44 protein-coding genes and 2 pseudogenes (1 of these 46 running past the window's edge) are annotated in these 57,671 nt (G+C 70.7%); 19 read left to right on the forward strand and 27 right to left on the reverse strand.

Going from position 1 to position 57,671, the window contains the following annotated elements; genetic code table 11:
• Positions 1–91 precede the first annotated feature (91 nt).
• The gene (locus ACIREE_RS03435) at positions 92–2,500 is read right to left on the reverse strand and encodes a penicillin acylase family protein (protein WP_404145532.1); all 2,409 of its coding nucleotides are present in this window, start codon (positions 2,498–2,500) and stop codon (positions 92–94) included.
• A 182-nt stretch (positions 2,501–2,682) separates the two neighbouring features.
• On the opposite strand from ACIREE_RS03435, the gene ACIREE_RS03440 reads away from it, so the two are divergent.
• Positions 2,683–3,057 (forward strand): PPOX class F420-dependent oxidoreductase, encoded by a 375-nt coding sequence (locus ACIREE_RS03440; protein WP_404146785.1) that lies wholly within the window; start codon positions 2,683–2,685, stop codon positions 3,055–3,057.
• Here the strand turns inward: ACIREE_RS03440 and ACIREE_RS03445 are convergent.
• A complete protein-coding gene (locus ACIREE_RS03445; protein WP_404145535.1) occupies positions 3,047–3,751 on the reverse strand; it encodes a class I SAM-dependent DNA methyltransferase in 705 nt (234 codons plus the stop codon). The two genes, ACIREE_RS03440 and ACIREE_RS03445, sit on opposite strands and share 11 nt — an antisense overlap.
• Before the next feature lie 157 nt (positions 3,752–3,908).
• On the opposite strand from ACIREE_RS03445, the gene ACIREE_RS03450 reads away from it, so the two are divergent.
• Positions 3,909–6,557: an alpha-L-rhamnosidase C-terminal domain-containing protein gene (locus ACIREE_RS03450; RefSeq protein ID WP_404145538.1), complete on the forward strand. Its 2,649-nt coding sequence runs from the start codon at positions 3,909–3,911 to the stop codon at positions 6,555–6,557.
• A gap of 38 nt (positions 6,558–6,595) precedes the next feature.
• Here ACIREE_RS03450 and ACIREE_RS03455 read toward each other — a convergent pair whose 3' ends face one another.
• The 3 genes from ACIREE_RS03455 to ACIREE_RS03465 form a co-directional block, all read right to left on the reverse strand.
• Entirely contained in the window at positions 6,596–7,165 is a 570-nt protein-coding gene (locus tag ACIREE_RS03455) for a DinB family protein (RefSeq protein WP_404145540.1), read from the reverse strand.
• A gap of 126 nt (positions 7,166–7,291) precedes the next feature.
• On the reverse strand, positions 7,292–10,597 hold the full coding sequence (locus ACIREE_RS03460) for a CARDB domain-containing protein (protein WP_404146787.1): 3,306 nt from the start codon (positions 10,595–10,597) through the stop codon (positions 7,292–7,294).
• 342 nt (positions 10,598–10,939) lie between these two features.
• Positions 10,940–11,656: a heparin lyase I family protein gene (locus tag ACIREE_RS03465; protein WP_404145543.1), complete on the reverse strand. Its 717-nt coding sequence runs from the start codon at positions 11,654–11,656 to the stop codon at positions 10,940–10,942.
• A gap of 275 nt (positions 11,657–11,931) precedes the next feature.
• Here ACIREE_RS03465 and ACIREE_RS03470 point away from each other — a divergent pair, with 275 nt between their 5' ends.
• The 5 genes from ACIREE_RS03470 (at position 11,932) to ACIREE_RS03490 (ending at position 18,716) form a co-directional block, all read left to right on the forward strand.
• Positions 11,932–13,746, forward strand: a complete 1,815-nt coding sequence (locus ACIREE_RS03470) for a methylmalonyl-CoA mutase subunit beta (protein ID WP_404145546.1) — start codon at positions 11,932–11,934, stop codon at positions 13,744–13,746.
• The gene (gene scpA, locus ACIREE_RS03475) at positions 13,743–15,938 is read left to right on the forward strand and encodes a methylmalonyl-CoA mutase (protein WP_404145549.1); all 2,196 of its coding nucleotides are present in this window, start codon (positions 13,743–13,745) and stop codon (positions 15,936–15,938) included. The genes ACIREE_RS03470 and scpA overlap by 4 nt, the downstream gene beginning before the upstream one ends.
• A 12-nt stretch (positions 15,939–15,950) precedes the next feature.
• A complete protein-coding gene (meaB, locus tag ACIREE_RS03480; RefSeq protein WP_404145552.1) occupies positions 15,951–16,931 on the forward strand; it encodes a methylmalonyl Co-A mutase-associated GTPase MeaB in 981 nt (326 codons plus the stop codon).
• Between the two features lie 108 nt (positions 16,932–17,039).
• Positions 17,040–18,368 carry a DEAD/DEAH box helicase gene (locus tag ACIREE_RS03485; protein ID WP_404145555.1) on the forward strand — a complete coding sequence of 443 codons (1,329 nt, stop codon included), beginning with the start codon at positions 17,040–17,042 and terminating at the stop codon, positions 18,366–18,368.
• A 105-nt stretch (positions 18,369–18,473) separates the two neighbouring features.
• Positions 18,474–18,716, forward strand: a complete 243-nt coding sequence (locus ACIREE_RS03490) for a GreA/GreB family elongation factor (RefSeq protein ID WP_404145558.1) — start codon at positions 18,474–18,476, stop codon at positions 18,714–18,716.
• Between the two features lie 42 nt (positions 18,717–18,758).
• Here the strand turns inward: ACIREE_RS03490 and ACIREE_RS03495 are convergent, their stop codons facing one another.
• The 7 genes from ACIREE_RS03495 to ACIREE_RS03525 form a co-directional block, all read right to left on the reverse strand.
• A complete protein-coding gene (locus ACIREE_RS03495; protein ID WP_404145560.1) occupies positions 18,759–19,835 on the reverse strand; it encodes a CU044_5270 family protein in 1,077 nt (358 codons plus the stop codon).
• On the reverse strand, positions 19,832–20,503 hold the full coding sequence (locus ACIREE_RS03500; protein WP_404145563.1) for an RNA polymerase sigma factor: 672 nt from the start codon (positions 20,501–20,503) through the stop codon (positions 19,832–19,834). The genes ACIREE_RS03495 and ACIREE_RS03500 overlap by 4 nt, the downstream gene beginning before the upstream one ends.
• Before the next feature lie 85 nt (positions 20,504–20,588).
• Complete coding sequence (locus tag ACIREE_RS03505; protein WP_404146790.1) at positions 20,589–21,380, reverse strand: sulfite exporter TauE/SafE family protein; 792 nt, start codon at positions 21,378–21,380, stop codon at positions 20,589–20,591.
• Position 21,381: 1 nt separating this feature from the next.
• Positions 21,382–22,179 (reverse strand): GntR family transcriptional regulator, encoded by a 798-nt coding sequence (locus ACIREE_RS03510; protein WP_404145566.1) that lies wholly within the window; start codon positions 22,177–22,179, stop codon positions 21,382–21,384.
• 198 nt (positions 22,180–22,377) lie between these two features.
• Positions 22,378–23,364, reverse strand: a complete 987-nt coding sequence (locus ACIREE_RS03515; RefSeq protein ID WP_404145569.1) for an alpha/beta hydrolase — start codon at positions 23,362–23,364, stop codon at positions 22,378–22,380.
• A 39-nt stretch (positions 23,365–23,403) separates the two neighbouring features.
• Positions 23,404–25,020: a phosphodiester glycosidase family protein gene (locus ACIREE_RS03520; protein WP_404145572.1), complete on the reverse strand. Its 1,617-nt coding sequence runs from the start codon at positions 25,018–25,020 to the stop codon at positions 23,404–23,406.
• 166 nt (positions 25,021–25,186) lie between these two features.
• Positions 25,187–26,215: a LacI family DNA-binding transcriptional regulator gene (locus ACIREE_RS03525; RefSeq protein ID WP_404145575.1), complete on the reverse strand. Its 1,029-nt coding sequence runs from the start codon at positions 26,213–26,215 to the stop codon at positions 25,187–25,189.
• A gap of 139 nt (positions 26,216–26,354) precedes the next feature.
• Here ACIREE_RS03525 and ACIREE_RS03530 point away from each other — a divergent pair, with 139 nt between their 5' ends.
• The 5 genes from ACIREE_RS03530 (at position 26,355) to ACIREE_RS03550 (ending at position 32,816) form a co-directional block, all read left to right on the forward strand.
• Positions 26,355–27,659: an ABC transporter substrate-binding protein gene (locus ACIREE_RS03530; RefSeq protein ID WP_404145577.1), complete on the forward strand. Its 1,305-nt coding sequence runs from the start codon at positions 26,355–26,357 to the stop codon at positions 27,657–27,659.
• Complete coding sequence (locus ACIREE_RS03535; protein WP_404145580.1) at positions 27,656–28,558, forward strand: carbohydrate ABC transporter permease; 903 nt, start codon at positions 27,656–27,658, stop codon at positions 28,556–28,558. Before ACIREE_RS03530 ends, ACIREE_RS03535 begins: the two co-directional genes overlap by 4 nt.
• Entirely contained in the window at positions 28,555–29,406 is an 852-nt protein-coding gene (locus ACIREE_RS03540; RefSeq protein WP_404145583.1) for a carbohydrate ABC transporter permease, read from the forward strand. The genes ACIREE_RS03535 and ACIREE_RS03540 overlap by 4 nt, the downstream gene beginning before the upstream one ends.
• Positions 29,407–29,414: 8 nt before the next feature.
• Entirely contained in the window at positions 29,415–31,799 is a 2,385-nt protein-coding gene (locus ACIREE_RS03545; RefSeq protein WP_404145586.1) for a glycoside hydrolase family 3 N-terminal domain-containing protein, read from the forward strand.
• 330 nt (positions 31,800–32,129) lie between these two features.
• Positions 32,130–32,816, forward strand: a complete 687-nt coding sequence (locus ACIREE_RS03550) for a glycoside hydrolase family 11 protein (protein ID WP_404145589.1) — start codon at positions 32,130–32,132, stop codon at positions 32,814–32,816.
• 184 nt (positions 32,817–33,000) lie between these two features.
• On the opposite strand, the gene ACIREE_RS03555 is transcribed toward ACIREE_RS03550, so the two are convergent.
• A complete protein-coding gene (locus ACIREE_RS03555) occupies positions 33,001–33,591 on the reverse strand; it encodes an isochorismatase family protein (protein WP_404145592.1) in 591 nt (196 codons plus the stop codon).
• 137 nt (positions 33,592–33,728) lie between these two features.
• On the opposite strand from ACIREE_RS03555, the gene ACIREE_RS03560 reads away from it, so the two are divergent.
• The gene (locus ACIREE_RS03560; RefSeq protein WP_404145595.1) at positions 33,729–34,727 is read left to right on the forward strand and encodes a GlxA family transcriptional regulator; all 999 of its coding nucleotides are present in this window, start codon (positions 33,729–33,731) and stop codon (positions 34,725–34,727) included.
• A 4-nt stretch (positions 34,728–34,731) separates the two neighbouring features.
• Here ACIREE_RS03560 and ACIREE_RS03565 read toward each other — a convergent pair whose 3' ends face one another.
• The 5 genes and pseudogenes from ACIREE_RS03565 to ACIREE_RS03585 form a co-directional block, all read right to left on the reverse strand.
• Entirely contained in the window at positions 34,732–35,538 is an 807-nt protein-coding gene (locus tag ACIREE_RS03565; protein ID WP_404145598.1) for an Lrp/AsnC ligand binding domain-containing protein, read from the reverse strand.
• A gap of 25 nt (positions 35,539–35,563) precedes the next feature.
• A pseudogene (locus tag ACIREE_RS03570) lies at positions 35,564–36,259 on the reverse strand (FAD-dependent monooxygenase); the annotation flags it as partial.
• Positions 36,260–36,321: 62 nt separating this feature from the next.
• The gene (locus tag ACIREE_RS03575; protein WP_404145602.1) at positions 36,322–36,855 is read right to left on the reverse strand and encodes a GNAT family N-acetyltransferase; all 534 of its coding nucleotides are present in this window, start codon (positions 36,853–36,855) and stop codon (positions 36,322–36,324) included.
• A gap of 17 nt (positions 36,856–36,872) precedes the next feature.
• Positions 36,873–37,585, reverse strand: a pseudogene (locus ACIREE_RS03580) (hypothetical protein).
• A 62-nt stretch (positions 37,586–37,647) separates the two neighbouring features.
• Complete coding sequence (locus tag ACIREE_RS03585) at positions 37,648–37,914, reverse strand: hypothetical protein (RefSeq protein WP_404145605.1); 267 nt, start codon at positions 37,912–37,914, stop codon at positions 37,648–37,650.
• A 140-nt stretch (positions 37,915–38,054) separates the two neighbouring features.
• On the opposite strand from ACIREE_RS03585, the gene ACIREE_RS03590 reads away from it, so the two are divergent.
• Positions 38,055–38,732 (forward strand): M15 family metallopeptidase, encoded by a 678-nt coding sequence (locus ACIREE_RS03590; protein WP_404145608.1) that lies wholly within the window; start codon positions 38,055–38,057, stop codon positions 38,730–38,732.
• A 10-nt stretch (positions 38,733–38,742) separates the two neighbouring features.
• Here ACIREE_RS03590 and glsA read toward each other — a convergent pair whose 3' ends face one another.
• Positions 38,743–40,536, reverse strand: a complete 1,794-nt coding sequence (gene glsA, locus ACIREE_RS03595) for a glutaminase A (RefSeq protein ID WP_404145611.1) — start codon at positions 40,534–40,536, stop codon at positions 38,743–38,745.
• A gap of 87 nt (positions 40,537–40,623) precedes the next feature.
• Between glsA and ACIREE_RS03600 the strand changes: the two genes are divergently transcribed.
• A complete protein-coding gene (locus ACIREE_RS03600; protein ID WP_404145614.1) occupies positions 40,624–41,193 on the forward strand; it encodes a DinB family protein in 570 nt (189 codons plus the stop codon).
• A gap of 16 nt (positions 41,194–41,209) precedes the next feature.
• Here the strand turns inward: ACIREE_RS03600 and ACIREE_RS03605 are convergent, their stop codons facing one another.
• The 5 genes from ACIREE_RS03605 to ACIREE_RS03625 all read right to left on the reverse strand — a co-directional run bounded on the left by ACIREE_RS03605 (position 41,210) and on the right by ACIREE_RS03625 (position 49,827).
• Entirely contained in the window at positions 41,210–42,271 is a 1,062-nt protein-coding gene (locus tag ACIREE_RS03605; RefSeq protein ID WP_404145616.1) for a PP2C family protein-serine/threonine phosphatase, read from the reverse strand.
• Positions 42,272–42,406: 135 nt separating this feature from the next.
• Positions 42,407–44,083 (reverse strand): APC family permease, encoded by a 1,677-nt coding sequence (locus ACIREE_RS03610; protein ID WP_404145619.1) that lies wholly within the window; start codon positions 44,081–44,083, stop codon positions 42,407–42,409.
• Between the two features lie 173 nt (positions 44,084–44,256).
• Positions 44,257–46,806, reverse strand: a complete 2,550-nt coding sequence (locus tag ACIREE_RS03615) for a discoidin domain-containing protein (RefSeq protein ID WP_404145622.1) — start codon at positions 46,804–46,806, stop codon at positions 44,257–44,259.
• Positions 46,807–47,045: 239 nt separating this feature from the next.
• The gene (locus tag ACIREE_RS03620) at positions 47,046–48,872 is read right to left on the reverse strand and encodes a bifunctional sugar phosphate isomerase/epimerase/4-hydroxyphenylpyruvate dioxygenase family protein (protein WP_404145625.1); all 1,827 of its coding nucleotides are present in this window, start codon (positions 48,870–48,872) and stop codon (positions 47,046–47,048) included.
• A 52-nt stretch (positions 48,873–48,924) separates the two neighbouring features.
• A complete protein-coding gene (locus tag ACIREE_RS03625) occupies positions 48,925–49,827 on the reverse strand; it encodes a shikimate dehydrogenase (protein WP_404145627.1) in 903 nt (300 codons plus the stop codon).
• Between the two features lie 165 nt (positions 49,828–49,992).
• Here ACIREE_RS03625 and ACIREE_RS03630 point away from each other — a divergent pair, with 165 nt between their 5' ends.
• The gene (locus tag ACIREE_RS03630) at positions 49,993–50,658 is read left to right on the forward strand and encodes a TetR/AcrR family transcriptional regulator (RefSeq protein ID WP_404145629.1); all 666 of its coding nucleotides are present in this window, start codon (positions 49,993–49,995) and stop codon (positions 50,656–50,658) included.
• A 208-nt stretch (positions 50,659–50,866) separates the two neighbouring features.
• A complete protein-coding gene (locus tag ACIREE_RS03635; RefSeq protein WP_404145632.1) occupies positions 50,867–52,231 on the forward strand; it encodes an MFS transporter in 1,365 nt (454 codons plus the stop codon).
• Positions 52,232–52,293: 62 nt separating this feature from the next.
• Here ACIREE_RS03635 and ACIREE_RS03640 read toward each other — a convergent pair whose 3' ends face one another.
• Positions 52,294–53,595 carry an MFS transporter gene (locus tag ACIREE_RS03640; protein WP_404146792.1) on the reverse strand — a complete coding sequence of 434 codons (1,302 nt, stop codon included), beginning with the start codon at positions 53,593–53,595 and terminating at the stop codon, positions 52,294–52,296.
• A 271-nt stretch (positions 53,596–53,866) separates the two neighbouring features.
• Positions 53,867–54,742 carry a LysR substrate-binding domain-containing protein gene (locus ACIREE_RS03645; protein ID WP_404145635.1) on the reverse strand — a complete coding sequence of 292 codons (876 nt, stop codon included), beginning with the start codon at positions 54,740–54,742 and terminating at the stop codon, positions 53,867–53,869.
• Between the two features lie 163 nt (positions 54,743–54,905).
• On the opposite strand from ACIREE_RS03645, the gene ACIREE_RS03650 reads away from it, so the two are divergent.
• Both ACIREE_RS03650 and kdgD read left to right on the forward strand, forming a co-directional pair.
• Positions 54,906–56,078, forward strand: coding sequence for a mandelate racemase/muconate lactonizing enzyme family protein (locus tag ACIREE_RS03650; RefSeq protein WP_404145638.1), 1,173 nt, complete (start codon positions 54,906–54,908; stop codon positions 56,076–56,078).
• 55 nt (positions 56,079–56,133) lie between these two features.
• Positions 56,134–57,063, forward strand: a complete 930-nt coding sequence (kdgD, locus tag ACIREE_RS03655; RefSeq protein WP_404145641.1) for a 5-dehydro-4-deoxyglucarate dehydratase — start codon at positions 56,134–56,136, stop codon at positions 57,061–57,063.
• 7 nt (positions 57,064–57,070) lie between these two features.
• On the opposite strand, the gene ACIREE_RS03660 is transcribed toward kdgD, so the two are convergent.
• Positions 57,071–57,671, reverse strand: the 3' end of a protein-coding gene (locus tag ACIREE_RS03660; RefSeq protein WP_404145644.1) for a thiamine pyrophosphate-binding protein. The gene runs 1,070 nt beyond the window's last position; the window shows 601 of its 1,671 coding nt (coding positions 1,071–1,671); its start codon lies off the right edge, out of view; the stop codon is at positions 57,071–57,073.

Below are 57,671 nucleotides of genomic sequence, written 5' to 3' on the forward strand. Positions count from 1 at the left end.
CCCCGCCCCCCCCCCCCCCCCCCCCCCCCCCCCCCCCCCCCCCCCCCCCCCCCCCCCCCCCCCCCCCCGCCCGCCCCCCCCCCGGGCCGGGTCAGTCGCGCAACATCGTCACCTTCAGGTCCGGATCGCTCGCGATCTCGGCTGCGGTGAAGCGTTCGGTGACCCATTGCTTGCGGCTGAAGAGGCGGGTCTGGTCGGTGTAGTGGGGCGAGGTGGGGTTCGCCGACTGGCCGTAGGTGAGCAGGGTGTGGGCGCGGGGGCCGTCGGGGGTGAGTTCGACGGCCATCAGGAAGCTGGAGCCGAACGCCCCCTCGGTCGGGGTGCCGGTGCCCGCCTCGGGCCCCGCGTCCACGACGTTGAAGCAGCCCTTGTTCCCGTTGCAGCCGGGCAGCGGGATCCCGGCCCACTTCTGCACGGTGCCGAGTGCGGTGTCGACCGGGAGATCGCGGGCGGCCAAGTCCTGGACGGCGTCGGCCAGGGCGTGCCGGACCCGGGCGTCGTCGCCGTTGATGCCGCGCGGTGTGGTGAGGGGCTGCGCCGGGTCGTAGGGGACGCGGTGCCAGGTGTCGGAGGGCCCGCCTCGCAGGATGTGGTCGTAGAACGTGGTCCAGAGCGCGGCGCCCCGGCTGTCGGTGTCGGCGCGGGTGTCCCAGCGGGCGAGGGCCGCGCAGGCCTGCCGTACGTCGGTCTCCTTGCCGTCCGTCGTCTCCAGGAGCGGGTGGGCGCGGCACAGGGCGACCACGTCGTCGCGGCCCGTCTCGGCCGACAGGACACGGTTGCCGAACGCCGAGGAGCGCAGGGTGCGCCCGGTGAACCCGGGGGCGCCGAGTCCGTCCGTGCCGTCCGCCCGCCGCGCGATCATGTCCAGTCCCAGCTGGGGCCGTGGCGCCAGGCGGGGATCGATGTCGTACACGCCGGGGAGCCCGGTGAGGGGGGCTTCGGGGTTCGTGTACTGGGGCCCGTTGTTGGAGTTGGCGACATAGTCGGTGCGGGTCAGCTTCGGTTGGTGGGACGGACCGTAGAGGCCCGGTACGAGTGCGTCGGGGTCGCTGCCCCAGGCGCAGGCGGTCGTCGAGCCGTCGAGTGCGTCGGGTCCGTCCTCGCCGCCCGGGCGGGTGCAGCGCTCGAGTTGGGCGTCGGTGAGGTGCGGTACGGCGGAGGAGTCGGTGAAGTACGTGGCGCCGCTGGTGTCGGCGGCGAGGGTGTAGGTCCAGGGGATGCCCTGGTAGGTGTCCTGGGCGGTGCGGAGTTGGTCGAGGCTGTGGGCCTTGCCCATGGCCAGCCAGGTGTTCATGGAGCGCAGGTTGTCGGCGTTGGCGTCCCGGACCGCGTAGGCGGTCCTCGTGGTCCAGCCGGAGGAGAGGACGGGGCCGAAGCCTGAGGTGTACAGCGTCCGTTCGACCGTTTTCACCCGGCCGTCGGCGTCGCGGACGGTGATCGGGACGGTGCGGCGTTTCATCCGCTCCGTCCTCCCGTCGACGACGTAGCTGGTCGGGTCACCCGCCACGAGTTTCAACGCGTAGGTCGACGTGTGCCGGGCGTCGCTCGCGGTGTGCGTCCAGGCGAGGTCCTTGTTGTGGCCGATCAGGACGAGAGGCGTGCCGTACAGGCCGGCGCCGGACACGTCCAGGGTGCCGGGGATCGTCAACTGCACCTGGTAGAAGCGGAGGGCGCCGCCGACCCACGGAAGGTGCGGGTTGGCGAGGACCATCGCGTTGCCGGTGCGGGTGGCGTCGCGGCCGAGCGCCCAGCCGTTGCTGCCGAAGTCGTCCGCGGCGGGCCCCTGCCCGCCCGGCGCCGAAAAGGCGGCGGCCCTGGCCGTGGCGTCACCGTCGGCCGTCGGCGGCTTCGCGTCGCCGATGTCCGGCGCGAGCGGCACCGCGCCGGTCACCCCGCTGACGTCGTACACGACGCTCCACAGGTCGAGCGCGGTGACCGGGCGCACCCAGGGCTTACCCGCACAGCGCGCGTCCGGCAGTCTGCCGACGCCCGTCTCCCGCAGGTAGCGGTTGTATCCGGCGGCGTACCCCTGGACCATGCGCCGCAGTTCAGCGGTGGGACCCAACGGCGCTCTGCGGTCCAGGAGTTGCTGGACCGTGCCCGCGCGCCGCTGCCCCTTGTAGTAGGTGTCGCTCGCCAGGTTGACGCCCTCGCCGCGCTCTCCGTCGGGCCCGAAGTAACGGGACCGCTCACCGCGTAACGTGACCACCTGGTCGGCGAGTTCGCAGACGTTGTCCTGCGCGAACGCGTACCCGTATCCGTAACCGAGCCCGTCGAAGTCCCGCGCGAGGATGTGTGGAATGCCGTACGCGGTGCGGCTGATCTGTGCCGTGCGCCCGCCCTCGGAGAGGGTCTCGCCGGCCGGCCCCGTAGCGGCGGACGAAGCCGTCGGCAGAAAGGCGGCGGTCACCGATGCGAGACAGAGCGCGGCCGCGGCGGCGCCCAACCGGCCGCGCACAGAGTATCTATGACGTTTCGTCAGCGTTCTTGATTCACTCATGCGCCCCACCCTCCACGGTATGACGCGGGGTGGCATCCGGCGCTCGGGGGACATTCCCCCCGTGGCGTCACCCGCGGGATGTACGCCTGCCGACCGGGCCGAGGCGAGGCCGGACCGACCCCGGACATGTGTGCCCGGGCCTCCTGTGTCGACGACGCCGATAGACTCCGGGCGTGTCAGCCATGGAAGAGATCCGTCGCAGCAAATACATCAGCCTCACGACGTACCGGAAGGACGGGAGCCCGGTCGCCACACCCGTCTGGCACGTGGCGCGGGACGAGCGCGAGCTCGTGGTGGTCACACCCGCCGACTCCTGGAAGGTCAAGCGGCTCCGCAACAACAGCGCCGTGACGGTCACCGTCTGCGACGTCCGCGGCCGGACCGCCCCGGACGCCGCCACCCTCCCCGGCACCGGCACCCTGCTCGACGAGGCCGGCACCGAGGCCGCTCAGGGCCTCCTCGCCAAGAGGTACCTCTTGTCCCGGATCGGGAACGGGTTCCTCAAGGTCCTGCGCGTACGGAAGAAGCCGAACATCGGCATCGCCGTCACCCTGTGAGCGACCCTCGCCGGTCATCGGGCCTGCGGGTGGCGAGGAGGATCCCCCCGAGCGTGCTCTCGGCCGAGCTGAGGGTCCTGTGCGTCTCGACGGTGAAGCCCGCCTCGTCGAGCCAGGCGGCCAGCCGTTCGGGCTGCCGCCGGTGGACGTGCACCTTCATCGGGTGGCCGCCATACCCCTCTGTCTTCAACTGCGACGCGTCCCCCACGTGGAATCCGAGCAGCAGGGGGGCTCCGGGGCGCATCGCCCGCCGGAAGTGGGCGAGGACCGGGCCGATCTCGTCGTCGGGGACATGGATCAGCGAGTACCAGGCCACAACACCGGCCACCGATGCGTCGGCGAGGTCGAGTTCCGTCATGGACCCGACCTCGAACCGCACACCGGGGTGATCGCGCCTGGCGACCTCGATCATCGCGGGTGACAGGTCGATCCCGAACGCGTCCAGGCCGAGCCCGCGCAGGTGGGCCGTGATCCGTCCCGGCCCGCATCCCACGTCGGCGACCGGGCCCCCGCCGCCGGTGCGCACCAGGTCGGCGAAGGTCTCCATGACCGCGCGTTCTACCGGCATGTCGTCCAGCAGGCCCCGCGTCCGCTCCGCGTAGCTGTCGGCGACCGTGTCGTACGACCTCCGGGTGTCCTCCAGCCAGGTGCTCGCGGTGTCCGTGGCGTGGTCCGTTTCTCGTTCTGTCGTCACGACCGCAGGCTACTCACGGGCCGCTCGCTCCTCCACCCTGCGTCCTCCACCCACTGCTCAACACCTGTACGGAGAAGGGCTCCTGGGATAACGTCGCCTCGGCCACCAGGAATGAATCGTTTCACCCCCACTCCACGTCACTGAGAAGTGAGGCGCCATGACATCGAGCCGCCCAGCCGAAAACGCCCCTCTGCCCGGCCCCGCCAGACGCACCGTCCTCGCCGCGGGCGCGGCGGCCGCTGCCCTGACCGCGGCCGGACTCCCGTACGCGCAGACGGCAGCCGCGACGCCGGCCGGCGGTGCCACCGCGATGCCTCCCGGTTCCGAACCGCCGCGCGGTGGCACCGGTTGGCAGCGCTACGTCCAGGCTCCCTCGTCCCGCACCGTGCGCCCGGTCCGCACGCTCGCCTCCGCAGGCGCCGTCGACCGACCCGAGGGCCTGCTCAAGCCGGGCGGCCCCGCGACGGTCCTGCGCCGGCCGCAGCCCGCCCCGGCGCCCCGCTGGCCGGAGGGCACCACGGCCGAGGCCTCCTCCACCCATGCGGGCAACAGCGGGAGCGACGGGCAGCCGCGGACCTACGACGCCTCCCATGCCGTGGACGGTGACCCGGAGACGTTCTGGAACGACGACACCCAGGGCGCCTTTCCCGACACCCTGACCGTGACGCTGCCCGCCGAGCGGGAGCTGTCCGGCATCACGGTGGTCTCCAACAGCGACGGCGTACCGACCGACTTCACGGTCGACGTGTGGCACGGCGATGCGTGGCAGCGGGCCGCCACACATTCTGACAACGATGTCATCCAGTGCCCGGTGCCGTTCGCGACTCCGCTCTCCGCCTCGAAGGTCCGCATCACGGTGACGGGCGTACAGGACACGCAGCAGGGCGCGTTCACCCGGATCAACGAGGTGTGGCCCGAGGCGGTGGAGGCGGTCGAACCACCCAGCGTGACCGTGGACTTCGGCAAGGTCGTGGTCGGCTTCCCGCGCATCCGGTTCGCCGGCGCATCGGACAACTCTCCCGGCGTACGCGTCGCCTTCTCCGAGACCCAGCAATTCCTCACCGACCGCAGCGACTTCACCCGCTCCGACCAGGCGGGCGGCGCGGGCCGGGGCACCGACCAGTTCGCGGTGCCCGCCGGCGGCGCCGACTGGCTGGACCACAAGGGCTTCCAGGCCGGGGACAAGGTCTTCGCCGACGGACTGCACGGCTTCCGCTACCTCAAGATCACGCTGGACGCGTTGGCCTCCGACGCCCCTGCCGCACAGTCCTGGGGCACGGTCGAAGTGGACTCCGTGAGCCTGGAGTTCAGCGCCTACCTCGGTACACCGAGCACCTATCGCGGCTGGTTCCTGTGCTCCGACGACGACCTGAACCGTTACTGGTACGGAGCGTCGTACACGAACGAGCTCGTCACCGACACCTTCCGGCGCGACGACGTCGACCCGCGGAACGCGTGGAGCGCGTCCCTGGAGGGTCAACTGGTTCTGCACGACGGTCCGAAGCGCGACCGCGACCCGTACGTCGGCGACCTGGCCGTGTCCGCGCGCACCCTGTACCTCACGCACGACGACGCGGCGGCCGCCGCGCGCAACGTGCTCGCCGATCTCGCCGAGCACCAGCGCGCCGACGGGTGGATACCACCCGCCTCGATCAACAACTACACGCTTCCGCTGTTCGACTATCCGCTGTGGTGGGTGACGTGCAGCTGGGACTACGTGCTGTACACCGGCGACCGGGCGTACGCGACGCGCTACTACCCGAACCTGCTGAAGGTGCTCGACGCCTGGTACCCGAGCGTCACCGACGACGCCGGTCTGCTCAGCAAGGGACTCAACGGCACGTCGGGGTACGGGGATTACGCCTTCCTGGACCGTACGGGGCGCATCACGTACTACAACGTCAACTACGTCCAGGCGCTCGGCGATGCCGCCCGCCTGGCCCGCTTCCTGGGGCACGCGGACGACGCGGCCCGCTGGGAGAAGCGGGCCGCTGAGGTCGCCGCCGCGGTCAACACGCATCTGTGGGACGAGAAGGCGGGCGCCTATCTCGACTCCTCGACGGGTCCGGTGCGCCACGCCCAGGACGGCAACTCCATCGCCGTCACCGCGCAGGTCGCCGACGCGGGGCGGGCCGCGTCGGCACTCGCCCACCTGGACGCCACCACGCGACAGCCGTACGGCAACGCCTTCATGGACAACGACACGATCTTCGACGGCGCCTCGCAGCGCGTGTACGCGTTCACCTCCTACCCGGAGATCGTCGCCAGGTTCGAGACCGGGCGCGCGGACTCCGCGCTGGACCAGATCCGGCGCACGTACGGGTGGATGGACCGCCACGATCCCGGCATCACGAACTGGGAGGGCATCGGTCCGGGCGGCTCGCTGTACGAGGGCGCGTACACGAGCATGGCGCACGGCTGGTCGACGGGCGTGCTGCCCGCGCTCACCCATCAACTCCTCGGCGCCCGGCCCACCTCGCCGGGGTACGCCACCTGGCTGGTGCGCCCGAACCCTGGCGACGTGACCTGGGCCCAGGGGCAACTACCCACGCCGCACGGGCCGTTGGCCGTGGAGTGGGAGAATTCCCGGTCGCGGTTCTCGGTGACCGTGCGGGTGCCCCGCGGGACCGGCGGCTCGTTGGCGCTGCCGGGTGATCCCGGGCGGCTGACCGTGCGCCAGGGCCGCCGGACGGTGTGGGACGGACGGCACGCCTCGCACCGCACCGTCCGGGTCGCCGACGGCCGCGTCCGCATCTCGTCCCTCGGCGAGGGGACCCACACGTTCACGGCCGTACGCGAGGACTGACGCAGGCGGCGGGAGGGCGGGCGCCTGCGGGAGCCCCGTTACTGGCCCACCCTCCCGTCGACGCACTCGCGCAGCAGGTCGGCGTGGCCGCAGTGGCGGGCGTACTCCTCGATCCTGTGCACCATCAGGCTCCTGATCGAGATCCCGTCCTTCCCCGGACGCGCGCCGAGGTCCGGGTGGGCGGCCAGCGCGGCATCGGTCGCGGCCTGCTCGCGTTCCAGATCGGCGTGGGCGGCGTCGACCACGGCCTGGTCCGCCACGGCTCCGTCGAAGTCCGCGTCCCGCTTGCCGTACAGCTTCGGCAGCGGCTCGTCGTGGGTGATCCAGCCACGCCAGTCCCGCTCCACCTCGGCGAGGTGCCGGACCAGGCCGAGCAGGGACATCGTCGAAGGCGGCACCGAGCGCCGGGCCAGCTGCTCCGCGTCCAGGCCCTCGCACTTCATCCGCAGGGTCGCGCGGTAGCCGGACAAGTAGTCGAGCAGCGTGGCGAGTTCGCCCTCCGGGTCGGGTCCTTCGCTCTCGCGGGGGTCGTCGTCCGGGTCGACCCACATATCGGCGTAGACGGTCGCGCGGGTCCATCGTGCGGGCTGGTCGGTCATGCGGGCCATGGTCGACCCGCGAGACCGTGGCGCGCCACTTGTTTAGAGATGCTCCGGCTCTGAGAGGTACTTCGCCGCCGGCGTGGACAGCGGGGCGTCGGAACGCCGGCGACGAAGGTTCGGGGCGGGCCGGGATCAGCCCTGCTTGATGACGAACTGCGATCCGGGCTCGGTCAGGATGTCGCCCTGCGCCGAGCCGGTGATGGTGACGCCGGTCAGCGTGGCGCTGCCGCGGGCGCCGGACATGGCGAGGATGCCCGACCCGTTGTTCGACTTGTCGATGGTCACGTTGGTGACCTGGACATCGGGCATCTCACCACCACCCGTCTTGAACTGGATGCCGTCGTAGGTGGAATCGTGGATGTCGGTGTCGCGGATCGTGACACCCGGGATGGGCTGCCCCTGGGCGAACAGGGTGATCGCGCCGAACTCCTGGTCCTCGTTCCAGAACGCGCCGCCGGTGCGGTACAGGCCGTTGTTCGCGATCAGGGTCGTACCGGTGAACGGGAGCGGGTCGTGGTCGGTGGCGAGCATGATCCCGGGGTAGTTCATGGTGTCCGAGATCAGGTTGTTCTCGATGGTGTTGCCGTGACCGCCGTAGACCGCGATGCCGTTGGCCCGCCAGGGCAGTTGGACGGTGTTGTTGCGGAAGTGGTTGTCGTGGCCGACGTCGACCGACGTGTCCTTCACGTACTTGCTGGCCCAGACGGCCATGGCGTCGTCGCCCGTGTTGCGGAACGAGGAGTTGTAGACGGTCGAATTGCGGGTGCCGTTGGCGAAGTTGACGCCGTCGGCGTAGGTGTCGCGGATGCGTACGCCGTTGAACTCGACGCGGTCGCCGGGGCCCCACAGCTCGGGGATGTTGGAGTAGTCGCGGCCGACCCAGGCACCCACGTTGGCGTGCTCGATCCAGACGTTGGTGATCTTGGTGTCCTTGCCGAAGCGTCCGTTGAGCGCGACGCCGCCCTCCGCGTTGCCGTCGCCGCCCCGGATCGTGCCCGAGCCGAAGATGGCGATGTCGGAGATCTTGGTGTTGTCGTCGATGTCGAACCCGAAGTTGCCCTCGTGCGGGTGGTTGATGCCGCCCGCGTCCTGCGGCGCGATGAGGGAGTACAGCTGCGCGTGCCACATGCCGGCGCCCTTGATGGTGACGTCGCGGATCCCGACCTGGTTGTACTGGCCCCGGTTCTGCGGGTCGTCGGTGAGGATCTTCTTCTCCTGGCGCCACTGTCCGGCCGGGATCCACACGCACGGGATCTTGCCGGTCTGGTCGGCGGTCACGGCACGCTGGATGGCGTCCGCGTCGTCGATGCCGTCGCCCGGCACGGCCCCGTACTCGGTGATGGAGGCGCACTCGGCGGGCTTGGCCGTCGGCGCGGCGACCTGCTCCAGGTCGACCAGGTCGACGATGTAGAAGGAGGCCGTGTCCCCGCTGTCCCGCTGGAGCCGGAACTTCGTGCCCTCGGGGTAGGTCGCGGTGAGCAGGGCGTGGGACTCGTCGAAGAGGCGCCTGGCGTCGCCGCCGGGCCGGTTGGTCAGCCCCTCCGGGTCGTCGGTGGTTCCGTAGAGCCAGCTGTTCTTGGACGACAGGTTCAGCTTGCGCACGAACGTGCCGTCGGCGTAGAGGCTGAGCGTCGCCTCCTGTCCGCCGCCCGCGGCGGCGTCGGGGATCGAGTTGCGTACGACGATCGAGTTCGAGGGGGTGGTGGACGTGAACTCGACGTATTCACCGGTGGAGTTGAGGCGGACCGACGTGCGGCCGGAGGATTCGGTGGCGAAGTTCGTGTGCCCGAAGGTGCGCTTGGCGTCCGTCGTGAGCAGGGTGCCGTTGGTGCGTCCGTCCTCCGCCTCGTACTCGGTGTAGGGGACGGCCGCGCCGCGCCCGACGACCAGGGTCCGGGCGAAGGTGTTGTTGCCCTCGTTGGTCTCGGTGAGCTTGTTCGTCGCGTCGGCCGTGGCGGTGAGTGCGGCTCCCCCGTTGGTGGCGGTCCAGCTGCCGCTGATCGCCACGGTGGCCGAGGCGCTGGCCGCGATGCTGTCCGTGGCGCCGGTCAACGCGGCTCCGCCGACGGTGAGTTGGGTGACGGTGCCGGCGGGCACCTGGCTCGTGCCGCGGTTGTGCACGGTGACGGCGAAGGTGACCTTCGCGCCGACCGCCGGGTTGGCCGGGGTGGTGGCGATCCCGGTGACTTCCAGATCGGGACCGGGGGCCTGGGTGACGACCAGTTTCGCGTCGGCGTTGCGGCTGTTGTTCGAGTTGTCCAGTTCGGCGACGGCGTCCGTCGGGTCGACGACCGCGGAGACGCCGTAGCTGCCCATGGGGTGAGTGCCGACCTTGACGGGCACCTTCACCGACGCGCCGGCGGCCAGAGCTCCGACGGCGGCGCTCCCGGCGACCGCGCCTTCGAGGCTGACGTCCACCGTGGTGGCGGGAGCCGCCGCGGTTCCGTTGTTGCGGACCGTCGCCTCGACGGTGACGGCGTCCGCCTCGGACGGCGACGCGGGTGACCACGTCAGGTCGGTCACCGTCAGGTCGGGGGCGGGTGCGGCCGTGCCGACGACCTCGAACTCGGCGACCTGCCCGCCGCCCGCTCCGCTGTTGCCGGAGAACTGCAGCCGTACGTCCGCGGAGCGGCCGGTGACCGGGATCGTGACGGTGTTCTGGTTCGCCGACGGGTTGAAGGTGTACTCGGCGCGGTCCTTCAGTGACGTGAAGTCGGTGGCGCCGCTCTTGCGTGCCAGGACCTGGATGGTCTGCGTACGGGTGCTCCACGCGGCGTTCGGACTGAGCTTGACGACGACACCGGACAGGTCCGCGTCGGCGCCGAGCTTCACGGTCAGTGCGGAGGAGGCGCCGCTCGCCTCCCAGTAGGTGTCGGTGCTGCCGTCGTTGGCGTTGGGCGCGACGTAGTTCTGCGTCGTCGACGTCGCTTCGATGGGCTTGCGCAGGGCGAGATTGGTGCCGGTGGGCGGCGGGTCCCCCGGATCCTGGCCGCCGTCCGTGCCGAGGATCTCCACCTCGGACAACTGGGCCGCGTTCCAACCGGAGTTGTCGCCGACCTGAACCCGTACGTACCGGGTCTCGGCCGCGACGTCGACCGTCACGCTGTTGCCGGAGCCGGGGGCGAAGGCCCGCTTCGCCCCGGCCGCGAGGGTGGTGAAGTCCCGCCCGTCGGAGCTGCCCTGGACGCCGACCGTCTCGGTACGGGCCTCCCAGGAGGCGGGGAGCTTCAGCAGCACTTCGTCGACGTCGACCGTACGTCCCAGGTCGATCTGCACCCATTGCGGGAACGAGCCGGCCGGACCTTCCCAATACGTGGCCTGGCTGCCGTCGGTGACGTTGCCCGCGGGGTAGCCGTCATGCGCCCCGCCGGTGGTGACGGGTCTGCCGAGTGCCACGTTCTGCGCCGCGGCGGCGGCCTGAGCCGCCGTCGGCACCATCCCGACGGTCAGCAGTCCCGCCGTCACGGCACCGGCGAGCCACCGCCATCTATGACGTGCCCCTGTCATTTCAGTCATGACGCTCCTTGAGGGGTTCTCCTCGGAGGCCCGGCACGGCGCGACTCACCGGCCCGTCATCCAAGTATTGAGTTGATCTGTTAATTTTTTGCGCAACTTCGAGGACAGATTCGCCTCAGGCTTCCGCCTTGTCAACGGATGTGACACGAAAGCCCGCGGGCCGTCATGGCGCCGCGGGCGTGTTCGCGCTCTCTATCGGTTCTCCACCGGATCTGACCGGCGGTCAGTTATTTGCTGCGATCGGTTGACATATTGCGTTTACGGTTAGTCAACGTCAGCCCGCGAAGTGCCCATGGAGAGGCCCGCGACCCAGTTGATGGAGGCGGTGCTGTCGTCCGTGCCGAAGTACGTTCCCCAGCGAGGCTTGTTGCCCAGGTCGTCCCAGGTGCGAGCGCCGGTCCGGGAGGCGAATTCGGTACCGTCCTTGAAGATGGAGAGCGTTCCGGCGCCACTCGAGTCCGCGGTGATCCCCAGCTGTACGGAGTGCCACTCGCCCGCGGTCCAGGGCGTCGTCCCGATCGAGATCCAGGTCTCGCCGGGGCCCACGTACCAGGCTTTGAGCCGGCCGTCCTCGACCTTCATCAGGACCGGGTAGTTCTGGCTGTTCTGGTCGTTCGTTCCGTTGGACTTCCACTGGAAGACCGTCTGCGCGTTCCCGGTCTTCGTCATGGAGTCCCAGCCGAACCAGTACGTGCTGTGGTCCTTGAAGGTGTACTCGCCGTCGGCGGTCCGGACGCTGTGTCCCTCGCAACGGGGCGTACCTATGGGCTTGTTGAACTTGAAGAACGCTCCATGTCCGTCGTTCCAGTTGCCCGTGGTGACGCTTCCCGGGCTGTCGCAGAGCGTGGTCACGAAGACGCCGACGCCCTGGGAGGCGTCCGCGTCCCAGATCACGGACGCCTGGGCGGGGGAGGTCGTCAGGACGGTCGCGCATGCGAGTGCGGCAGCAGTACAGGCCCAGGCACGCAGTGGGGGGCGCATGTGGTCACCTTTCCGGATGTTCGGCCGAACGGCTCGGCTCAGTCGTTGAGTTGCGCTCCGTTGTAGTCGTTTCGGTCACAACGCTCAATATCTCTCGCCGAATTGATCGAATCGATCGGTTTGCCGTGAGAGGGGACCTCTGCGGCAGGTCTCGGCGCGCGGCACACCCTGCTCGCCGCCCGGTCGATAGAGGCTTGACGCCCGGCAGGCAAGGAGAACAAGGTCACACCCGCGTCACCTGCTATTCCTCGCCGAATCTGACCTAGCATCCGGGCATGACGGTCCTGCCTGACGACGGGCTTTCCCTGGCAGCCGAGTTCCCTGACGCGACACATGAGCAATGGCAGCACCTGGTCGCTGGTGTGCTGCGCAAGTCGGGCAAGGAAGTCTCGGCTCCCGAAGCGGAAGCCGCTCTGTCCACCACGCTGGAGGACGGGCTGCGTGCCCGCCCCCTCTACACAGCCGACGACGACGCTCCCCCCGCCGGCCTGCCCGGTTTCGCCCCCTTCGTGCGCGGTGGCCGCGCCGAGGGGAACACGGTCGGCGGCTGGGACGTACGCCAGCGGCACACGGTCGCCGACTCCGGCGCGGTCCTGGCCGACCTGGAGAACGGTGTCACGTCCCTGTGGCTGGCGGTGGGCGACGGCACCGGCTTCCCCCTCTCCGCTCTCGCCTCGGCCCTCGACGGTGTCCACCTCGATCTGGCCCCCGTCGTACTCGACGCGGGCGCCGAGGTCGACGCAGCCGCGCGTCACCTGCTGCGTCTGTACGAGGACAAGGGCCTCGCACCCGACGCGGTACGGGGCAACCTGGGCGCCGACCCGCTGGGCCACGAGGCACGCACCGGGGACGCGTACGACAGCGCGCCGGTCGCCGAGCTGGCCCGCCTCTGCTCCCAGCGGTACCCGGGGCTGCGGGCGCTGACCGTGGACGCGCTGCCGTACCACGAGGCCGGCGGCTCGCCCGCTCAGGAACTGGGCTGTTCCCTCGCCACCGGCGTCGCGTACCTGCGTGAGCTGACCGAAGCGGGGCTGACCGTCGAACAGGCGCTGGCGCAGCTGGAGTTCCGCTACGCCGCGGGCGCCGACCAATTCCTCACCGTCGCCACGTTCCGTGCCGCGCGCCGCCTCTGGGCCCGGGTGGCCGAGGCGTGCGGGGCGCCGCGGGCGGGCGCGCAGCTGCAGCACGCGGTGACCTCGTCGGTGATGATGACGCGGCGCGACCCGTGGGTGAACATGTTGCGCACCACGATCGCGACCCTGGCCGCGGGCATCGGCGGCGCGGACTCCGTGACCGTGCTGCCCTTCGACCACGCGCTCGGCCTGCCGGACGCGTTCGCCCGGCGCATCGCCCGCAACACTTCGAGCATCCTGATCGAGGAGTCGCACCTCGCCCGGGTGATCGATCCCGCGGGCGGCTCCTGGTACGTGGAGCGGCTGACCGACGAACTCGCCCACGCGGGCTGGGAGTTCTTCCAGGAGATCGAGCGGGCGGGCGGTCAGGCCGCTGCCCTGCGCTCCGGCCTGATCCGCGACCGGCTCGCCGAGACCTGGTCCGCGCGGAGCAAGAAGCTCGCCACGCGGCGCGAACCGGTCACCGGCGTCAGCGAGTTCCCGCAGCTGGCCGAGAAGCCCGTGGTGCGCGAGCCGGTGCCCGAGCCCCCGTCGGGCGGTCTGCCCCGGGTACGGCGGGACGAGGCGTTCGAGGCGCTGCGGGCCCGCTCCGACGCGCACCTCGCCGCGACCGGCGCCCGGCCGCGCGTGTACCTGGCCGCCCTGGGCCCGGCCTCTGCGCACACCGCCCGGCTGAGCTTCGCGGCCAACCTGTTCCAGGCGGGCGGCGTCGAGGCCGTCACCGACGGCCCGTTCGAGGAGAGCGGGGCCCGGGAGGTGTGCCTGTGCTCCAGCGACCCGGTGTACGCGGAGCGGGCCGAGGACACCGCCCGGGACCTGCGGACGGCAGGCGCCGGGCACGTGTTCCTCGCCGGCCGCCCGGGATCGTACGCCGGGGTCGACACCTATGTCTTCGCCGGCTGTGACGCCGTGGCCGTGCTCTCCGTCACGCTCGACCGCATGGGAGTGTCCCGATGACCGCCCCCCGCATCCCCGACTTCTCCGCGATCGAGCTGGGGACCCCTGCCCCGGAGACCGGCTCCGACGAGTGGCACAGCGCGGTGAAGCGGGCCGCCGACGGTGACGACCTGCTGTGGGAGACGCCCGAGGGCATCCCGGTAAAGCCCCTGTACACCGGTCAGGACCTGGAGGGCGTCGACTTCCTGGACACCCGCCCCGGTGTGGCTCCGTATCTGCGTGGGCCCTACCCGACGATGTACGTGAACCAGCCGTGGACGATCCGCCAGTACGCGGGTTTCTCGACGGCCGAGGAGTCGAACGCCTTCTACCGGCGCAACCTCGCGGCCGGCCAGAAGGGCCTGTCGGTCGCCTTCGACCTGCCCACGCACCGCGGCTACGACAGCGACCACCCGCGCGTCACCGGTGACGTCGGCATGGCGGGCGTGGCCATCGACTCGATCTACGACATGCGCCAGCTCTTCGACGGCATTCCGCTGGACAAGATGTCCGTGTCGATGACGATGAACGGCGCCGTGCTGCCGGTGCTCGCTCTGTACATCGTGGCGGCGGAGGAGCAGGGCGTACCGCCCGAGAAGCTGGCCGGGACCATCCAGAACGACATCCTCAAAGAGTTCATGGTCCGCAACACCTATATCTATCCGCCGAAGCCGTCGATGCGGATCATCTCCGACATCTTCGCGTACACCTCGCAGCGGATGCCCCGCTACAACTCGATCTCCATCTCCGGCTATCACATCCAAGAGGCGGGCGCGACGGCCGACTTGGAGCTGGCCTACACGCTCGCCGACGGCGTGGAGTACATCCGGGCGGGCCGGGCGGCGGGCCTGGACGTGGACGCGTTCGCGCCGCGGCTGTCGTTCTTCTGGGCGATCGGCATGAACTTCTTCATGGAGATCGCCAAGCTGCGGGCGGCCCGGCTGCTGTGGGCGAAGCTGGTCAGGCAGTTCGACCCGCAGAACGCCAAGTCCCTCTCCCTGCGCACCCATTCACAGACCTCGGGCTGGTCGCTGACCGCGCAGGACGTGTTCAACAACGTCACGCGTACGTGCGTGGAGGCGATGGCGGCCACCCAGGGCCACACCCAGTCGCTGCACACCAACGCCCTCGACGAGGCGCTCGCCCTGCCCACCGACTTCTCCGCGCGCATCGCCCGCAACACCCAGCTGCTGCTCCAGCAGGAGTCGGGGACGACCCGCGTGATCGACCCGTGGGGCGGCAGCGCGTACGTGGAGAAGCTGACGTACGACCTCGCCCGCCGCGCCTGGCAGCACATCCAGGAGGTCGAGCAGGCCGGGGGGATGTCACAGGCCATCGACGCGGGCATCCCCAAGCTGCGCATCGAAGAGGCCGCGGCCCGCACCCAGGCCCGTATCGACTCCGGGCGGCAGCCGGTCATCGGCGTCAACAAGTACCGGGTGGACTCGGACGAGCAGATCGACGTCCTCAAGGTCGACAACTCCTCCGTGCGGGCCCAGCAGATCGCCAAGCTGCGCAGGCTCCGCGAGGAGCGCGACGAGACCGCCTGCCAGGCCGCGCTCGCCGCCCTCACCCGGGCCGCGGGCGGCGAGGGCAATCTGCTGGAGCTCGCCGTGGACGCGGCGCGCGCGAAGGCGACCGTCGGGGAGATCTCCGACGCGCTGGAGAAGGTGTACGGGCGCCACGCCGGACAGATCCGTACGATCTCCGGCGTGTATCGCAACGAAGCAGGCGAGTCCCCGAACGTGGACCGCACCCGTGTCCGCGTCGAGGAGTTCGCCGAGGCCGAGGGCCGCCGTCCGCGCATCCTGGTCGCCAAGATGGGCCAGGACGGGCACGACCGCGGACAGAAGGTGATCGCGACCGCCTTCGCCGACCTGGGCTTCGACGTGGACGTCGGCCCGCTGTTCCAGACCCCGGGCGAGGTGGCGCGGCAGGCCGTCGAGGCGGACGTGCACATCGTCGGGGTGTCGTCGCTGGCCGCCGGGCACCTCACCCTCGTACCGGCACTGCGCGAGGCGCTCGCCGACGAGGGGCGCGCGGACATCATGATCGTGGTGGGCGGCGTCATCCCGCCGCAGGACGTGGCCACGCTCCTGGAGATGGGCGCCGCCGCGGTGTTCCCGCCCGGCACGGTCATCCCGGACGCGGCCCACGACCTGGTGGAGCGCCTCGCGGCCGACCTCGATCACCGTCCGGTCACCGACCAGTGAGCCGGTGATTCCATGGCCATCGATCTCGACACCTACGTCAAGGGTGTCCTCGACGGGAAGCGGGCGGTCATCGCCCGCGCGATCACGCTCGTCGAGTCCACCCGCCCCCAACACCGGGCGCTCGCCCAGGAGTTGCTGACCGAACTGCTGCCGCACAGCGGGCGGGCGCGGCGGATCGGCGTCAGCGGGGTGCCGGGGGTGGGCAAGTCGACGTTCATCGACGCGTTCGGCACGATGCTCACCGGATTCGGGCACCGGGTGGCCGTGCTGGCCGTCGACCCGTCGTCCAGCAGGACCGGCGGGTCGATCCTCGGCGACAAGACGCGGATGGAGCGCCTCGCCGTCGACCCCGCGGCGTTCGTCCGCCCCTCTCCCACCGCGGGCACGCTCGGCGGTGTCGCCAAGGCGACGCGCGAGTCGATCGTGGTGATGGAGGCCGCCGGTTACGACGTGGTGCTCGTGGAGACCGTCGGCGTCGGCCAGTCCGAGACGGCCGTCGCGAACATGGTCGACTCCTTCCTGCTCCTGACCCTGGCGCGGACGGGCGACCAGTTGCAGGGCATCAAGAAGGGCGTCCTGGAACTGGCCGACGTGGTCAGCGTCAACAAGGCGGACGGCCCGCACGAGCGCGACGCCCGGGCCGCCGCGCGGGAACTCGCGGGCGCGCTGCGCCTCATGCACGGCAAAGACGCCTTCTGGACGCCTCCCGTACTCAGTTGCAGCGCCCGCGAGTCGACCGGCCTCGACACGGTCTGGGAGCGGCTCGAACAGCACCGCACGCTGCTCGACTCCTCCGGTCGTCTCGCCCGGCGCCGCCGGGACCAGCAGGTCGACTGGACCTGGACCATGGTCCGGGACGAGCTGCTCGGCAGCCTGCACGCCGACCCGTCGGTCCGCTCCCTGGCGCCCGGCCTGGAGCGGCAGGTCCGCGACGGTGAACTCACCGCCACGCTGGCCGCCGAGCGCATCCTGGACGCCTTCAGGAGCCGCTGAGCCGTACGCTCGGTCCGTGTTAATCTCAACCGTTTGGGCGGTCCCAGCTCATCGGTCAGTCACCCCTGCCGGGCCTTCCTCGGTACGTCCCCTTACGGAAGGCTCTTCATGAACGGCTCCTTTTCCGACCTGGACCTGCCGGCCGAGGTGCTGCGCACCCTCGCCGAGCACGACATGCGGGAGCCCTTCCCGATCCAGGCGGCCACGCTGCCCGACGCCCTCGCCGGACACGACGTGCTGGGGCGCGGGCGCACCGGATCGGGCAAGACGCTCGCCTTCGGCCTGCCGCTGCTCGTGCGGACGGCCGGCCGGCGCGCGGAGCCGAAGCAGCCCCTCGCCCTGATCCTCGTACCGACGCGGGAGCTGGCGCAGCAGGTGAGCGCGGCCCTCGCGCCGTACGCGCAGGCGCTCGGGCTGCGGATGGCCACGGTCGTCGGCGGGATCTCGATCGGCCGGCAGGTCGCCGCGCTGCGCGACGGCGCCGACGTCGTCGTCGCCACCCCCGGCCGGCTGCACGACCTCATCGACCGCAAGGCGTGCCGCCTGGGACGGGTCCGGATCACCGTCCTCGACGAGGCCGACCAGATGTGCGACATGGGCTTCCTGCCGCAGGTCACGGAGGCGCTGGACCAGGTGCACCCCGACGGTCAGCGCATGCTGTTCTCGGCCACCCTCGACCGCGACGTCGACCAGCTGGTGGAGCGCTACCTGCACTCCCCCGTCGTCCACTCCGCCGACCCGTCGACGAGCTCGGTCACGACGATGGACCACCACGTGCTGGTCGTCCACGGCCCCGACCGCTACGCCGTCGCCACCGAGATCGCCGCCCGTGACGGCCGGGTCCTGATGTTCCTGGACACCAAGCACGGCGTCGATCTGCTCACCCGGCATCTGCGAGGCAGTGGGGTGCACGCGGCGGCCCTGCACAGCGGCAAGTCACAGCCGCAGCGCAGCCGGACCCTCGCGCAGTTCAAGAGCGGCCAGGTCACCGTGCTGGTGGCGACCAATGTCGCGGCCCGCGGCCTGCACATCGACGATCTCGACCTCGTGGTCAACGTCGACCCGCCCACCGACGCCAAGGACTATCTGCACCGCGCGGGCCGCACCGCACGGGCCGGGGAGTCCGGCAGGGTCGTCACGCTGGTGCTGTCGGGGCAGCGCCGTGAACTGAGCAAGGTCACGGCCGACGCCGGCATCGAGCCGACGGTCACCAAGGTGCGCTCGGGCGAGGCGGAGCTGAGCCGCATCACCGGTGCCAAGGCGCCCTCGGGCAAGCCGCTCGACGGGCCCGCCACGCCCCCGGCCAAGAACACCAACACGCCGTTCCGCGGCCTGGGCACCACCAAGGACGCGTCGCCCGGCAGGTCCCGCAAGTCCGGCGAAGCCCGCAAGCTCGCCGAGGCGCGCAAGGCGGCACAGGTGCGGCGCGGGCGCTGAGAGCCTGTTTTCGGGGGAGAGCGGGCGGGACCGCGCCCGAGGTGGTTACCGCTTATGCTACAGATAGGCATTTTGCCCTAATTCTCCGGTTTGCGAGGAGCAGGCATGGCGAGCGAACCCACCGCCCGGGCCGAAGTGGGCAGCACGGTCACGCTGCGCTTCGCCGACGGCACCGAACAGGCGCTGCACATCGGCGAGTCGGCGAACGCGGACGACGCGACGCTCATCACCTACGACAGCCCGCTCGGCAGCGCATTGCTGGGCCGGTCCGCCGGAGACACGGTGCGCTACCGGACACCGGCGGGGCACACGACGGCCGAGGTGCTGGCGCTGGGCGACGCGCCCTGAGAACCGGTTCTCAGGGCGCGTACGGACGGCCCCCGCAGGCTCTCAGCTCTGCTGCGAGGTGGCGGGCGCCTGGCCCGCCTTGTCGACCACCGCGTGGGCGATCTCGGCGGAGCTGGACATGAGGGTCCCGGCCTTGCCGTACCGCGTGTCCCTGACCAGGTAGCTGCGGGAGCCCAGGAAGTTCAGGTCCTTCTTGTCGAAGACCCACTCGGTGCGGGTGCCGAAGGTCTTGTCGTCGCGGGAGATGCCGACGCCCTTGCGGCCGATGGCGTCATGGGCATCGGGGGCCTCGCTGACACCGGGGATTTTGGCTGCCGCCTGGTAGAGGGCGGCGGCCGTCTTGGGCGGCATCAGCGCGCCGACCAGGGAGCCGATCTGCTCGAAGACCGCCTGGTCACGCTCCTCGCCCTCGAACTTCGGCGTCTTGGCGTACAGGTACGTGAGCAGCTTGTCGGGGTCGGTGGGCAGCGACGCCAGCCAGTTGTAGGTGGGACGGCTGAGACCGGCGGGCGTGCCCTCGGTGTCGCCCAATTGGGCGTTGATGTTCTCCGCCTTCTCGCCGTCGGTCTTGGTGACGCCCATCTTGAGCAGCGGACCCGGCTCCTGCGCGACCCACGACTCGGTCTCCCTCAGGGGCTCGGCGACCGCCTTTCCGCTGCTCAGGTCCGCGCCCATGGACTTGTCCCGGCTGTAGACGAACTGGTCGCCCCGCACCGTGAGTTCGTCGCCCTTGCTCGCGGCGAGGGAGATCTGGTCCAGCAGCACCGCCGCGGACGAGGTGCCCGAGGTTCCGTGCTGCCGGGTCGCCGTAGTGGCGGGCGCGTCGTCCCCGGTGGCGACGACGATGCCCGCGGTGAGGATGCCGCCCAGGGCGAGCGCCGTCACCGGCACCAGGAGGGCGGGGCGCAGCAGGCGCCGGGCGGGGCGGGGGCGGGAAGCGACCTGGTCGTGGTCGATGCGCTGCATCAGTTGTTCCTTGTGCTGGAGGTGCTGCTCGCGCGAGAGGTCCCAGCGGGCCGGGGCCGGCAACAGCCGAGCGATCTCGGCGATGTCGGTGTCACGGTTCGCCGCCTCGGCGTCCATGGCCCCGGCCGCCTTGTTGTCGTGCTGCTCGTTCATGCCGTTTCCTCCCTCACGGGCAGGGCCGCGAGTGCGGCTTCACCAGTCATCTCTCCTCGGGCGGCGCGCGGTTCCGCTCTTTGCTGCGCTTCTTTTTGCTGCGCTTCTTTTTTCTGCGCCTCGTCGGCGAACCGGGCGAGTTTCGCGCGGGCCCGCGACAGGCGCGAGCGCACGGTTCCGACGGGAATGCCGAGAGCCTCGGCGGTCTGCTGGTAGTCGAGGCCCGACCACACGCACAGTGTCAGTACTTCGCGTTCATGGCGCCGCAGCCGGTCGAGCGCGCCCTGCACGGCGTCGAGCCGGCGCGCGTCGTCGAGGCGTCCGGCGACCTCGGGCGCGAAGTCCGCGACCACGGGCGGCTGCCGCTGGCGGGCCAGGAACGCCACGCGGCGGCGCAGGCCGCGCCGGGAGTTCTCCGCCTTGTGCGTGGCGATCCCCAGGAGCCAGGGGCGCAGCGAACCTCCCTCGGTGTGCACCCGTTCCCGTGCCCGCCAGGCGGTCAGGAACGTCTCCGACATGATGTCTTCGGCCGTCGACCAGTCGCCGGTGAGCCACAGCGCGTGCTGGTAGACGGGGCCGGCGTACTGCTCGTACAGCTCGGCGAACGCACCGCGTCCACCCGTGCGTACGCGCTCGCGCAGATCGTTTTCTGAGTCCCTCACAGCCATTACCTCTCCGCCGCCCCGGCGGAGTTCCTGTGACCTGTGCCACGCCTGTCTCATGCCTGTACCTGTGCTTTCGCCACAACGTACGTCACGAGTGCAGCGCCAAGAACGGCGCCAGGGCCAGCAGGAACGCGACCAGCGCGAACTTGAGGCGCCGGGCCGGCAGTGCCCGGGCGATCCGCCAGCCGATCAGCACCCCGGCCAGTTCGGGGATCCCGACCACCGCGGCCAGGCCCCACACCACATCGCCGTGGGCGACGTAGGCCACCGTGCCCACGCCCGCGATCACGATGGACTGCACCTGCGCGGCGGCCAGCGAGGCGAGCACCGGCAGGCCCGCCACGACGAGCAGGGGCACGCTCAGCATGGGGCCACCGAGGCCGAACAGGCCCGCCGCGAACGCGACGACGACACCGATCACGACCGTACGGGTCAACGGGAGACCGGCGTCGTAAAGGTCCGGCTCGATCCGCGCGTCCCCCGATGCGGCCGGGGTCCGCCGCTCGCGCGCCCACACCAGGATCCCGGTGACGGCGACGGCGACGGCCAGCAGAGTCCCGAACCCCCGCCCCGCGACGAGGGTGTTGCACAGGACCCCCAGGGGCGCTCCGACCACGGCGACTGCGGCCAGCACGGCCGCGCAGCGCCGCGTGCCCGCCGTCCGCAGGTGCCCCGAGCGCGCGTACGCGGCGGTGCCGAGCAGGCCCGTGGCGACGTGGGTGACGATCGCGGTCCCGGCGACCCCGGACGGTGTCAGACCGGAGAACAGGAAGAGGCCGATGGTCGGCAGCACTCCCCCAGGTCCGACCGCGGTGATGCCGATCCCGCCGAGCAGCCCGGCAACCGCCAGCAGGACGAGGTGCGCCAGGTCCAAGTGCATCTCACTCACCAGCCCGTTCCGGTCGGCCCCGCTCTGGTCGGCCCCTCGGCAGCACCGTGCGCAGGGCGAATCGGTCCGCGCGCACCCGAAGCGACTCGACGTCGACCGGGCGGCCGTCCGTGAGGCGGGTCAGCCGGTCGATGGCGAACAACGCGGCGCCGTCCGCCACGTCCAGCAGCCGTGCGGTGTCCGGTTCGGCGGTGACGGCGTGCACGGTGACCTCGGCGCTGCCGAGCCGCTCTCCGCTGGTCTCCTCGATGAGCGCGAACAGGTCACGGCCCGTCAGACAGTGACCGAGCAGGGGACGTCCGATGTCGGGGGCGAGCCATGTCGAGTCGAGGGAGAGCGGGCTGCCGTCGAGTGATCTCAGCCGTTCGATGTACACCGCCTCACAGCCCTCGGCGAGGTCCAGCCGTTCGGTGATCGCCGGCGGGGCGTGCGGGACGACCCGGGCCGCCCGCACCTCGTTGGTCACGGTGCCGTACGGGGTCAGCTCCTCCGCGAGGCCGACGAGACGGTCGAGGCCGTGGCCGCACTTGCGTGCCGTCACCTGGGTGCCGATGCCGCGCCGCCTGGTCACCAGGCCTTCGTCGCGCAACAGGTTCAGCGCCTCGCGGACGACGTTCCGGGACGCGCCCAGTGAGCGGCCGAGAACGCGTTCGTCCGGTAGCAGCCCGCCCGTGTCGTCACCGTAGTCACCGTCGACGATCCGCTGCCGCAGCACATCGGCCGCGCGGCGCGCCCTGGCCGCTCGCCCGGATCTCTCGTCGTACGTCGTCGATCCGTCTCCGCCTGCCATCGCCCGCCTCTCCCTGATGCCCGAGACGGCAGACCGTACGCGCCCTCGTGTTTCGCCGGAGTTACGCCACCCACCCCGACCTGCACAGACGTCTGACCAGGCGATCAGTGACCGGCTCACACGGCAACGCCGCTCCTGACCTGCGCGACCCCGCGGGCATCCGTCCCAGCACCGCGGAGTCCGACGTCATGCAGCTCTTCAGGGCGTAACCCCCAGCCCCCTGAGCAGCATCGGCAAGGAGGCGTGCAACTCCCTTTGCCAGTACGGCCATCCGTGGGTTCCGGGGCCGTAGAAGTTCGTGGTCAGGTGGCGGGCTCCGAGGCGGTCGAGCTTGTCGGCCAGGGCCTGGTTCTGCCGGTTGAAGTCCGCTTCGAGGTCGCTGGTGGTGCCCGGTGGGTCCAGGGGGCCTGTGGTGCCGTCGCCGCACGACAGGTAGACAGGGATCGAGGTGAGGTGGCGGGCCAGGTGGTACGGGTCGTGGGCCGCCCAGATGGCGCGCTGCGCGACGGGGTCGCCCCAGACCTTGCGCGGGTCGCCGCCCTGGCCCGCGAAGAAGCCCATGATGCGGTTCTGCGACTCGTCGTTCAGGAGCGGGTGCACGGAGCCGGAGTAGGCCGCGGCCGCCTTGAACATGCCGGGGTGCCGGGCCGCGTACATCAGTGCTCCCTGGCCGCCCATGGACAGGCCCGCCACCACGCGACGGCTGCCCGCTCCCCAGTCGCGTTCGAGAAGCCCGCGCAACTCCTGGGTGTGGAAGGTCTCCCAGGCGGGCGCGCCGCCCCGGCCGTAGTTCCACCAGTCGCTGTACCAGCCGTTCCAGCCGGCCTCCGGCATCACCACGAGGACGTCGCGCAGGCTCTTGATGCCGGCGACGTCGGTCATGTTCGTCCATGACGTGTAGTCGCCGCAGCATCCGTGCAGCAGCCACAGCGTCGGCCAGTGGCGGTGGCGGTCCTTCGGGTTCCAGCCGTCCGGGGTGAGCAGGCGGACGTTCACCGTGTCGCCGCCGAGCGCTGATGAGCGTACGGACAGGTCCACCTGCCGGTCGGCGACCTGGGTGACGGCCACGACCTCGGCGCCCCGGGGGCCGGCGGCGGCCGCCGGTGCGTGCGGCGCCAGGGTGAGCAGCAGCGCGGCCAGTACGAGCAGCAGGCATCTGACGCGGCGGATCGAGGCGGCGGTCACGGCGGCTCCCGTGGGTGAGTGAGGTCAGGAGGGGCTGGGTCAGCTGTGGTCGGGGAGGATCAACAGGGCGTCCCCGACCGGGCGTTCACCGGTGGCGTCGGACGGATCGTTGATGACCTGCCCACCGGCGACCATGGTGGTGGAACCGCCGCCGTCGAGGTTGATCGCGTCGCGCAGGCCGAGTGCCTTCGCCACCGCGGCGCTCTCCGGGATGCTCAGTCCGAGCGCGCCGGTGCTGCGTCCGTCGGCGGTGACGAGCACGGTCCGCCCGGCGGCGTCCACGCCGGCGAGCGTGCGCGGATTGCGTTTGTGCACCCAGCCGTAATAGAAGCTCGGGTTACCTGGCTGGACCATCCCGTCGGCGGCCGGCGTGACGTGCAGCCGCCCGTCGCGGACCAGTTCGGGGCCGCCGTTGAGAATGCTGGTGTCGTGCGCCGTCGGGACAGGGCGTCCTTTTTCGTCCTTCAACCCGCCCTGCACACGCAGCTGTCGGCCCACTTTCGCGACGGCCGCGAGCCGGGCCACGTCCTTGCCCGTGGCCTGTACGGAGCTGCCGCCCTCGGGCAGCGTGCCCCCGCGCGGGGTGCGTAGGTCGCGTACGCGCCCGTGCCGGTCGAGCACCGCCTCCAGCCCGTCGCCCTGCGGGGTCCGGGTCCCGAACTCCGGTGTAAAAGCGACGAGTTCGTCGGGGTCGGTGCAGGTCGCGTCGTGCAGCGGCCTGGAGGTGGGGCTGTCGTCGGCGGTGCCGCCGCAGTTCCTGATCAGGCCGGGGACGCGGTCGACACCGTCCAGCGGCAGCGCCCGCCCGGCGCCGGAGACACGGCCCTGCCAGGTGAACCGGTCGATCCGGGTCCGCCGGGCGGAGTCCTGGATCACCAGGCCGGGGCGCCCGTTGACGGTCTCGCTCAGCAGTCGGCCGTCGTAGACGCCGACTCCGGCCGGGTCTCCTGGGGCGCCGGCCTTCGGGTCGAGGACGAAGAAGCCCGCGTTGACCCCGGCGGTCGCACCGGCGGCGGCCGCGAGGGCGCTGGTCGTCTCGCGGTTCTCCAGGTCGGGGCCGTAGGACGCCTTGAGCGCGCCGCGGAAGCGGTGCGGGTCGATGGTGAGCACGTCGATCCGCCACGGCCCGCGATCCGTGCGGTTCCCGTCCCATCCGGTGTACGCGGCCGCGCCCGTGTACCCGGCCGCGCTCAGCCGGGTGCGTTCGGCCGTCGCGGCGCTCTGCGAGCCGAACCGGCCGACCCGGACGCGCCAGCCGAGCGATCCGCCTGCGAAGTCCGCCACCGCGGGGGTGACGACACCCTCGCCCCGTGCGTCGAAGCCGGCCGCGCGCAGCTCGGTGACGAGGGCGTCGGCGCTGGCCCGGTCCTTCAGCGCCGTCGGGGGCGCGTCCGGGTCCGGGGACGTGGCGCCGCCGGGAATGGACACCTCGACGGTCCACGCGAGGGCCGGTGCGTCGGCGCCGCGCACGATCCGGGTGAGGGTGACGCCGGCCTGGAGCGTGTGCGTGGTGCGGGTCTCGGTCAGGTCGGCGGCGCCGAGAGGCAGGCCCCGGTGCTCGTCCTGCCGCGGCTGCGAGGAGGCCGGCGCCGTGCCGGCTCCCAGCACGGCGAGGACGGACAGCGCCGCGCCCACGCCGAACAGTCTGCTGTTCACGAACCCCCCACGGGACACCACGTGCCGGACGACAGACGGCTGCCGGAGGACAGCGAGAAGACAGCCCCCGCAACGGTGCGTGTGGTCGAGACCACCAGTCAAGGCATGTACACGTAATTCATCCGACCGCCGCACGCCGGCAGGCCGACCGTCTCCCGGCTCCCGCCTACGCGGTGGGCGCCGCCGTGCTCTTGCGTACGACCAGGCTCGTCGCCAGTTCGAGCCGGGTCGTCACCGGTTCCCGCATCCGCAGCCGCATCAGCATCTGCACCGCCTCCTCGGCCATCTGCCGCAACGGCTGATGCACGGTCGTCAGGGCGGGGCTCGACCATTGGGCCAGGGGCACGTCGTCGTAACCGACCACGGACAGATCCTCCGGTACGCGCAGGCCGCGCAGGCGGGCCGCCTCCAGGGCGCCGAGCGCCTGGAGGTCGCTGCCGGCGAAGATCGCGGTCGGCGGGTCGGGCAGGTCGAGCAGTTCCACCGCGCGCTCGCGGCCGCCCTCGACGTGGAAGTCGCCGTACCGCACGAGGTCGGGGTCGGCCGCGACTCCGGCCATGCTCAGCGCCGAGCGGTAGCCGTCGAGGCGGGCCAGCGAGCAGAGCATGTCGCCCGGCCCCGTGATGATGCCGATCCGCCGATGCCCCAGTTCGATCAGGTGCCGGGTCGCGACCAGACCGCCGTTCCAGTTGGCCGAGCCGACCGAGGGCACGTCGGGGTCGGGGTCCCCGGCCGGGTCGATGATGACGAACGGGATGGAGCGCGAGCGCAGCCGCTGCTTGACCTCGGTCGGCAGCGCCGAGAAGACCAGGACCACACCGCGCGGCCTGCGCTGCAGCACGCCCTCGATCCACTCGGGACCGGGCGCCTGGCGCGTACCGCTCTCGGTCAGGACCACGCTGGCCTGATGGGCTTTGGCGACCTTCTCCACGCCGCGGATCAGCTCCAGCGCCCAGATGCTCTCCAGTTCGTGGAAGACCAGCTCGATGAGCGGCGCCTCGCGGGCGGCCCGGGTCGTGCGCCGGTAGGCGTGCTCCTCCAGGAGGCGCTCCACCCTGACCCGGGTCTGCCCCGCGACGTCCTGGCGCCCGTTGAGCACTTTCGAAACTGTCGAAATGGAGACCCCCGCCTCCTGGGCCACCTGCGCCAGGGTGATGCGGCCCAGCTCCTCGTCATCTCGCATGTTGAGGAGCATAAGGCACCACCAACCGCCCCCGCCTCGTAACGCTTTGGTAACTCGGCGACTCGGGGTTGACCCCTCCATGAGGGACACCTAGCGTCCCGACGTGTGAACTTTCGGTACTTGCACCGAAAGAGTTTCGAGAGGCGAAACAATGACTCTACGCGCACGGATGCCGAGATCTGTCGCCGCCGGCGGTGCGGCGCTTGCCCTGTTGCTGACCCTGGCCGGGTGCGGCGGCTCCGACTCGGTCGGTGGAAGCGACGGAAAGATTCATGTCCTGGTCTACGGGGACTCGGCGAACAAGGTCGAGAAGAAGCTGATCGCCGACTTCAACAAGAAGTCGAAGGTCAAGGCGGTGCTGGACACGATTCCGGGCGCCGACTACCAGGCCAAGTTGCAGACGATCATCAGCAGCAAGCAGGCCCCGGACGTCTTCTACAACTGGGGCGGCGGCAGCATCAAGCCGTTCGTGGACGCGGGCCTGCTGCTCCCCCTGAACGACTTCATCGCCAAGGACCCGGGGCTGAAGTCGAACTTCCTGCCCTCCGTGTTCAACAGCGCCATGGTCGACGGCAAGCCGTACGGCATCCCCATGCGCGGCACCCAGCCGGTACTGCTCTTCCACAACAAGAAGGTCCTCGACAAGGCGGGCGTCACGCCGCCCACGACGTGGAACGAGCTGCTCGCCGCCGTCAAGGCGCTCAAGGGCGAGGGCGTCACGCCGATCGCGCTCGGCGGCGGCGACCGGTGGCCGACCCTCATGTGGTTCGAGTACCTCTACGACCGTGTCGCCGGACCCGACCTGTTCCAGAAGGCGGTCAAGGGCGACAAGTCGGCCTGGGAGAGCGCCGACAGCAAGAAGGCGCTCGGCATGATCAAGGAGCTGGTCGACGCCGGGGCGTTCGGTTCCAACTTCGACTCCGTGAAGTTCACCGACCAGGGCTCGCCCACCCTGCTCGCCACCGGAAAGGCCGGGTTCGAACTGATGGGTTCGTGGGAGTACTCGACCCAGCAGGAGGCCCACCCCGACTTCGCCAAGAAGGACTTCGGGTACACCTCCTTCCCGACGGTCTCGGGTGGCAAGGGCGAGCCCGGCGACCTCGTCGGCAACACCAACAACTTCTACTCCGTCCTCAAGAAGACGAAGTACCCCGACGCGGTGGCGGAGTTCCTGAAGATGCAGTACTCGGACGAGTTCGTGAAGGCGCATCTCGGCATCGGCAATCTGCCCACCACGACGAACACGGCCGACCATCTGGACGAGGCCGCGAGCCCCGATTACGCGAAGTTCCAGTACAACCTGGTGAAGAAGGCACCCTCCTTCCAGCTGTCCTGGGACCAGGCCTACCCGCAGTCCGCGTCGACCTCCATGTACCAGGCCATCCAGCAGTTCTTCAACGGCCAGCTGGACGAGGACGGCTTCGTCAAGGCGATGCAGGCCCTGCCCACGTCATGACCGACACGCACATACGCACCTCCGCGCCCGGGGTGGGCCGTCCCGGCGTCGGCTGGGCGGTCCCCGCCGCGCTGTTCTTCGGCCTCTTCGCCCTCGTTCCGCTGGTCCTGGTCGCCGTCCTGTCGTTCGCCAGCTGGAACGGCCTGACCGACCCGGAGTTCGTCGGCCTCGACAACTGGCGCAAGATCTTCGCCGACCCGGTGATGCTCCAGAGCCTGTGGCTGAGCGTCCTGCTGACCGTGCTGGGCGTCGCCGTACAGACACCGCTCAGTCTGCTCCTCGGCGTCTGGGCCGCAGGACACCAGCGCAACCGGGCCGTCCTGTCCGCGATCTACTTCGTGCCGCTGCTGCTGTCCGCGGCCGCCGTGTCCGTCCTGTGGCGCGCCGTCCTCGACCCGAACTTCGGCGTGCCGGCCCAGGCCACCTGGCTGTTCGGCGACGGCAACCTCTTCGGACACCAGGCCACCGCCATCGGCGTCCTGGTGTTCGTGAGCACCTGGCAGTTCACACCACTGCACACGCTGATCTACCAGGGCGCCGCCCGCGCCGTGCCCCCGGTCCTCTACCAGGCGGCGCAGATCGACGGCGCGGGCACGGTGCGCCAGTTCTTCCACATCACCCTGCCGCAGCTGCGCAACAGCATCATCACCTCGACGATCCTGATGGTGGTCGGCGGCCTCACCACGTTCGACACGGTGCTGATCCTCACCCAGGGCGGACCCGGCACGGACACCACCATCAGCGCGTACTACATGTACCAAAAGGCGTTCAAGAGCTTCGACTACGGCTCGGCCTCCGCGGTCGGCCTCCTCCTGGTCCTCGTCGCCACGGTCGTCTCGCTCGTCATGGTGCGGCTGTCCGGCTACGACAAGATGCGCAGCCAGATGGAGGGCCTGTGACAGGCACCAGGACGGGGACCACCGCCGCTCGCCGGGAGCGCCCCAACTACCTTGCCGGATTCGGCTCGTTGATCTGGTTGTTCCTGGTCGGCCTGCCGCTGTACGTGATGCTGGTGGCCACGTTCCAGTCGCGCTCCGACTACGGCGACAACGGGCCACTGTCCCTCCCCCACCACTTCACGCTCGACAACTACATCAGCAACTTCAACAGCGGTTTCGGCCAGTACTTCCTCAACACCCTGATCGTCACGCTCTGCGTCGTCGGCATCGTCCTGCTGCTCGTGCCGCCCCTCGGATACGCGATCGTGCGGGGCCGCGGCCGGCTGACCGGAGGGGTGTTCCGGCTCTTCCTGCTGGGCCTCGCGATCCCCGCGCAGGCCGTCATCGTGCCGATGTTCTACGTGATCAGCGAGGCCGGCCTCTACGACAACCTCATCGGCGTCATCCTGCCGACGGCCGCCTTCGCCATGCCTGTGTGCACCCTCATCCTGACCGGGGCCATGCGGGACATCACGCCGGAGCTCTACGAGGCGATGACGGTGGACGGCGCGTCACCGTGGCGGATCTTCTTCCAGCTGGTGCTGCCACTGTCCCGCAGCGGCCTTTCGACCATCACCGTGTACTCCGCGCTGCAGGCGTGGAACGGCTTCCTCTTCCCGCTGGTCCTCACGCAGTCCGCGGACTCCAAGGTCATCACCATGGGGCTCTACGACTTCCAGACCGAACACGGCGTCGACATCCCGGGCCTGCTCTCCGCGGTCGTGCTGTCCATGCTCCCCATCCTGATCGTCTACCTGTTCGCCCGTCGTGCCCTGGTCCAGGGGCTGATGGGAGTCGGAGGAAAGTGACCGTCCACATGACCCGAGCGGACCGAGAACCCGACACCTCCCCCGCGCCGCTGTGGCGCGATCCGAGCGCCGCCCCCGCGGCCCGGGCCGACGCCCTGCTCGCCGAGATGTCCCTGGAGGAGAAGATCGCCCAGCTCTTCGGAGTCTGGGTGGGAGCCTCGGCGGAGGGCGGCGACGTCGCCCCGTACCAGCACGACATGGAGGAGGCGGTCGACCTCGGCGAGCTGCTCCCGCAGGGACTCGGCCAGTTGACCCGGCCGTTCGGGACCGCGCCCGTGGACCCGGCCGTCGGCGCCCTCTCGCTGGCGCGCACGCAGCGACGGATCGCGGCGGCGAACCGGTTCGGCATACCCGCCCTCGCCCACGAGGAGTGCCTTGCCGGGTTCGCCGCCTGGGGTGCCACCGCCTATCCGGTGCCGCTGTCCTGGGGCGCCACGTTCGACCCCGCGCTCGTCCGGCAGATGGCCGCGGCCATCGGGCGCGACCTGCGCTCGGTCGGCATCCACCAGGGTCTCGCCCCGGTCCTCGACGTCGTACGCGACGCACGCTGGGGCCGGGTCGAGGAGACGATCGGCGAGGATCCGTACCTCGTCGGCACCGTCGCCACGGCCTACGTCCAGGGCCTGGAGTCCGCCGGGATCGTCGCCACGCTCAAGCACTTCGCCGGATACTCCGCGTCCCGGGCCGGCCGCAACCTCGCCCCGGTCTCCATGGGGGCGCGGGAGTTCGCCGACGTGATCCTGCCGCCCTTCGAGATGGCCGTGCGCGAGAGCGGCGTACGGTCCGTGATGCACGCCTACACGGATACCGACGGGATTCCGTCCGCCGCCGACGAACGGCTCCTGACCGGGCTGCTCCGCGACACCTGGGGTTTCGAGGGGACGGTCGTCGCCGACTACTTCGGCATCGCCTTCCTCCAGACCCTGCACGGTGTGGCCGGTTCGCTCGGGGAGGCCGCCGGAGCGGCGCTCGCTGCGGGCGTCGACGTGGAGCTGCCGACGGTGAAGGCCTTCGGTGAGCCATTGCGCAAGGCGATCGCCGACGGGCTCGTCCCCGAGCATCTGGTGGACCGCGCGGCCCGCCGAGTCCTCGCCCAGAAAGCCGAGTTGGGCCTGCTGGACTCGGACTGGGACCCGACCCCCGCCGCTCTCACGGGCATCGACGCGGAGCACGCGCGGGGCTCGGTCGACCTGGACCCCGAGGGCAACCGCGACCTGGCCCGCCGCGTCGCCGAGGAGTCCGTGGTGCTGCTGGCCAACGACGGCACGCTCCCCCTCGCCCCGAACACGCCGGCCCGCGTCGCCGTGATCGGCCCGCTCGCCGAGACGCCCACGGCCGTTCTGGGCTGCTACTCGTTCCCGGTACACGTCGGCAGCCGCACGCCCGACACCCCGCTCGGCATCGAACTGCCCACGCTGTACGAGGCGTTGGTGGCGGAGTTCCCCGGCAGCGAGATCGTCACGGCGCGCGGACTCGACGAGGTGGACGCGGAGCGCGGCGACGGTTTCGCGGCGGCCGTCGAGCTGGCCCGGGGCGCCGACGTGGTCGTCGCCGCGCTCGGTGACCGGGCCGGCCTGTTCGGACGCGGCACCAGCGGTGAGGGCTGCGACGCCCCCTCGCTCGCCCTGCCCGGAGCCCAGCAGGAACTGCTCGACGCGCTCCTGGACACCGGCACACCCGTCGTCCTGACGCTGCTCGCCGGTCGGCCCTACGTCCTGGGGCGGGCGACGGAAGAGGCCGCTGCCGTCGTACAGACCTTCTTCCCCGGCGAAGAGGGCACCCGCGCGCTGGCCGGAGTCCTGAGCGGTCGCGTGCACCCCTCGGGGCGGCTGCCGATCGGGGTGCCCCGACAGGCCGGAGCGCAGCCCGCGACATATCTCGCCGCCCGCCTGGGGCAGGCCTCCGAGGTGTCGAACCTCGATCCGGGGCCGGCCTTCGCTTTCGGCCACGGACTGGCCTACACGACGTTCGAGTGGAGCGATCTTGAGGTGGCGGCACATGTCGCCGCCACCGACGGCGAGTTCGAGGTCTCCTGCACGGTCCGCAACACCGGGTCGCGGCCCGGCGTCGAGGTCGTACAGCTCTATCTGCACGACCCCGTCGCCTCGGTGGTGCAGCCCGTGCAACGGCTCATCGGCTACGCGCGCCTGGCCGAACTGGCGCCGGGCGAGGCCGTTCGGGTCCGGGCACACGTCTCCGCCGACCTGGCCGCGTTCACCGGGCGTGCGGGCCGGCGCGTCGTCGAACCCGGCGACCTGGAGCTGCGCCTGGGTTCGTCGAGCAGCCGGCCGCGGCTGACCGCTCAGCTCACGCTCACCGGGGCCGTCCGGGAGGTCGACCACGGTCGTCACCTGCACGCCCGGCTGACGACGGAGGCGGCGCCGAGCGCCTGACCGACTCCGTGCGCCCGGCTGCCGGTCAGGGGCGGTCGGGCGCACGGTCATTTTTCGAAATAGTTTCGATATCTCGCCCCCGCTCAACAGCCGTGCAGCTCATGCGGCTCGTCGGAGCGCCTTCCGCCCGAGTCTCAACTGAGGCCGTCAGACCCCAAAGCGAGCCTCAAAATCCCTCTTGACAGGCGCGTAGGCCGCTTTTGGCCTCGCCGCCGCTCACGCCACCCATTCCTGAAAAGGTTTCGCGCTTCACGTCGAAACCGTTGACACGTTGACGCGCTCACGCCAATCTCATCCGCACCACCCACCCGACGAATGCCAGGAGGATGCGTGCATCAGGACGACACCCCCACCCGGATCAGCCGCAGGAGCGCTCTCACCGGCGCCGGTGCCTTCGCACTGGCCACGGCGTCCGGGCTGCTCCTGCCCGGATCGGCACACGCGGACACGACGATCACCACGAACCAGACCGGCACCAACAACGGCTACTACTACTCGTTCTGGACCGACGGCGGCGGCTCCGTCTCCATGACGCTGGGCTCCGGCGGCAAGTACGGCGCCAACTGGACCAACTGCGGCAACTTCGTCTGCGGCAAGGGCTGGAGCAACGGAAGCCGCCGCACGGTCAACTACTCCGGCAGCTTCAACCCGTCCGGCAACGGCTACCTGGCCCTGTACGGATGGACGTCGAACCCGCTCGTGGAGTACTACATCGTCGACAACTGGGGCACCTACCGACCCACCGGCACGTACAAGGGGACGGTGACCAGCGACGGCGGCACCTACGACATCTACCAGACGACGCGGTACAACGCCCCGTCGGTGGAAGGCACCAAGACCTTCAACCAGTACTGGAGCGTGCGCCAGTCCAAGAGAACGGGCGGCACCATCACCACCGGCAACCACTTCGACGCGTGGGGCCGGGTCGGCATGCCCATGGGTAGCTTCAGCTACTACATGATCCTGGCGACCGAGGGCTACCAGAGCAGCGGCAGCTCCAGCCTCACCGTGAGCTGAGCGCACTCACCGGTACCGTCGGTCGACCGGGGTCGCCGACGGCGCACGGGCCGGGCCACCACGCCACCGGCCCGACGCCGTCGGCGACCAGTTCTGTCAACGGCGGTGGATCCGACGGCACCTGGCTCCCGCACATCGGGGCCTGAGCGGCCGCCCCGCCCGGTTTGTACTCGGAGCAGCGTACTCAGAGCAGCGACTTGCCCGTCGGGACGACCACTCCGTAGAGGTCGGTGATGGTGGCGAGCGCGGCGAGGTGGATCTGGTTCGCGGGCAGTTCGGTGTCCATGGAGCGCAGGGGCCGCGTGGCCGTGGTTTCAGCGACGACCGTGGGGCGGTTTCCGCGCAGGAACGCGCCCTGCGTGGTGAACAGCACGCACATGTGCGTCATGAACCCGGCGACGATCACGCTCTCGTGCCCGGCGGCGTCGACGTGGTCGCCCAGATCGGTGCCGACGAACGCGTCCGGGACCCGCTTCACGACGACGGGCTCGCCCTCGACCGGGGCCACGCGCGGGTGGATCCGACCGATCTCCTCGCGGATGTCGTACGGGCTGCCCGCACCGCCGTCGTGGATGACGTGGACGATCTTCGTTCCCGCCGCCCGGGCCCGGGCGAGGAGTTCGGCGGCGGCGTCGAGGGCGGCCTGCCAGCCCTCCAGTTCCATGACGCCGCGGGTGTACGTGTTCTGGTAGTCGACCAGGATCAGGGTCGAGTCGGCGAGCGCCGCGGGCGTCTCGTCGAGACCGTTGAGTGTGCGCAGAGTCGTCGTAGCCATGGGGAGTACCACCTCAGGAGTCGGTCCGGTTTTCGCAGGTCACCGCGGGGTGAGCCACGACTGGAACGCTATGTCCGGGCCGACGGTGTCGGCAATGTCGTCTAACCTGCAGATCCGGACATCACCTGGGGGGTCTCATGAGCAGCAGCACGACGAGACGGCTCGTCGTCATCGTTCTCTTCGACGGCGTCGATCTGCTCGACGTCACCGGTCCGCCGGAGGTCTTCGCGCTGGTGCGGCGCGAGACCGGCGAGGCAACCGGCTATGACGTCGTGCTGGCCGCCGAGACACCGGACCCGATCACCACCTCCGCCGGTGTGCGCCTGCTGCCGGACGCCACCTTCGCCGAGCTGGCCGGACGCGGCATCGACACGCTCCTGGTGCCCGGCTCCGTCGAGGTGGACGACGAGCGTCGGGTGCGGGCCCTCGCCGAGCCCGCCGTGGTCGACCGGGTACGGGCGCTCGCCGGGCGGTCCCGGCGCGTCACGTCCGTGTGCGTGGGCGCGCACGTGCTCGCCGCCGCCGGGCTGCTCGACGGCAAGCGCGCCACCACGCACTGGTCGACCGCGCAGCAACTCGCCGCCGATCACCCGGAGATCGACGTCGACGCCGACCCGATCTTCATCCGCGAGGGCGACGTGTGGACCGGTGCGGGCATCAGCGCCTGCCTCGATCTCTCCCTCGCCCTGGTGGCCGACGACTTCGGTGAGGCGATGGCGCTGCGCGTCGCCCGGCAACTGGTGATGTACCTGAAGCGGCCGAGCGGGCAGAGCCAGTTCAGCGTCCCCCTCGAACCGGCCTCCACCACGCGCCGCATCGAGGATCTGCGGCTCTACGTCACCGAGCATCTCAGCGCCCCGCTCACGGTCGCCGACCTCGCCGCGCACGCCCACGTCAGTGAGCGCCAGCTCACCCGGATCTTCAAGACGGAGCTGGGCACGACCCCCGCCGGATACATCGAGTCCGCCCGCGTCGAACGGGCCCGCAATCAGCTCGAGTCGACCGACGACACCCTCGAACGCACCGCGTCCATCTGCGGTTTCGGTACGACCGACACCCTCGTCCGGGCGTTCCGCCGCCAGCTCGGCACCACACCGACGGAGTACCGGCGCCGCTTTCGGACCCTGCCCGCCTGACCCGTCACCAGGGGCGGATCGCCCGCAGCCCGACACGGCGGCCGTCCTCGTCCAGCAGGTGCCCCATGCGTTTCACCGTGTGGAGGCCCACGATGCGGTCGGTCACCGTCAGGGTGGGCAGGCGGGCGCCCAGAGCCGTCTCGCGGCGCTGGATGTCCGCGAGGTCGTGCAACCAGAGCGTGGCGAAGATGTTCGCGCGGCCGGTGACCGACGCGACCACCCTGCACTCCGGCAGGGCGGCGAGCGTGCGGTGGATCGTGGCCGTGTCACGCGCCGGTGCCCTGGCGAGGAACGACACCGGGACGGGCCGGCCTGCCAGTACGGGGGCCATGTCGCAGCGGAAGGTGAGGACGCCGGAGTCGGCGAGGCGGCGCAGCCGTCGGCGGACGGTGGCGGGGCTGGTGCCGGCGTGGTCGGCGAGCGCGGCGAGACCCAGCCGGCCGTCGCCCACGAGCGCGTCCAGCAGCGCGCGGTCCACGGCGTCGGGTTCGAGCGTGTGCGTGGGTTCGGGCGATCCGGCTGCCGTGGCCCGCAGGGCGGTCAGCTGGGTGGGGGCGAGCGAGCGCAGGCGCCAGCGGCTGCCCTCCACCGAGAGGGACGTGGCGAAGAGACAGTCGACGGAGACCAGTCCTGGCAGCGGTTCGAGCCGGTTCGTGAGGAAGCGGGTGAGCGCGGGCAGATCCGGGGCCAGGACGTCCAGGAGCAGGTCGGCACTGCCCGGCCCGGTCAGTTCGATGGTCGCGGCCTCCTCGAACGCGCAGAGCCGCTCGGCGATGCGGGCCCGGCTGCCGGGGCGGCAGCGCAGCAGCACGAACGCGGTGCAGCGGCTGCTCGAGAACGCCCGGGCCGCGGGGCATCTGTCCGGCGAAACCGTCGGGGTGCATGCCGAACAGGACGCGATCCGCGGACGGCTGCGCCTCGGCGAGCAGCGCCAGCCAGCTGATGCCGTAGTCGTGCCGGGCCATGCGGGCCCGGTCGGCGGGCAGCGCGCCGCGGCTCGCACCACGCGCCCCGTCGCACCCTGCTATGAACTCGCAGTGCAGCAACTGCCGTTGGCTAGTTTCGGGGCAGGTGTACGAGACCGCGGGCCGGCCCGTGTCCACGTCGTGCAGCTGTACGTCGCGGACGGCGAACCGGATGTCGCCGCCGCGCACGTCGGCGTACTCGCGCACCAGATCGGTCACAAGGAACGGCTGCGGATAGATGAAGTGGTGACTGCCCGTCAGTTCGTGGTAGGGGAAGCGGTGTTGTTCTCCCTCGAAGCGGAACTCGCACGCGGTGTGCCGTTCGGCCCGCGCGAGCAGATTGCCGGCGAGGCCCCGCTGTTCGAGGCCGCGCACCACCCCTCCCTCGATGACCCCGGCCCGCGGCCGCCGTTCGATGAACGCGCGGGTCTCGCATTCCAGGATCACGCAGTCGATCCCGGCGGCTCGGAGGATGTTGCCCACGGTGAGTCCGGCCGGTCCGGCGCCGATGATCACGACCGGAACGCGGTGCGGGGATGGGGAATTGGGGTGATGGGGGGAGGTCACGCGGCCATTATGTCGAGGCCCGCCGCAGGTCCCGCACCGGGCCCGAGTGGGCTCGGCGGCCATCAGACGGGTCCGAGGTTCCGCTCGTACCGGCTCACCCACGTGACGGGGCCGTCGTCCTCCCGCTGCCCTGGAGCGCCGCCCACCGTCACGTCCCCGCGATGCACGAAGCCCCGGTCCTCGTAGTAGGCGCGCAGCCGCCCGTTGGAGCGCACGCAGTCCAGCCGCAGCGTCTGCGCCTCGTGCTGTCGGGCGGTCCGCGCGGCCCAGTCGAGGATCACCGTGCCCAGGCCCGCGGCGTGGCGGCGCACCGCCATCCGGTGCACGTACACCGCGGAACCGGCCGCATCCGCCCACAGGGGGTCGGCCCGGTCCAGCGTGACGGTCCCCGCGATCCCGCCCGCGACGGTGACCAGCCAGGTCTCGCCCCGTGTCACCGCGTCGGTGACCCACGCCCGCTCGAACCGGTCCGGCCACTGGTCGATGCCCCGGGCCCGCAGCCACCCTGCGGCCTCGTCCAGCACGCCGAGTACGTCGTCCGTCCGCTCGGCGGTCGCGCGCCGGAAGACGACCCCGTCACCGCTCGGCCGATCCACGACGGCCTCCTGACCCCTCATCCGTGCAGCCAGACGCGGAGCGGGCCGATCGGTGCGAAGCCCTGGCGGCGCGCGGCCGCCAGCGCGTCACCGTCTCGTAGCCGACCAGAGACAGGTCCGGGAACAGTGTGTGTGCCGCGTCCAGGACGACGGGCCAGGCCGCCGCCGGGTCACCGGTCTCCGCGAACACGTTCGAGATCCCGAGCACGCCGTCGCTCGGGCTCGCCACGGCGCCGGCCACGACACGGCCGCCCGGGTCCCGCCCGGCCAGCATCAACACCCCGGGTTCCGCGAGGAGTTCGGACCGGAAGAGAAATGCCTCGTCGTCTTCGCCCGCGGCCCAGGCGCGCGCCCAGTTCCGCAGCGCGGCCGGGTCCCGCATGACGTCCCAGGCCGCCTCGGGTTGCCGGGCGGGCGGTCCTGCGGGGCGGTGGATCCACTGGGCCTCGAACAGCACCGTGAAGCCGTCCCCGGTGAGGTCGAGGTCGGCGAAGCTGTCCTTCACCGTCGCGCCGGGCGCCCTCGTGTCGATCCGGGCCGTCAGCTCCGAGGCGTCCTCGTGCGGCGCCAGGGTCACGGCATCGGGACAGTAGAGCGGCGTGCGCCGCGGCGCCGACCACGCCCCGGGACCGAACTCGCCTTCCACACCGTGCGAGCGGCTCATCACGGCACACCAGCGAGCGTTGTTGTACGCGGCGGCGCGGACCAGGTCCGGCTTCGACATCGTCATGGGTGTCGATCATGACGCGGGTCGGCACCGCGGCGCGACCCCTTTTTCGGGCGTCACGGTGCTCATGGCGCATCGCCCTGCCAGGCGAGCCTGCGCCCGTCGGCGCCCACGGGCCCGTACAGCGCGCGGCCGCCAGGACCGAACGTGCCCAGCTCGGTCAGGAGCGCGACGACACCGCGCGCGTCCTGGTCGGACCGGTCGGTGACATCCAGCAGCAGCCCGTCCAGCGGGCCGCCCACCAACTCTGCGTAGGCACGCCAGGGCCGCGGGCCCGCGTCCTCGTGGTCCGCGCCGTACACCCTTCCCCGCATGAACTCCTCCTCGTCCATGCCGTCCACCCTCTCAGCCGCCACTGACAATCGGTCGCGCCCACCGGTGGGGCGTGACCTGCGGGGCCGTGTGGTCTCGTACGCACCAGTCCCCGGCGTTTCACGGCCGCCTCGCGTGGGGCGCGCTCTAGGTTGACCCGGTGCGCCACCGACTCCGCTTCCTTCTGTCCACGGCCGTTCTCACCACCGTGCTCGCGACGGTGTCCGTCGTGCCGGCGGACCCCGCCCCGGCCCACGCCGCGGACGGCCCGCCGCGCTTCACGTACCAGGTCCGTACGGTCACGACCGCCCAGCTGGGGCGTACGTGGCATCGCGGCTGCCCTGTGGGTCCGGGCCGGCTGCGCCTGATCCGGCTCGACCACTGGGGGTTCGACGGCCGGGTGCACCGGGGGGAGATCGTGGTGCACGAGCAGGTGGTCGGCAAGGTGACATACGTCTTCGGGAAGGCGTTCGCCGCCCGGTTCCCGATCCGCAGGATGCGAACCTTGGCGGCGTACAAGGGGAGCGACCTCGCCGCGATGGCCGACGACAACACGTCCGCGTTCAACTGCCGTGGGGTGACCGGGAACGCGGGTGTCGTCTCCCAGCACTCCTATGGGAACGCCGTCGACATCAACACCCTGGAGAACCCGTACGTGGACGTGCACGGGCGGGTGCACCCGGCGGCCGGGGCGAAGTTCCTCGACCGGCGTCGGCGGGCGCCGGGCATGCTGCGCTCCGGGGACGCCGTGACCACGGCGATGCGACACATCGGCTGGCCCTGGGGAGCGCGCTGGGCCCACCCCGACTACCAGCACTTCTCCGCGAACGGCCGCTGAGCCACCGTCTTCACGGCCGGTCGACGGTCTCCGCGCCTTCCAGCGGCGCCCGCTCCAGGAACGCCACCGCCTCGGGCACCCGGGCCCGCATGCGTGCCAGGCCCGCGGCGGTGAGTGTGCGGCACGCCGTGTCGCGTTCGGCGAGGACCTGCCGGGTGAGCCGGGCGGGGAAGTCGGCGGGGGTGAGGGCGGCGCCCGGCCCCGCCGACCAGGTCCGCAGCGGGGAGACCGCTGCGGCTGCGTCGGCGCAGACGGCGAGGCGCCCCGACTCGACGTACCAGAGGACGATGCGTTCGCCCAGCCGGACGGCGGGCGGGTCGACGGTCTGCCCGGCGCTCAGGTGCAACGTGTCGAAGGCCTCGGCCAGCGCCGGGCGCAGGCGCTCGTCGGCGCGGCCGAACAGGTCGCAGGCGGTCAGCGGGACCGGATCGTCGGGGTCGAGCCCGACCGCGGTGAGCAGGTCGTCCTCACAGTTCTCCAGGGCGCGGCCGAGGTCGGGGAACTCGTCCGTGGTGCGGCTCATGGCCTGGCGTTCGTCGGGGTCGGCGAGCACCATCCGCGCGCCGCGTCCACGCAGGTCCGTGCCGAGGGCGCGGAGCAGATCCGCGGCGACGGGTTCGACGCGGCCGACGCGCGCCAGATCGAGCACGAACCAGCCGACGTCCGGGGCGAGTTCGTGGGCCACGCGCAGGGTCTGCTCGGCGGTCGCGAAGTCGAGGTCGCCCTGGAGCACGTGGACGCGGATCCGGTCCGGGTGCGCCTCCAGGGCCGCGCGCTGGGCCCGCGGGCGGTGCCGCAGGGACCGCAGCGGGGTGCCGTGCAGGGAGTGCGGGGGCAGCGGTCGGCGCTGCGGGTCGACGGCGCGCATGAGGTGCAGCCCGAACTGGTCGGACAGGAGGTGGCAGGCGGCGAGGCCGCGCACGCTGTTGCCCTTCTCCTCCAGTGGCGGGCTGAAGACGCCGATGCCGAACTGTCCTGGCAGGGCCACGCCGATCGCGCCGGACACGCCGCTCTTGGCGGGCATGCCGACCTTGAGCATCCACTGCCCCGACGCGTCGTACATGCCGCAGGTCGCCATGACGGCGAGGACGTGCTGGGCGTGGCGCGGGGCGACGACGCGCCGGCCGGTGACGGGGTTGACGCCGCCGCCGGCCAGGGTCGCGTGCATGACGGCGAGGTCGTCGCAGGTGACGAGGACGGAGCACTGGCGGAAGTAGACGCCGAGCTGGTCCTCCACGTCCCCGGTGAGCGAGCCCGCGTTGTGCATCAGGTAGGCGAGGGCGCGGTTGCGGTCGCCGGTCGCGCGCTCGGAGGCGTACACCGCCTCGTCGACGTCGAGGGGGCGGCCGGCGAAGGCGGACAGGCCGTCGAGGATACGGGTGAAGCGGGCCTCTGGGGTGTCCCCGGCGACGAGTGAACTGGTCACGATGGCACCGGCGTTGACCATCGGGTTGGGCGGACGCCCGGTACCGGGTTCCAGGCGGATGGAGTTGAAGGCCTCGCCGCTGGGCTCGGCGCCGACCCGCGCCAGGACCTCGGCCAGGCCCCGGTCGGCGAGGGCCAGCGCGAACACGAACGGCTTGGAGACGGACTGCGCCGTGAACGGCACGGTGGTGTCACCGCTGCCGTAGACCTGTCCGTCCAGGGCGCACAGGCTGAGCCCGAACAGGCCGGGGTCGACGCGGCTCAGTTCGGGGATGTACGAGGCGGGCTCTCCGTCGTCGAGGTCGCGCAGGCGGACGCGAATCCCGTCGAGGAGGGCGGTGAGGGGATCGGCCGGGGCGCCCTGCTGCTTGTGTCGCACACGGCCATCGAAACCCATCCGGGGTCGTGGTGCACCCGCTGAGGCAATTCGCTTCGCCATGGCGGGCACACAGGGCAGACTCGCGGCATGAGCGAGATCGAACAGAAGAAGGACCTGCTCCTGTATCTGCAGCAGGCCCGGGACGCCCTGCTGTGGAAGCTGGAGGGTCTGTCGGAGTACGACGTCCGCCGCCCGCTGACGCCGACCGGCACGAACCTGCTGGGCCTGGTCAAGCATGTGACGTTCGTGGAGGTGGGCTACCTCTGCGACACGTTCGGCAGGCCGCACGACGTGCCGTTGGGCGATCCGATGGAGGACTCGTACGCCGCCGCCGACGAGTCGCGCGAACTGATCGTGGAACGCTACCGGCGGTCCTGGACCCATACCGATGCCTCGGTCCATGCCCTCTCCTTCGACACGGTCGGCGCGGTGCCGTGGTGGCCGAAGGAACGCAACGAGGTGACGTTCCACCACGTCCTGGTCCGGGTGCTCGGCGAGACCCAGCGGCACGCCGGGCACGCCGATATCCTCCGGGAGGGTCTCGACGGCGCGGCGGGGTGGCTCGAGGACAACGACAGCCTGCCCTCGCACGATCCGGCGTGGTGGCAGGAGTACCGCGACCGGCTCCAGCGCATTGCCGAGCAGGCCGTGAAGTAGCCGCGGCGGGGCCGGGTCAGGCTTCGCGGTGGCGGATCAGCAGCATCGCCGCGTCGTCGTGCAGTGGCCCCTTCGCATGGTCCACCAGGTCCGTGCGCAGGCGCTCGATGGCCGCCTCCGCGTCGGGGTCCTTGAGGAAGGCCACGCGGTCCGCCAGCGGGTAGAAGTCCCCGGCTCCGTCGCGCGCCTCGCTCACCCCGTCCGTGTACAGGAGGATCTGGTCGCCGGGCGCGAAGGCGACGGAGTAGGGGACGGCCGGCTCTCCGCCGTGCATGCTCAGGCCGAGCGGCAGCGCGTACTCGGGCGGCTCGGGGAGCAGGGTGCTGCCGTCGGCGCGCACGATCAGCGGCGCCGGGTGCCCGAAGTTGAGGAACGTGACGTGGCCGCCGCCCGTCGGTACCTCGACGAGCAGGGCGCTGACGAATCGCTCGCCGTCCAGCTCCCGGTCGACGGCGCGCGCCAACCGGCGTCCCAGGCCCGCCAGTTCGGGCTCGTCGTGGGCGGCCTCGCGGAAGGCGCCGAGGACGAGCGCCGCGGTCTCCACTGCCTCGAGACCGTTGCCCTGGACGTCCCCGATGACGGCGCGGGTGCCGCCGGCGGCCACCACGACCTCGTACAGGTCGCCGCCGATCCGCGCCTGCGCGACGGCCGAGGTGTAGGAGACGGCCACGCGCAGTTCGCCCGCGACGCGCGGCACCGGGCGCAGCAGCACCCGCTGTGCGACCTCCGCGATGTTGCGGACGCTGGCCAGTTCGGCGTCGCGGCGCTCCCGCAGCGCCACCGCGAGGAGGCCGGCGGCGGTGACGCCGGCGACGCTCACCACCGCGATGTAGACGCGCCGCCTGCCCAGCGTGCCGTCGGACGCCGCGAGTACGACACAGAGCAGCACGGCCAGGGCCCCGATGCGGGCGGTGCGCCGTTTGCTGCCGACGAGGCCCGCGAACGCCGGGCCGAGCGACATCAGGGGCAGCAGCCCGAAACCCGTGGACGTCGCCACTTCGGCGACGACCACGAGCGCCATCACGCAGTACGGCAGGGCAGGCAGCACCCGCCCGTCACCGCCCTTGGTCACTCTCATCGCTCCCCTGCCGAACGGCTCGTCAGTCGGTTCCGTCGGTTCTTGAGCGTATGCGTGTTTTCTTGATGCCTGATGAGATTGCCGGATCTCGTCGCGGCTTGCCTTCCGGGCCGGGTCCATCAGGCCGGGTGGAGCTCAAGGGGTCTGTCCGAGTTCCGCCTCCTCGATGCGGGACTCCTCCCTGGCCTCGTCGATGTGCTCGAGCACTCGCTCGCGCGGCAACCGCACGCGCAGCGCGAGCAGATAGACGAGGGCGGTGAGCGCGAGGTTGGCGAGGAAACCCCAGCCGAATCCGATCCAGGCCCGGCCGCCGTCGTAGTCGCCGGCCCAGCTGACCAGGGCGAGGCCGACCAGCCACGGCAGTATCCAGGAAGCGCCGGCCCGCCAGTCCATCTTCGGGGCGCGGCCCTTGTCCAGAATCTGCAGGACGGCCAGGAGGACGAAGCCGATGCCGATGGTGGCGAAGAGCTTGTAGTTGGTGTTCCAGCCGGCCCAGTACACGATCAGATTCGCGGAGTAGAGGCCGAGGAACGGGATGAGGTCGCCGCCCGGGATCCTGTACGGGCGTTCATACTCCGGAATCTGACGGCGCATCACGGCCAGTACCAGCGGTCCTGAACCGAACGACAGGACCGTGGCCGAGGTGATGAAGCCGACCAGTTCCTGCCAGCTCGGGAAGGGCAGGAACACGATGAGTCCGAGGACGAACGTCACGATCAGACTGATCAGCGGGGCGCCGTGGCGGGTGGTCTTCGCCAGGCTTTCGGGGGCGTTGCGGTTGCGGGCCATCGCATAGGAGATGCGGGCGGTGACGGTGGTGTAGATCAGGCCCGTGTCGGCGGGCGAGATGACCGCGTCGACGTAGAGGATGTAGGCGAGCCAGCCGAGGCCGATGGCGCCGGAGATCGCGGCGAGCGGCCCGAAGTCGTTGGCGAAGGCCAGGTTCAGCCAGCCGTGCGAGTGCTGCAGGTCACCTCGGGGAACGGCGCCGAGGAAGGCCACTTCGAGCAGTACGTAGATCGCCCCGGTGAGCAGCACGGAGCCGATGATGGCGAAGGGGACGTTGCGCCGCGGGTTGCTGGTCTCCCCAGCGAGCTCGACCCCTTGGCGGAAGCCGAGGAACGAGAAGGTGATGCCTGCGGTGGATATCGCGGTGAAGACTCCCTTGGCGCCGCCGGGGGCGAACCCTCCGTACTCCTCGGCGACGATGTTGTGGCCGTGGAACGCGGTCACGAAGAAGGCCACGATGACCAGGGCGATGGCGAACAGTTTCCACCAGACCAGGACGTTGTTGACACGGGCGAACCAGCGGATGCCGTAGTAGTTCAGCACCACGAAGAACGCCAGCGCGACCACGGCGACCGCGTACCCCAGCGCGGTCAGCGTGTATGCGCCGTTGGCCTTGTGGAAGTCGGTGAAGTGGGCCCATTTCGTGGCGTATTGGAGGGCTCCTTCCACCTCGATGGGGGCCACGGTCGCCGCCGCGATCCAGGTGATCCAGCCCATGGTGAAACTGGCGAAGGAGCCGAAGGACAGGTGCGGGAACCGCACGACTCCGCCGGATACCGGGAACATGGTTCCCAGCTCGGCGAAGCAGAGGCCGATGAGGAGGATCATCACCGCCGCGATGGCCCACGAGAAGATGGAAGCGGGCCCGGCGATCTTCGCCGCGTTCAACGCGCCGAAGAGCCAGCCGGACCCGATGATCGATCCCACGCCCGCGAAGAGCAGGCTGACGCGCCCCATGTCCCTGCGCAGCGCTGGTTGTTGCTGTTGCGGAATCGGCTTGGAAGACTCCGTTGTCGTTGCCATCACCACACCCGTCCGTCCCTGGCGTTTACGTCGCTGGCGGGCGGATGCCCGTCCGGCCGAGATCCATGCACTATGAAAGTTCATGGTTTCTTTGCCAAATGACGTGACGCGCGGTGCGGTTGGTGCGGGCCGTGACGCCGGGCGCTGCTACGAGCGCCCGGCGAACAGCTGGTTTACGGGAATGAAGTGATCTTCGACGGCACCGTGTCGGTCCCCGAGGTCGGAGCACCCGTGTTGTTCACGACGTGGGCGTACTGCCCCTTTCCGCCCAGGGAAATGACCTGGATGCTGTGCAGCTTGATGCCCGGTTTCACCGGAACCTGGAATCCGTGCTGCTGGACGATGGAGGGGTCGGCGGTGAAGTTGCAGTAGCTGCCGAGCCCCCAGGCCTCATGCGTGGTGACGCCGTCGGCGACCTTGTAGGCGGCGTACCCGACGATCCCGTCGTGGGTGATCGCGGCGGCGTTCGGTACGTCGTAGGCCTTCTCGTTCTGGAAGAACAGGGTGCGGCCGCGTTCGCCGTTCCAGAGCACGTCGTACTTGTTGAAGTGTTCGACGAACAGCCCCGTGGTGAGGACGTCGTCGCCGTTCACGACGAGTCCGTAGTCGGCGCGGTTGGTCTCCCATCCGACGCCCGATCCGTGGTCGGCCCGCCAGATCCAGGTGTGGTCGACGATGGCGTCGTCACTGTTGACCACGACCGAGTTGGTGGCGAGGCCGGGGCCCGCACCTCCGATCCGGACGAACACGTCCTGCATGGTGGTCGGGTTCGCGGCGTGGTCGGCGCTCGACCCGGCCGGGCCGATCTGCAGGAGGGTGTCGGACTTCTTGGCACCGGCGTCGATGAGGAACCCGGCGAGCCGCACCCCGTCGACGTCGGCGACGTGCATGGCGTCGATGCCGTTGTCGGGAACGATCGTGGCGAGGCCGAGACCGAGCACGACGGTGTTGGCGCGGTTGACGTTGATGGTCTGGTCGAGGTGGTAGACACCGGGCGTGAACAGCAGGTTGAGGCCCTGGGAGAGCGCCTGGTTGATGGTGGCGGACGTCGCGCCGGGCTTGACGACGTAGAACTGGCTCAGCGGGAGCGAGGTGCCCGCGTTCGCGGGCCAGGACACGCCGCGCGCGTTGGTCCGCTTGGCCGGGACGAACACCTTGTAGTCGTTGCCGTCGAGGTAGAGGAACGGCTTCTCACGGGAGACGGGTGTGGTGTCGAGGGTGGTGTACGGGCCCGTGTCGAAGTTCGTCGCCGGTGCGCCCTGGACTCCGGAGAACGTCATGTTCCACACGCCGTTGGTCCAGCCGCCGACCGAACTGTCGCGGGTGTACCACTGCTGCTGCGAGTAGGGGCCGACCGTGCCGTCGATCTTCGAGTCGGCGATGTAGCCGCCCGAGGCCCAGCCGTAGCCGTTCGGGGCGAGGTTGAGGCCGCCGGTGACGTGCATGCGCCGGAACGGGGCGGCCTGGGCGACGGCCCAGCGGTCGGTGCCGTTGACCGGGTTGAGGGCGAGGTTCTCGGCGGAGCGCCAGAAGTTCTGGGTGGCGTTGCCGTTGAACCAGCCGGCGTCGACGGTGACATCACCATTGATCTTGGTGTCGTCGGGGTTGAGGCCGAGACCGGATATCGAGGTGTAGAAGCCGAGTTGCGCGTTGATGCCGTTGTACGTGCCCGGCTTGAGCAGGAACTGGTAGCGCTGCGAGCCGAACTGGTTCGACTCCTGCTGGGCGAAGACCTGGTCGAACTTGCCCTGGAGGTTCGGGGTGCTGGGGTCCACGACGATGACGTTCGAGCCCAGGTCGCCGCCGCCCTCGACGGGCGGGGTGGTCCCGCCGCCGGTCGTGTGCACGGCCACCTCCCACAAGGAGTAGCCGTAGGCGGTGCCGCGGGCGGTCCCGTAGACGCGCAGGTAACGCCCTGAGCCGCTCACGTCGTAGGAGGCGGTGCCGCCGGTGGCGCCGGTGACCGTCTTGAGATCGGTCCAGGTGGTGCCGTCCGCCGAGGACTGGAGCTTGAACTCCTTGGCGTACGCGGCTTCCCAGGTGAGGTCGACCTTGCAGATGTTCTGCGCCGAGCCGAGGTCCACCCGGACCCACTGCGGATCCGAGGCCTGGCTGGACCAGCGGGTGGCGGAGTCGCCGTCGAACGCGGCGGAGGCGGGGGTCCCGCCGTTCTCCGTGGAGGACGCGGTGGCGGTGCGGCCCTTCGCCGCGTTGTCCGTGGAGCAGGTGCCGGCCGGCGGGGTCCCGGCGCTGCCGAAGACCTGGAACTCCCAGAGCGAATACCCGTATTGCGTGGCACGGGAGACGCCGTACATGCGGACGTAGCGCCCCTGACCCGACACGTCCAGGGTGTCGGTGCCCCCGTCGCCGCCGGTCACGGTCTTGAGGTCGGTCCAGGTGCTCCCGTCCGCGGAGGCCTGGATCTTGTAGTCCTTGGCGTAGGCCGCTTCCCAGTTGAGGACGATCTGGCTGAGGGTCGCGGACCGGCCCAGGTCGACCTGGAGCCACTGGCTGTCGGTGGCGGCGGACGACCAGCGGGTGCCGGTGTCGCCGTCGACGGCGGCGGATGCGGGGGTCCCGCCGTTCTCCGTGGAGGAGGAGGTGGCGGTCCTGCCTTGCGAGAGCGGCGGGTCGGCGGCCGCTGCGGGGAGCTGGGCGGGGATGGTCACGAGCGCCGCCGCCGTGACGAGCGCTATCCCCAAGGATCTGAGTCTGAGTCTCATGCGTTTCACTCCGTGCGGTTGAGGAAGGACGGCGGCCCGCGGCCGCCGTCACCGAACGAACGCCCTTACTGAATGCCTTAGTTCAGGGTTTGATTTAAGGCAGGGGGCAATCGTTCGGCAACCCCTCGGAAGCATTCTATTTTCGAGTCCCGAACCCATTGACGCCGCCGACTTCACCGCTTCGGCCGTCCGACCTGCGCCGACACCGTGGGACGCGGTCCGCGTCCCACCTCACGCCGTCAAGAATTGGAGACGTGCTGGGCCGCGAGCCGCACCGGCGCGTTCTGCGCGCCGTAGCCGCGGTACCCCGTGTCGCGCTGGGTCAGTTCGAAGAAGACCCGGCCCAGGGTGTGCGTGTAGCAGTGCCGGAAGGCGCCGTTGCCGTCGCGGTCGTAGAGGATGTCGAGCTCCTGGTACGTCTCCAGCTCGCCCGGGGCGAAGTCGAAGCGCGCGGCGAGGTCGTCGTAGTAGTTGGCCGGCATGGGCAGCAGGTGGCCGCCGGCCGCGCGGAAGGTGCGGGCGGCCGCGACGATGTCGTCGGTGGCGAGGGCGATGTGCTGGGCCCTGGCATGCTCGTCGCCGGGGGCGGGTCCGACGCCCAGGGCGATCCGGACGGCGCCGTCGGCGCTGGTGAAGGCGCGGCTGCGGAGCAGTCCGTAGGGGTCGGCGAGGTCGACGCTCGGCTGGGCGTCGAGGCCGAGGACGCCCCGGTGGAACAGGGCCGCTTCGTCGAACTGGTGCCAGGGCTGGGCCAGTGCGAGGTGGTCGATGCCGCGGAGGCCGGTGCCCTCGCCCGGCCGCTCACCGGTGGCGGCGAAGTCGGCGGTCCAACTGGGCAGTGGGGGACGGCCGGTGGCGCAGAAGAAGAGTTCGGTGCCGTCGGGTGCGGCGACGGCGTCCAGCAGGACGTCGCCGGTGGAGCGGCGGCGCGGCAGGACGGGGGCGAGCAGGGCTTCGGCGCGGCGGGCGGCTGCCGCCGGGTCGGGGGTCTCCAGGCCGACGGCGGCGAGGACGGTGCCGTCGCGGCGGGCCCCGGGCCCGGTGTTGAGCAGGATCCGGGCCGCGCCCTGCTCCCACAGGTCCACCGGCTTGCCGCGGTGGCGTCCGGTGCGGGTGAAGCCGAGGGCGCTCAGCAGGGCAGTGGCCGGTTCGACGTCGGGTGTGACGAGTTCGGCGAACGCGACCCCGGTGGGTACGACAGCGGGTGGCAACCCGCCCTCACCGACCGGCTCCGCACCGGCCGTCTTCTCGCCCACCCCCTCTTGGAGCACGAGCAGGGAGCGCCTGGCGTCGACGGCGGCGGGCCCGGCCTCGGCCTGGCGGAACACGTCGTTGAACACCTCGAGGGACAGCGGCCCCGCATAACCCGTGCGCAGCACCTGCCGCAGCAGTCCCGCGACGTCGAGGTCGCCCTGGCCGGGGAAGCAGCGGTAGTGGCGGCTCCACTGCAGGACGTCCATGGCGAGCAGCGGCGCGTCGGCGAGCTGGAGGAAGAAGATCTTGTCGCCCGGAAGCTCCGCGATGCCTTCGAAGTCCTTGGGCTCGTTGCCGCGGGAGAGAATGTGGAAGCTGTCGAGGCAGGTGCCGAGCGCGGGGTGGTCGGCGGCCTCCACGATGCGCCAGGCGTGGTCGTACGTGTTGACATGGCGCCCCCAGGCGAGCGCCTCGTAGGCGATACACATCCCGAACTCGGCTGCACGCTCGGCGAGTTGACGCAATTGGCGCGCGGCGAGGGCGTCGTCGTCCACGGCGTGCGGGGAGACGCTGGAGCAGACGAGGACGGTGTCGGCGCCCAGCCGCTGTGCCACGCGGAACTTGTGCTCGGCGCGGCGCAGGTTGCGGGCGAACACGTCGGCGGGCACGGCCTCGATGTCACGCACCGGCTGGTACAGGTCGATACTCAGGCCGAGGTCGGCGCAGAGGCCGCGGATCTCCTCGGGCGTGAGGGGGCTGGCGAGCAGGTCGTTCTCGAAGATCTCGACGCCGTCGAACCCGGCGCGGGCGGCGGCGGTGAGCTTCTCGGTGAGCGACCCGCTGAGCGAGACGGTGGCGATGGAGGTACGCACGGCGGACTCCTGGGGGGTGAGCGGCTCGACGGATGGTGCGGGGCGGGTGCGGTCAGCCGGAACTCGCCGCCGCCCCCGAGGTCCTCAACTCGTTTCCGGGCAACGTGAGTCGGGCGAAATGGTCGAGCATGTGCCCGGCGTCCGGCTCGCGTCCCGTGAAGAGCCGGAACGCGTCGACGGCCTGGAAGACCGCCATGCCGCCGCCGTCGAGCACCGCGCAGCCGAGCGCGCGGGCGGTGCGCACGAGCTCTGTCTCCAGCGGCCGGTACACGACCTCGGCGACCCACAGCCCGACGTGCAACAGGTCGGCGGGGAACGGCAGTCCGGGGTGCGCGGCCATGCCGGTCGGGGTGGCGTGCACGAGGCCGTCGGCGCCGGCGAGCAGCGCGGCGAGTGCGTCCGGCGCCGCGGCGGCGGCGCGTCCGGCGCCGAAGTGCGCTTCGAGGGAGGCAGCCAGCGCGGCGGCCCGTTCGGGCGCCGCGTCGACGAGGGTGATCCGGCCCGCGCCGAGGGTGAGCACGGCGTGCGCGACGGCGGCGCCCGCTCCCCCGGCGCCCAGCTGCACCACGTGGTCCATGCGGGCGTCGGGCAGGCCGCGCGCGAAGGAGGCGGCGAACCCGGTGACGTCGGTGTTGTGGCCGGTGGCGCGGCCGTCCGCGAGCACCACGGTGTTGACGGCGCCGAGCGCGTCGGCCGCCGGTGACAGGGCGTCGAGGTGCTCGATGACGAGCTGCTTGCACGGGTGCGTGATGTTCAGTCCGTCGAAGCCGAGGTCGCGGGCGGCGCGCAGCAGCTCTCCCACGCCGTCGGGCCGCAGCCCGAGGGCGTCGATGTCGAGGAGGCGGTAGAGGTAGCGCAGCCCCTGCCGGTCGGCCTCGCGCTCGTGCAGGGCAGGCGTGAGCGAGGGGCCGATTCCGGCACCGATCAGACCGACGAGATACGAGTCCTGGGGCACGTAAGACCTCCTGGCCGGCGGGGGCTCGGCGCTAATGTACGAACTGGTTCGTTACTCATATCAAGTGAAGCGCCCTCGGGGGAAGGGCCGCGCCAGGAGCGGGAGCGGATCGAGCTTCTACAATCACCTGCACAGGCCCGCCGTCCGTCCGCCCGAAGGATCCTGATGACCACTGTCGAAGAACCGGCGCGACGCGAGGGCCGTACCCGTGACGCGGCGCGGACGAAGGCCGAGATCCTCGAGGTCGCCACCGCGGAGTTCGCCCGCGCCGGGTACACCGGGGCGCGCGTCGACGAGATCGCCGCCCGCACCCGCACCACGAAGCGGATGATCTACTACTACTTCGGCGGCAAGGAGCAGCTGTTCACTGCCGTTCTGGAGCGCTCGTACGCGGTGATCCGGCAGGCGGAGGGTGACCTCGACGTCGAGCACCTCGACCCGGTGGCGGCGATCCGCCGGCTCGCCGAGCTGACCTTCGACCACCACGAGGCGCACCCGGACTTCATACGGCTCGTGAGCATCGAGAACATCCACGACGCCGAGCACATCACCGCCTCCGAGACACTCAGCTCCCTCAACTCGCCCGCCATCGACGTGATCCGGCGGATCCTGGAGGCAGGCCGGGCGCAGGGTCTTTTCACAGCGGACGTGGACGCCGTGGACCTGCACGCGATGATCAGCTCGTTCAGCTTCTTCCGGGTCTCCAACCGGCATACGTTCGGCGCCCTGTTCGGCCGCGATCTGACGGCGGAGGACCGGCGCGAGCACTACCGCACCATGCTCGGTGACATGGTGATCGCCTACCTCACGGCGGAGCGCCCGGCGCAGTAGCCCGCGCGCCGCGTCTGCACGGTCCCGGCACGATCCCCTGCCTGACCTCTTGACAGGCGGGAAACACCGGCGCAACATCCGTAGCCACCCGCTACTAACTATCCAGTGGGTTAATTAGCCGGACGCGCTCTTCCTTCCGGCTCCGCCGACCCGCTCACCCCACCGGGCCCCGGCACCTCCCCCCTTCCCGTCCCCAGAAGGAGCCCGTGTGTCCGTCCCCGCCGCGCCTCCCCATGCCCCGCAGGGCCAGCCGCGCAAGGCCGCACTCGCCGCATGGATCGGCAGCGCCCTGGAGTACTACGACTTCTTCATCTACGGAAGTGCCGCAGCACTGGTCTTCCCCAAGGTGTTCTTCGACGCATCGGATCCGGCGAACGCGACGCTGCTCTCGCTCGCCACCTTCGGTGTCGCCTACGCCGCCCGCCCGGTCGGCGCGTTCTTCCTCGGCCATGTCGGCGACCGGCTCGGCCGCCGCAAGATCATGGTGTTCACGCTGGTCCTGATGGGGCTTTCGACATTCCTCATCGGCTGTCTGCCCACCCGCGGCCAGGTCGGCTCGCTCGCCCCCGTGCTGCTGGTCCTCTGCCGGGTGCTGCAGGGCATCTCGGCCGCCGGTGAACAGGCGAGCGCCGGATCGATGACGCTGGAGCACGCACCCGGGCACCGCCGCGCCTACTTCACAAGTTTCACGCTCAGCGGCACCCAGGCCGGGCAGCTCCTGGCCACTTTGGTGTTCCTGCCCATCGCGGCGCTGCCGGAGGACCAACTCCTGTCGTGGGGCTGGCGGGTGCCGTTCTGGCTGAGCGTCGTGGTCGCCGTCGTCGGCTACATCATCCGCCGTACGCTGCACGAGACCCCGGAGTTCTCCCGCCAGTCCGCTGCCCGGGACGGGGTCGCGCGGTTGCCGCTCGTGGTGCTGCTGCGCGAGCACTGGGCGGACGTGCTGCGGGTGATCGGGGGCGCGCTCGTCGCCTCGGTCAGCACCATCTTCACCGTGTGGGCACTGTCGTACGCGACCAGCGACGCGGTCGGCATGAACCGTTCGGCCATGCTGTGGGTCGGGGCGCTCGCCAACATCGTGGCGCTCGGCGCGATCCCGCTCTGGGCCCGCCTCGCCGACCGCATCGGACGCCGGCCCGTCTACCTGACCGGCGCCGTGGGCAGCGCGCTGCTGATGTTCGGGTATCTCTGGGCGATCTCGACGGGCTCGTACCCGCTGACGTTCGTCTTCGGCATCCTCGCCTTCGGAGTCGTGTACAGCGCGGCGAACGCGGTGTGGCCCTCGTTCTACGGCGAGATGTTCCCGACGCGCGTACGTCTGTCAGGTATGGCCATCGGTACGCAGATCGGTTTCGCCGTGGCCGGGTTCGCGGTGACGTTCGCGGCGCGGATCGCGGGACCGGACGGCGCGGACTGGTTCGCGGTGGCGCTGTTCACGGCGGCGCTGTGTGTGCCTCCGGTGATCGCGGGTGTCACGGCCCGCGAGACCCACAAGGTGCCCACGGAACTGCTCGGCGAGCGTCGGGGGCAGAGCGCCGCCGAGGTCGAGGGCGCGCGGCCGGTCGGAGTCTGAGAGGCCTGTACTGCGGGGGCGGACCGTGTGACACGGTCCGCCCCCGCCGCTGTACAGGCCTCTCAGACGGTCCGGCTGCCGCGCGGGGCGTCGGGGGGCACGAGCTCGTCGAGGTCGAGGCGCCTGATGTCCTTGACGATGACGGCGTAGCTGACGACGGCCAGGGCCGCGCACACGCTGACGAAGGCGAGAGCCAGGTCGAAGGAGCCGGTGGCGTCGATGAGGTAGCCGACGACCAGCGGCGTGACGATGCCCGCGACGGCTCCGAAGGCGTTGAAGACTCCACCCGCGAGGCCCGCGATCTGCTTCGGGGCGACATCGCCGATCACGGCCCAGCCGAGGGCGCCGAGCCCCTTGCCGAAGAAGGCGATCGACATGATGAGGACGACGAGCCAGGACGCCGTCACGTAGTTGCAGATCATGATGGTGGTGGACAACAGCAGACCGGTGATGATCGGGATCTTGCGGGCCACGGTGAGGGGAACACCGCGCCGGGCGAGCAGGTCGGAGAGGAAGCCGCCGAGCACACCGCCGGTGAAGCCGCACAGAGCGGGCAGCGAGGCCACGAAACCCGCTTCGAGGATGCTCATGCCGCGCTCCTGGACCAGGTACACGGGGAACCAGGTCAGGAAGAACCACGTGATGGTGTTGATGAAGTACTGGCCGATGAAGATGCCGAGCATGTTGCGGTTGGTCAGCAGCGTCTTGAGGTGCCGCACACCACCGTCGCGCTCGGACTCGGCGGCAGAGCTGTCCATGTCGATCAGCGCCCCGCCCGCGCCTATGTAGTCGAGTTCGGCGCCGGTCATCTTCGGGTGGCTGCGCGGCGGGTGGATGACCCGGGTCCAGATCACCGCCAGGACGACACCGACGCCGCCGATCACGGTGAAGACGTGCTCCCAGCCGAGCGCCGTGACGAGCCAGCCCATCAGCGGGGCGAAGGCGACGGTCGCGAAGTACTGGGCGGAGTTGAACAGCGCGGACGCGAAGCCGCGCTCCTTCGTGGGGAACCAGGCGGCAACGATACGGGAGTTGCCCGGGAACGAGGGTGCCTCGGCGAACCCGACGACGAACCGCAGGATGAACAGCAGCACGACCGCGGCGCCCGCGAAGAAGCCGATCGCGCCCTGCGCCATGGTGAACACGGACCACAGGAAGATGGCGATGCCATAGACCTTCTTCGAGCCGAACCGGTCGAGCAGCCAGCCGCCGGGGATCTGCGCGATGAGGTACGACCACGAGAACGCGGAGAAGAGCAGGCCCAGTTCGCCCGAGCTGATGCCCAGATCCTTCTGCATGGTGTCGCCGGCGATCGACAGGGTGGACCGGTCGGCATAGTTGATGGTCGTGACCACGAAGAGCATGGCCAGGATGACGTACCTGAGGCGGCCGGCCTTGCTGGGGGCAGCTGAAGTCACCGGGGCGTGCTGCCGGTTGAGCGCTGACGCTTTCACGAGGGGGCGTTCTCCTATGACCTGGAGGGGCGGCGACTCTGCCGCGTGTGGTCCGAGCCACATGACCTGCGGCTGGAGTTGACCGTAGGTTCAGCGCCCATTCCCGTCTAGATCGATTTTTGTAGGCTGCGATACCTTCCCTGCATGACCGGCGGATGAGGTGGAATCCTCCACTCCGCCGTCACAAATGCTGGAGCAGGGCGTGCAGCGCGGGATTGTCGTTGGTCCTGCGCCACACCAGATGCAGCTCGACCGGTGTGGGGTCGGGCAGTTCGAGGTCCCGGAACGTGATGCCGGAGAAGCGCATCTGCGCGGCCGCCGCCGGGACGAAGGCGATGCCCCAGCCCGCGTTGACCATGGCGAGCAGGCTGTGCACCTGGCTGAGGTACTGGGTGAACCGGGGGGTGACCTGGGCCGTACGGAAGACGCTGACCAGCAGTTCGTGGAAGTACCGCGCCTCGACCGGCGAGTACATGAGCACGTCCTGCCCGTCGAAGTCGCTCATCCGCAGCGGCCCTTCGCCCCCGGCCAGCGGGTGATCCAGGGGCACGGCCGCGAGCAGGCCCTCCCGTATGGCGGGCCGGGTGACGAGGTCGGGTCCCGTGCTGGAGGGGCGGATCATGCCGAGGTCGAGGGAACCGTCGGCGATCGCCTCCAACTGGTCGCGGGTCACCTTCTCGCGCAGCACGATCTCCGTGTGGGGCATGACGGAGCGGGCGACGTCGAGCAGGGTGCCGAGCGAGGAGTAGGCGCTGGCGGCGGTGAAGCCGACGGCGATGGCCCCGGCCTCCCCTGCGGAGACCTGTTTCGCGGCCAGCGTGGCGGCTTCGGTCTGGCGCAGGATGGTGCGCGCCTCGTTGAGGAAGGCCCGCCCCGCCGGGGTGAGCCGGACCGTGCGGTTGGTGCGGTCGAGGAGCTGCACCCCCAGTTCGTGCTCCAGGAGCTGGATCTGACGGCTCAGGGGCGGCTGCGTCATCCGCAGCCGCTCGGCGGCCCGTGTGAAGTGCAGTTCTTCGGCGACAGCCACAAAACTCACGAGTTGAGCGAGCGTGAACAACGATGCCCTCCGGGTATCAACGCATCCAAAAACTATGTTTGACGTGGATCAATCGCCGACCTTAGCGTCAAGGTCATCAACGGTGGGCCCAGAGCCTGTCCTCGAACTCCCGCCGTCCGCACAACTCCACGAACCACATCCCCACGAACACGAAGTGGTGACCATGACGCACGCAGCCACCCCCGTCGCCGGCCTTCGAGGCGAGGCCACCCTCGACTCGATCGCCTGGATCAAGCTCTCCTCGGTCGCCCTCCCGCTGGCCACGCCGATCAGCGACGCCAAGGTGCTCACCGGCCGGCAGAAGCCGATGACCGAAGTCGCCTTCCTGTTCGTGGAGATCGAGACCGCGCAGGGGCGGACGGGGATCGGCTTCAGCTACTCCAAGCGGGCCGGCGGCCCGGCCCAGTTCGCCCACGCCAAGGAGATAGCCGACAACCTGATCGGTGAGGACCCCAGCGACATCGGCCGGCTGTGGACCAAGCTGGTGTGGGCCGGCGCGTCCGTGGGCCGCAGCGGTGTCGCCACGCAGGCGATCGCGGCGCTCGACATCGCCCTGTGGGACCTGAAGGCCAAGCGGGCCGGTCTGCCGCTGGCCAAACTCCTGGGCGCCCACCGGGACTCGGTGCGCTGTTACAACACCTCCGGCGGCTTCCTGCACACTCCGACCGAGCAGGTCCTGGACAACGCCACGGCGTCGCTGGCCCACGGCATCGGCGGCATCAAGATCAAGGTCGGCCACCCGGACGGAAGGCAGGACCTGCGGCGCCTGGCCGCCGTGCGCGAACACATCGGTGACGACGTGCCGTTGATGGTCGACGCGAACCAGCAGTGGGACCGGCCGACCGCGCAGCGGATGGGCCGCGCCATGGAGGAGTTCGGCCTCGTCTGGATCGAGGAGCCCCTCGACGCGTACGACGCCCAGGGGCACGCGGCACTCGCCGCCTCACTGGACACCCCCATCGCCACCGGCGAGATGCTCGCGTCCGTCGCCGAGCACTACGAGCTCATCCGGCTGAACGCCGCCGACATCATCCAGCCCGACGCCCCGCGCATCGGCGGCATCACCCAGTTCCTCAAGCTCGCGGCGCTGGCCGAACACCACCATCTGCAGCTCGCCCCGCACTTCGCCATGGAGATCCACCTGCACCTGGCCGCCGCCTACCCGATCGAGCCGTGGGTGGAGCACTTCGACTGGCTGGAGCCGCTGTTCGAGGAGCGCCTGACGATCAGCGACGGCCGCATGCACGTGCCCGCGCGGCCCGGCCTCGGCGTCACCCTCACCGACCAGGCCCGCGCCTGGACGCAGGCCACCCACGAGGTGGGCAAGCGCGCCTGACCCGGCCCCGCGTCCCCGCCCCCCTCTTCTCCTTTCGTCTCCGGAGCACTCCACCATGACGTCCTTCACCCCGGCAGAGCTCGGCCGTCACATCGGCTCGGGTCTGCTCTCCTTCCCCGTCACGCACTTCGACGCCGACGACCTGTCCTTCGCAGAGGACGCCTACCGCGCCAACATCGAGCGGCTGTCCACGTACGCGGTCGGCGGGCTCTTCGCCGCGGGCGGCACCGGCGAGTTCTTCTCGCTGACCGCGGCCGAGACCGAGCAGGTGGTGCGCGCGGCCGTGCGGGCGGCTCCCGAGGGCACCCCGATCCTGGCACCGGCGGGGTACGGCACCCGTACCGCGATCGAGTACGCCCAGGCCGCCGAACGGGCGGGCGCCCACGGCCTCCTGCTCTTCCCGCCCTACCTGACGGAGGCCTCGCAGGAGGGACTCGTCCGGCACGTCGAGGCGGTCTGCCGGGCCACGAAGCTCGGTGTCATCGTGTACGGCCGTGCCAATGCCGCCTACAGCGCCGACACCCTCGCCCGGCTCGCCGACTCCTGCCCGAACCTCATCGGGTACAAGGACGGCATCGGCGACATCGACGCCATGACCCGTATCTACACGCGCCTCGGCGACCGGCTCACGTACGTCGGCGGCCTGCCGACCGCCGAGATGTTCGCCCTGCCCTACCTCGAACTCGGCGTCACCACCTACTCGTCGGCCATCTTCAACTTCCTGCCCGAGTTCGCCCTCGACTTCTACGGCGCGGTACGCGAGCGGCGGCACGACACCGTCATCAAGCTCCTCGGCGACTTCGTCCTGCCGTACACCGAGATCCGCAACCGGCAGAGCGGGTACGCGGTCAGCATCGTCAAGGCCGGCATGACCGCCACCGGTCACGGCGCCGGTCCGGTCCGCCCGCCGCTGACGGACCTCACCGAAGCCGAACTGACCGAACTGACCGCGCTGATCGAGGGCGTGGCCACACCTCGCCCCTGAGGGCGGCTCAGCCCAGGTGCGTCGGCGCGAACATCCGCAGCAGCGCGGGGAGGACGACGACGCTCGGCCCGGGTGTGGCGAGCGCCGCCGCCAGGTCGTCGCGCAGCGCCCCGGGCGAGGTCCGCACCGCGGGCACCCCGAACGACTCGGCCAGCGCCACGAAGTCCGGCCGGGTCAGTTCGGTGCCCTCGGTGTCGCCGAAGGTGTCGGTCATGTACTCGCGCAGGATGCCGTAGCCGCCGTCGTCGACGATCAGCCAGGTCACGTCGAGTGCCTGCTGCTTGGCGGTGGCGAGTTCGGCGATCGAGTACAGGGCGCCGCCGTCGCCGGAGACCGCGAGCACGGGGGTCGTCGGGTCGGCGACAGCGGCTCCGAGTGCGGCGGGGAAGCCGTAGCCGAGGCCGCCGGCGCCCTGCGCCGAGTGCAGCGCGCCGGGCCAGGCCGACCAGGCCCAGTACGCCAGGATCGTCATGTCCCAGAAAGACGGGGCGCCAGGGGGCAGCGCATCGCGGACAGCCGCCAACACCTCTTGCTCCAGGGTGAGTTCCTGACCGTCGATACGTTTCCGTACGGCGGTCAGGACCTCGGCGACACGGTCGGCCACGCCG

Source organism: Streptomyces sp. NPDC102467 (assembly GCF_044765445.1).
Lineage (GTDB): Bacteria > Actinomycetota > Actinomycetes > Streptomycetales > Streptomycetaceae > Streptomyces.

What these genes read in the sequence shown, in the direction of transcription:
- ACIREE_RS03530 (WP_404145577.1), top strand. Translation starts at nt 26,355, where the DNA reads ATGACTCTACGCGCACGGATGCCGAGATCTGTCGCCGCCGGCGGTGCG.
- ACIREE_RS03435 (WP_404145532.1), bottom strand. Translation starts at nt 2,500, where the DNA reads ATGAGTGAATCAAGAACGCTGACGAAACGTCATAGATACTCTGTGCGC.
- ACIREE_RS03600 (WP_404145614.1), top strand. Translation starts at nt 40,624, where the DNA reads ATGAGCGAGATCGAACAGAAGAAGGACCTGCTCCTGTATCTGCAGCAG.
- ACIREE_RS03485 (WP_404145555.1), top strand. Translation starts at nt 17,040, where the DNA reads ATGAACGGCTCCTTTTCCGACCTGGACCTGCCGGCCGAGGTGCTGCGC.
- ACIREE_RS03470 (WP_404145546.1), top strand. Translation starts at nt 11,932, where the DNA reads ATGACGGTCCTGCCTGACGACGGGCTTTCCCTGGCAGCCGAGTTCCCT.
- ACIREE_RS03465 (WP_404145543.1), bottom strand. Translation starts at nt 11,656, where the DNA reads ATGCGCCCCCCACTGCGTGCCTGGGCCTGTACTGCTGCCGCACTCGCA.
- ACIREE_RS03505 (WP_404146790.1), bottom strand. Translation starts at nt 21,380, where the DNA reads ATGCACTTGGACCTGGCGCACCTCGTCCTGCTGGCGGTTGCCGGGCTG.
- ACIREE_RS03615 (WP_404145622.1), bottom strand. Translation starts at nt 46,806, where the DNA reads ATGAGACTCAGACTCAGATCCTTGGGGATAGCGCTCGTCACGGCGGCG.
- scpA (WP_404145549.1), top strand. Translation starts at nt 13,743, where the DNA reads ATGACCGCCCCCCGCATCCCCGACTTCTCCGCGATCGAGCTGGGGACC.
- ACIREE_RS03500 (WP_404145563.1), bottom strand. Translation starts at nt 20,503, where the DNA reads ATGGCTGTGAGGGACTCAGAAAACGATCTGCGCGAGCGCGTACGCACG.
- ACIREE_RS03490 (WP_404145558.1), top strand. Translation starts at nt 18,474, where the DNA reads ATGGCGAGCGAACCCACCGCCCGGGCCGAAGTGGGCAGCACGGTCACG.
- ACIREE_RS03650 (WP_404145638.1), top strand. Translation starts at nt 54,906, where the DNA reads ATGACGCACGCAGCCACCCCCGTCGCCGGCCTTCGAGGCGAGGCCACC.
- ACIREE_RS03460 (WP_404146787.1), bottom strand. Translation starts at nt 10,597, where the DNA reads ATGGTGCCGACGGCGGCTCAGGCCGCCGCCGCGGCGCAGAACGTGGCA.
- ACIREE_RS03525 (WP_404145575.1), bottom strand. Translation starts at nt 26,215, where the DNA reads ATGCTCCTCAACATGCGAGATGACGAGGAGCTGGGCCGCATCACCCTG.
- ACIREE_RS03440 (WP_404146785.1), top strand. Translation starts at nt 2,683, where the DNA reads ATGGAAGAGATCCGTCGCAGCAAATACATCAGCCTCACGACGTACCGG.
- ACIREE_RS03455 (WP_404145540.1), bottom strand. Translation starts at nt 7,165, where the DNA reads ATGGCCCGCATGACCGACCAGCCCGCACGATGGACCCGCGCGACCGTC.
- ACIREE_RS03640 (WP_404146792.1), bottom strand. Translation starts at nt 53,595, where the DNA reads ATGCTCTTCGTGGTCACGACCATCAACTATGCCGACCGGTCCACCCTG.
- ACIREE_RS03555 (WP_404145592.1), bottom strand. Translation starts at nt 33,591, where the DNA reads ATGGCTACGACGACTCTGCGCACACTCAACGGTCTCGACGAGACGCCC.
- ACIREE_RS03605 (WP_404145616.1), bottom strand. Translation starts at nt 42,271, where the DNA reads ATGAGAGTGACCAAGGGCGGTGACGGGCGGGTGCTGCCTGCCCTGCCG.
- ACIREE_RS03560 (WP_404145595.1), top strand. Translation starts at nt 33,729, where the DNA reads ATGAGCAGCAGCACGACGAGACGGCTCGTCGTCATCGTTCTCTTCGAC.
- ACIREE_RS03510 (WP_404145566.1), bottom strand. Translation starts at nt 22,179, where the DNA reads ATGGCAGGCGGAGACGGATCGACGACGTACGACGAGAGATCCGGGCGA.
- ACIREE_RS03630 (WP_404145629.1), top strand. Translation starts at nt 49,993, where the DNA reads ATGACCACTGTCGAAGAACCGGCGCGACGCGAGGGCCGTACCCGTGAC.
- ACIREE_RS03450 (WP_404145538.1), top strand. Translation starts at nt 3,909, where the DNA reads ATGACATCGAGCCGCCCAGCCGAAAACGCCCCTCTGCCCGGCCCCGCC.
- meaB (WP_404145552.1), top strand. Translation starts at nt 15,951, where the DNA reads ATGGCCATCGATCTCGACACCTACGTCAAGGGTGTCCTCGACGGGAAG.
- kdgD (WP_404145641.1), top strand. Translation starts at nt 56,134, where the DNA reads ATGACGTCCTTCACCCCGGCAGAGCTCGGCCGTCACATCGGCTCGGGT.
- ACIREE_RS03535 (WP_404145580.1), top strand. Translation starts at nt 27,656, where the DNA reads ATGACCGACACGCACATACGCACCTCCGCGCCCGGGGTGGGCCGTCCC.
- ACIREE_RS03610 (WP_404145619.1), bottom strand. Translation starts at nt 44,083, where the DNA reads ATGGCAACGACAACGGAGTCTTCCAAGCCGATTCCGCAACAGCAACAA.
- ACIREE_RS03585 (WP_404145605.1), bottom strand. Translation starts at nt 37,914, where the DNA reads ATGGACGAGGAGGAGTTCATGCGGGGAAGGGTGTACGGCGCGGACCAC.
- ACIREE_RS03495 (WP_404145560.1), bottom strand. Translation starts at nt 19,835, where the DNA reads ATGAACGAGCAGCACGACAACAAGGCGGCCGGGGCCATGGACGCCGAG.
- ACIREE_RS03545 (WP_404145586.1), top strand. Translation starts at nt 29,415, where the DNA reads ATGACCCGAGCGGACCGAGAACCCGACACCTCCCCCGCGCCGCTGTGG.